Source organism: Methylobacterium ajmalii (assembly GCF_016613415.1).
In the GTDB taxonomy this organism is placed as follows: Bacteria; Pseudomonadota; Alphaproteobacteria; order Rhizobiales; family Beijerinckiaceae; genus Methylobacterium; species Methylobacterium ajmalii.
This window is the reverse complement of record NZ_JACWCT010000125.1, coordinates 1-54,634: the sequence shown is the minus strand read 5'-3', so window position 1 is coordinate 54,634 and position 54,634 is coordinate 1. Positions and strand designations below refer to the sequence as shown.

The window sequence follows — 54,634 nt, the reverse complement described above, 5'->3', positions numbered from 1 at the left end:
CTGCCGGTCGCGGTACTGTTCCGCACCCAGTGGGCCGACGTGCTGCGGGTGATCTTCGCCGCGCTGGTCTCGGTGGTGAGCACGATCTTCAGCGTCTTCACCCTGTCCTACGCGGTCAACACGATGAAGATCGACCGCCCGACGATGCTGACCGTGCTGATCCTCGCCAACGTGGTGGCGCTCGGCGCGATCCCGGCCTTCGCGGCGCTCGCCGACCGGATCGGCCGCCGCCCGGTCTTCATCTTCGGCGCGCTCGGCTCCGCCGCGCTGATCTGGCCCTACATGTGGGCGATCAGCCAGGGCAACATCCCGCTGATCTTTACCTTCGGCATCCTGCTCTCGGGCGTGGTCTACAGCGCCGCCAACGGGGTGTGGCCGTCGCTCTACGGCGAGATGTTCGACACCAAGGTCCGGCTGTCGGGCATGGCGATCGGCACCCAGATCGGCTTCGCGCTCGGCGGCTTCGCCCCGGTGATCAGCGCCGCGCTCCTCGGCGACGGCCCGACCGGCTGGGTCCCGGTCGCGGCCTTCGTCACCGTCACGGCCGGTATCGCCGCGGTGTCGATCTTCACGGCGCGGGAGACCTACCGCACGCCGATGGAGCTGCTGGGCAAGCGCTGACCCGATCCTGCCCCACCCCATGACAGGAAAGGCCCGCCGCCTCGGCCGAGGCGGCGGGCCTTCCTTGTTCGTCAGCCGATCAGAACCGGTAGGTGAAGTTGCCCTTCACCGCGTGGTCCTGCGCCCGCTCGCCGGCCTGGCCGGTATAGGACACGCCGAGCGTCGTCGCCGGGGAGACCGCCCAGTCGAGGCCGGCCTGCGCCACCACCGCGTCGCGGTTGATCGGCACGCCGGCGACCAGGAAGCCGGTCTGGCCGGCCCCGAAGGCGAGGAGGGCCTTGGGCACCACGTCGCCGTAGGCCCGGCGCCAGCCGACGAGGCCGGTCAGGTACACAGGCAGGTCGGCGGTGAGCCGGGTCGAGCCCCGCACGCCGACCGTGGTGGCGGCCAGATCGTTGTCGCGGCCGAGGCCGGACAAGGCCGCCGGGCCGCCGCGCTCGGTGAAGGCGTCCTGGCCGATGCGGATCGCCGCCGCGCCGACGAAGGGCTCGATCACGGCCGCGCCGAACGCCACCCGGTAGCCGACCTCGCCGAAGACCTGCGCGGTGAGGCCGCTGGTGCGGGCGTTCAGCCCCTGGGCAAAGCCCGGTGCCAGGATGCTGCGCCGGAGCGACAGGCTGTTGCCCCCCGCGACGCCGCCGAAGCGCAGGGCCACCGGCCCGAGGGTGGTGCCGGCGTAGAGGCCGCCGAAGCCGCTCTCGATCACGCCCGAGGAGGCCCGGCCGGTCACGTCGAGGCTGGTGTTGGTGTAGCCGCCGGCGACGCCGACGCGCCAGGCGCCGGGGAGCCCGCCGAGATCGAGGCCGGTATCGGCACCGAGGACGAAGCCGCTGATCTGGCGCGACAGCGAGGCGGCGTTGCCGTCGCTCCGCGTCCGGCCGAAGGCGCCGAAGCCCTGGCCCCAGAGCCCGTAGGCCCGCGGCGCGGCGAGCTGCGCCGGCACCTGGGCGGGCGGCGCGACCCGGCCCGGCAGGTCGGCCGAGTAGGCCGCCGGCAGGCTGGCCGCCGAGAGCCCCCCGAAGACCGGCGCGCCCGCGACGTCGCCCCGGCGCAGGCGGTCGAGGATCGCCTCGCGCACGAAGAACGCGGTCTCGAACTGCGCCGTCACGGCGCTGGCATGGATCTCGCCCGAGAGGGACGCGAAGGCGGAGCGCGCCGCCGCCGGATCGGCGTTGACCAGCACCGTCTCGTAGAGCGCGTTGCCGGCGCCGAGCGCCTCGATCGCCCCGCCGGTCGCGGCCTGGTTGCGGGTGGCGCCGATGGACGCGAAGGTCGTGGCGTTGCGCGCCAGCGTCAGGCCGACGCTGTCGGTGCCGTAATCGAGGTTCGCCCCGATGAAGGTGTAGCCCGGCATCGCGGCGTCGAAGCGGCCGCTGATCCCCTGGGTCGCCGACAGGATCGTGGTGCGCTGGCCGAGCAGCCCGCGCAGGGCGCCGGGGCTCAAGACGCCGCCCGTCCCCTCCGCCGCGACCGTCACGGTGCCGCCGTCGATCCGCGCGGCGCCGGTGGCGCTGATGCGGTCGCTGCGGCCCGGGGCGACCTCGACGGCGTAGAGCGAGCCAGGGGCGAAGCCGACGTTGCCGGCGACGTTGAGCGTGCCGATGCCGAGGCCCGGCGCCACGGTGCCGCCCGAGCGGACGGCGAGCCCGCCGAGGGTGCCGTTGCCGCCGAGCGTGCCGCCCGCATTCACGTTGGCGATCGAGGTGATCGACCCGTTCACGGCGAGCAGGCCGCCATTCACCTCGGTCGAGCCCGTATAGGTGTTGGCGCCGGTCAGGATCAGCGCGCCGTCCCCGGCCTTGGTCAGCCCGCCCTGGTAGGTGCGGGCGAGGAAGGCCTGATCGCGCGCCTCGCGCCAGGTGTATTCGATCTGCTGGTCGGCGGTCGCGCCCGCCGGCAGACCGGCGCTCCAGCCGCGGGCGGCCTTCACCTGCACCCAGGTCGCGTGCTCGGCGCCGTCCTCGACCTGGCGCTGGCGCAGCGCGGCGTCCGAGATGTCGTTCGACCAGATGTCGAGCGTGCCGCCCGGCAGGGTGGCGGTGAAGCGGCCGAGGAACTGGCCCGGGCCGTTCATGGCGCGGCCGAGGTCGATCTTGCCCCAGCCGAAGGTCTCGTTCGGCACGTCGGCCGGGCCGCTGCCGAGATGGGTCGCGGTGGTGAGCAGCACGTCGCGCGCCTGCTCGTTGGTCATGTAGGGGAAGCGCTCCATCACCAGCGCCAGCGCGCCGGTGACGTGGGGCGCCGACATCGAGGTGCCGCTCTTCGAGCCGTAGCCCGCCACGCCCGCGGTCGAGGTCACGGTGCTCAGGATGCCGCGGCCGGGCGCGGCGATGCACCAGTACTTGGCGAGCCCGCAGCGGTTGAACGCCGTGCCGTCGTCGATGGTCAGGCCCGAGGCGGCGATCCATCGCGATTCGAGGTCGGGCTCGAAGTAGGGCAGGGCGGCGCGCACGGTCGGGTTGTTCACCCCGGCATTGCCGGCGGCGAAGACCATGATGGTGCCGTATTGCCGGGTGGTCTCGGCGACCGCGTCGAGCCAGTCGAGCCGGCCCTGGAACTTGGCGTAGCCGGCCGCGACCCCGGCGAGGGTGTTGTAGTTCTCGGAGGGCGGTGGGCTGCCCCAGGACGAGTTGATCACCCGCGCGCCGGCGGCCGCCAGGTTGCCGTAGGCGGCCTTGAAGTAGGCGTAGTCCTGGTTGGCGCCGTAGATCGCGGAATCGGTGGCGTTGGTGTTGGTAGCGAGCAGGGTCGCCCCGAAGGCGACGCCGTGCATGCCGGTGCCGTCGCGGCGCGCCACGATGGTGCCGTCGACATGGGTGCCGTGATCGTCGTTGACGCCGCGGATCCAGGTGCCCGGCACCGAGAAGGCGCTGCCCGCCGCGAACAGGTCGCTGCGCACGCCCGCGGCGGTCTCGTAGCGGTAGCCGTCCGCGAGGTAGTTGCCCTGCACGGTGAGGGACGTCACCTGGCCGGCGAATTCCGGATGGGTGGCGAGGAAGCCGGAATCGACCGAGCCGACCACGACGCCGCGCCCGGTGACGCCCCGGGCATAGGCCTGGTCGGCCCGCATCGAGGTCAGGCCCCAGTCGCCGAGATATTCCGGCGTGCGCCAGCTCGCGGCGTCGCCCGGGCGGCCCGGATCCTGGTACCCGGACGACTGGGCCAACGCTGCGTAAGAGATCGTCGAGCAGAGGAGCGAGATCAAGCCGCGGGCGGCCATCGTCTTGCGTCTCGACTGTCTATGGACTTGCATCAAATTGCCTCGATTGGGGCGTGGGCTTTGCAGCCTTCTTCTTTGCGGACGGCGCCTGTCAGCGCTCGTGGCGAAAGTAGCCGCGAAAAAGCCCGATTGGGGCCACGGATGTTTCGCAATCGTCTCTTTCCGGACGGTCGTTGCAGAAACGTCACGAGAGCGGGGAGGCGAGGGAGCGGCGGCGGGAACAGATACTCCTTGGGAGCATTGGTCGGGCATTCCCGTCGCGAGGTGCCGGCATGACCCAGCAGATCCCGATCGATCCCGACTCGGTCGACGACGCCCCCGCCGGCCCGGACGGCACCCACGCGCTGCGCTCGGACCTCGCCTACCAGCGCCACGCCATCGTCAACGTCGCGTATCTGGGCCCGCCCGGGGCAGGGGATCGGGGCTGGGTGCTGGTCGATGCCGGGATCATGGGCTCGCGGGCCGCCATCGAGGCGGCGGCCGCGTCCCGGTTCGGTCAGGGCGCCCGCCCGGCCGCGATCGTGCTCACCCACGGCCATTTCGACCATGTCGGCGTGCTTGAGGATCTGGCCGAGGCCTGGGACGCCCCGGTCTGGGCGCACCCGCTTGAGCGCCCCTATCTCGACGGCAGCGCCGCCTACCCGGCTCCGGATCCGGGCGTCGGCGGCGGCCTCGTCGCCCGGCTCTCGCCGCTCTTCCCCACGAGTCCGGTCGACGTCGGCGCCCGCCTGCACCTCCTGCCGGAGGACGGCAGCGTGCCGCCGCTGCCGGGCTGGCGCTGGCTCCACACACCCGGCCATTCCCCCGGCCACGTCTCGCTCTGGCGCGCCGCCGACCGGACGCTCATTGCCGGCGACGCCTTCGTGGCGACCGCGCAGGAATCGGTCTACGCCGTCGCGACGCAGGCGCCCGAGATGCATGGGCCGCCGCGCTACCTCACGGTCGACTGGGACGCCGCCGGGCGCTCGGTGGCGGCCCTGGCGCAGCTCGAGCCCGAACTGGCCCTTACCGGCCACGGCCGGCCGCTGCGCGGCCCCGGCCTGCGCCGGGCCCTGCACGACCTCGCCCGCGACTTCGCGTCGGTGGCGGTACCGGCCCGGGGCCGCTACGTCGAGGCGCCGGTGCGGGCCGGCGACCCGGCCGCGACCCGCGCGCCCTGAGGCACGCTCTCCCCGCTATCCACACCGGCCGCCGGCCACGCGAACGCAGCTTGACCGGACCGCCCTCGCCGTGGCTTGTTCACGTTATGTTCTAACGTGAGTCGGCGGGGCCGGCTTCGCGCAGCGGTGAGCCTGAAAGCCATGAACGGCGCCATCAACCACGAACCGGCGGAGCGACGCGACGGGCGGGCGCCCGGCGTCGAGACGATCGCGGCCGCCTACCTGACGGCGGCCGGGGGAGATGCCGGCCTGGCGCTCCGCCGGGTGATCGCCGATGCGCTCGCCGATCTCGGCGAGGCCGAGCGCCGGACGCGTCAGCGCGACCGGCTGATCTCCCGCGGCTACGTGCGGGCCGGGCCGATCGGGCGGGGCTGACGGGCGCGCGTCGTCCGCACCGTCCGCGCCTACCCACCCAGCCGTCGCGTGCGCGCCGGCACATCGACCCATGCCCCCACCGGACTACGCCATTCTCACCAGCCGGGACGCACATCCATGTCGATCCACGCCACCCGCTACGACATTCGCCGCGACCGCGACGGCTGGACCGTCTACGACGTGCGCTCGGGCGCCATCGCGGTGATCGACGACGTTCTGCAGGTCGGGCTCGCGATGGAGGAGGCCGACGCGGTGGCCGACGCCCTCAGCGCCGAATGCCCGTCGGCGGCGCTCGCCGGCCTGGTGCCCCGGTTCGCCTGGTTCCAGATGCCGGCCCGTCCCTGATTCAGGGCCGGAAGCCCTCGAACACCATCTGGTCGGCATGGGTCCGCGCGAGGCGCATCTGCACCTCGTTGCGCACGGTCCAGGCCATCACCGGCATCCGCCCGAGAAGGCGGCAGAGGTGGGTGGCGGCGTTCGGCAGGTCGTCGACGCGCCAGGACAGGAAGTCCGGCCGGCTCTCCGAAAAATGCAGCAGCTGGCCCAGCCCGTGCCGCTGCGCCTCGGTGAGGCTCGCGTAGGACGGGTCGTCGTGGCGGCTCTCCGCCACGATGCCGCGCGGGATGCCGGGAACGAGGTCGGCGAGCGCGCCGACGATCACCGGATCGAACGACTTCACCGCCAGCGGACCGTCATAGGCGGCCACGATCTCGGCGGTCCGGCGGGCGAGCGCGAGGTCGCCGTCGAACCGGGTCTTCACCTCGACGATCAGCGGCGTGCGGCCGGCGATCGTCTCCAGGAACTCCGGCAGGGTGGGCACCCGCTCGGCGCTGCCGAGCACCGTCAGTTGCCCGAGATCGGCGGCGTCGCGCTCGCGCACCAGGCCGTCGGCCCCGGTCAGCCGGCCGAGGCCGGCATCGTGAAACACCATCGCCTCGCCGTCCCGGCTGAGCTGGACGTCGCACTCGATCGCGTAGCCGCCCGCGATCGCGGCCTTCGCCGCCGCGATCGTGTTCTCGGGGATGCCGGCGGTGCGGTCGTGCAGGCCGCGATGGGCGATCGGCCGGGCGTTCAGCCAGCCGGGGGCGAGGCGGTCTGTCATGATGGCAAGGAACCTAGAGCATTTTCCGACGAAAGGGATGCCGGTTCGTCGCAGAAAATGCGGAAAAATCAAAGACCTAGGGCACCTCGTGATCGCCGCGCGATCGCGAGCTGCTCCAGGATCACCGGATCTCGAACATGCCCTCGACCTCGACCACCGCGTCGAGGGGCAATTCGGCGACGCCGATCGTCGAGCGGGCGTGACGGCCGCGCTCGCCCAGCACCTGCACCATCAGGTCGGAGGCGCCGTTCATCACGCCGGCCACCGCCGAGAAGCCCGGCGCCGCGTTGATGAAGCCGCCGAGCCGCAGGCAGGACACCACCGCGTCGTCGAGGTTGCCGGCCGCCGCCCGCAGCTGCGCCAGGATGTTGAGGGCGCAGTGCCGCGCCGCCTCGGCAGCGAGCTCCGGCGAGACCGCGGCGCCGACCTTGCCCTTGTGGGCCGGATCGATCTGGCCGTCGGCGCCGAAGGGCAGCTGGCCCGAGATGATCACCAGGTTGCCGCTGCGCTGGAAGCCGACGTAGTTCGCCACCGGGGCCGCGGCCGGCGGCAGGGTGAAGCCGAGCTCCTTCAGGCGGTCGAGGGTCGCGCTCATCTGTCAGATCTCCCACCAGGCCCGTCCGGGGCGTGACGCCCGCCGGAGCGATAAGCCGGTCCGTCGTCCCGCGGCGGTGCCGCCGCGGCGCGGCCGAGCCCGGCCGCTCCCCGGTCTGTGCCCCGAAGGAAGTCCGGCCGCAACCCCGGGCGAGGGCTCCTCTCGCCGTCGTCTCGGCGTCATCTTCACGGCCGGCGTTGACAGGGAGCGCTCGTTCCATAGTATCCGCGCGCGCCGCCCTTCGAGGCGGCGCTTTGTTTTCCGGTCGACCGACTCACTCGACCGCGACGGAGACGAGATCGTGACCTCCTCGCTGCTGCCGACCTACGCCCGGGCCAAGGTGTCCTTCGAGCGCGGTGAGGGCGCTTGGCTCATCGCCCGAGACGGCTCGCGATACCTCGACTTCGGCGCCGGCATCGCGGTCAACTCGGTCGGCCACGGCCACCCGCACCTCGTCGCCGCGCTGACCGAGCAGGCCCAGAAGGTCTGGCACGTCTCGAACCTGTTCGAGGTGCCGGAGGCCGAGCGGCTGGCCCGGCGGCTGACCGAGGCGAGCTTCGCCGACGTGGTGTTCTTCGCCAATTCCGGTGCCGAGGCCAACGAGGCCTGCATCAAGATGGCGCGCAAGTACCACGCCGCCGGCGGCCACCCGGAGCGCTACCGGATCGTCACCTTCGAGGGCGCCTTCCACGGCCGGACGCTCGCCACCATCGCGGCCGGCGGCCAGCAGAAGTACATCGACGGCTTCGGCCCGAAGGTCGACGGCTTCGACCAGGTGCCGTTCGGCGACCTCGATGCCCTCAAAAGCGCGATCACGCCCGAGACCGCCGCCCTGATGATCGAGCCGATCCAGGGCGAGGGCGGCCTGCGGGTGGTCTCGCCCGAGTGGCTGCGCACCCTGCGCGGCTTGTGCGACGAGCACGGCCTTCTCCTGATCATGGACGAGGTCCAGACCGGCATCGGCCGCACCGGCAAGCTCTTCGCCCACGAGTGGTCGGGCGTGACGCCCGACATCCTGTCCTCGGCCAAGGGCATCGGCGGCGGCTTCCCGATGGGCGCCTGCCTCGCCACCAGCGAGGCCGCCCGCGGCATGGTGGTGGGCAGCCACGGCACCACCTTCGGCGGCAACCCGCTCGCCATGGCGGTGGGCAACGCCGTGCTCGACATCGTGCTCGCCCCCGGCTTCCTGGAGCAGGTGCGCCAGACCGGCCTGCTCCTCAAGCAGCGGCTGGCCTCCCTCAAGGACCGCCACCCGGACATCGTCGACGAGATCCGCGGCGAGGGCCTGATGATGGGCCTGCGCCTCGTGGTGCCCAACACCGAATTCGCCGCCGCCGCCCGGGACGAGCACCTGCTGGTGATCCCGGCCGGCGACAACGTCGTGCGCCTGCTGCCGCCGCTGATCATCGGCGAGGCCGAGGTGAGCGCGGCCCTGGACAAGCTGGAGGCGGCCTGCGCCGCCATGGAACTGAGGGGCCGGAGGGCCGCCGAGTGATGAATGCGCCCGTGAAGATCGCGCCGGCCCCCCGGCACTTCCTCGACCTGACCGACTTCTCCAGCACCGAGCTGCGCACGGTCCTCGACGCCTGCGCCGACCTGAAGCGCCGCCGCCGCCGGGGCGAGCCGCCGGCGGAGCGTCCGCTCGCCGGCAAGTTCCTCGGCATGGTGTTCGACAAGCCCTCGACCCGCACCCGCGTCTCCTTCGACGTGGCGATGCGGGAGCTCGGCGGCGAGACCCTGATGCTCACCGGCCGGGAGATGCAGCTCGGCCGCGGCGAGACCGTCGCCGACACCGCCCGGGTGCTGTCGCGCTACATCGACGCGATCATGATCCGCATCCTCGATCACGGCATGATGCTGGAGCTGGCCGAATACGCCACCATTCCGGTCATCAACGGCCTGACGAAGGATTCGCACCCGTGCCAGATCATGGCCGACGTGCTGACCTTCGAGGAGCATCGCGGGCCGATCAAGGGCCGCACCGTCGCCTGGTCGGGCGATTCCAACAACGTGCTGGCCTCCTGGGCCCACGCCGCGGCCCGGTTCGACTTCACGCTCAACGTCGCCTGCCCGCCCGAGATGCCGGTGCCCGAGAGCCTGATCGCCCGCGCCAAGGCCGAGGGCGCCACGCTCAACGTCACCGCCGACCCGTTCGAGGCGGTGGCGGGCGCCGATTGCGTCGTGACCGATTGCTGGGTCTCGATGGGCGACGAGGACGAGGCGCACCGCCACAACCTGCTGATGCCCTATCAGGTCAACGGCCGGCTGATGGCGGCGGCTGCCAAGGACGCGGTGTTCATGCACTGCCTGCCGGCCCATCGCGGGGAGGAGGTCACCGCCGAGGTGATCGACGGGCCGCAATCGGTGGTGTTCGACGAAGCCGAGAACCGGCTCCACGCCCAGAAGGGCATCCTGGCCTGGTGCCTCGGCGCCGTCTCCTGACGATCTCCCCGGGCGGCGGACCCCTTCGAAACCACCGCCCGGACCACCATATGGCGCGATACGCCGGTCTCTCGCCGCGGCGCCTTTCCCCGCTCCTCGCTCCGCCTGCCCGCTCCCTCCCGAGCGCCTGCGCGGCGGCGGTCCGCGCGGAAGCCGCCCCGCCGGGAGACCTTTTCTTTCCTGCGCGAGAGCCGGCCTTCAGCCTTGCCGGCGGCGGTGAGAGCATGTCCGAGACCACTTCCTCCCAGAGCCCCGAGGGCCGCGACGACGCGATCCTGCCCTTCGCCGTCGAGCCTCTCGACGTGCGCGGCCGCGCCGTGCGCCTCGGCCCCTCCCTCGACACCATCCTACGCCGGCACGGCTACCCGGACACGGTCGCGCGGCTCCTCGGCGAGGCGACGGCGCTGACCGTGCTGCTCGGCTCGTCGCTGAAGTTCGAGGGCCGGTTCCAGCTCCAGACCAAGTCCGACGGCCCGGTCGACATGGTGGTGGTCGATTTCGAGGCGCCCGACCGGGTGCGCGCCACCGCGCGCTTCGATGCCGGCCGCGTCGCGGCGGCGGGGCCGCGCGCGGACACGGCTCAGCTCCTCGGCCACGGCCACCTCGCCATGACGATCGACCAGGGCTCGGTCCAGAGCCGCTACCAGGGCGTGGTGGCGCTCGAGGGCCAGGGCTTCGAGGAGGCGGCGCACCAGTATTTCCGCCAGTCGGAGCAGATCCCGACCCGGGTCCGCCTCGCCGTCGCCGAGCAGGTCGAGGGCAGCGGCGAGGCCTGGCGCGCCGGCGGCCTGCTGATGCAGTTCCTGCCGCACTCGCCCGAGCGCGCCCGCCTCGCCGACCTGCCGCCCGGCGACCTGCCGGAGGGACACACGTTCCTCGACGACAGCGCGAACCGGGAGGACGACGCCTGGGTCGAGGCCAAGTCCCTGGTGGCGACGATCGAGGATCACGAGCTCGTCGACCCCACCGTGTCGAGCGAGCGCCTGCTCTATCGGCTCTTCCACGAGCGCGGCGTGCGGGTGTTCGAGGCGCAAGGAGTGCACGAGGCCTGCCGCTGCTCGCGGGAGCGGGTGATGGGCATGGTCCGCAACTTCTCGGCCGAGGAGCGCCGCGACATCGTCGGCGAGGACGGCCGCATCGGCATCACCTGCGAGTTCTGCTCGCGCCATTACGATCTCGATCCGGCCGAGGTCGAGGCCGAGATCGTCGGCGGCCAGCCCGCCTGACGTGACGAAAGGGGAGGGGCGAGGGAACCTTTCGCACCGCAACCGACTCTTCATGCGCCCGAGCGCGTCGGGCGAAAAGCAGTCGGAGCCGTCGATGTCCCGCCCCCTCCTCGCCGCCGCGTTCCTCCTCGTCGCCGGCGCCAGCGCCGGCCTGGCGCAGGATGCCGGCGGTCCCAAGCCCGTGCCGGGCACCCCCGCGACGCTCAACAACGACCTGCGGCCGACCTTCGTCGCCCAGGCGCCGAGCGACCTCGTCGCCACCAAGCTCATCGGCCAGAACATCCAGAACGGCGCCAACGAGACCATCGGCTCGATCGCCGACATCGTGCTCGGGCCGGACCTGGCGGTGAAGTCCTACGTCGTCGGCGTCGGCGGCTTCCTCGGCCTCGGCACCAAGTACGTCTCGGTCGCGAAGGAGGCCCTGCAGGTCACCCGCGTCGACGACAAGACCCTGAAGGCGGTGATCAACACCGACAAGGATCAGCTCCGCGCCGCGCCGGAATACGTCTATCTCGGCCAGCAGCCCGCGAAGGCGGATGCGCCGAAGGCCGGCGCGCAGGCCACCGACACGTCGAAGCCCGACGTCCCCGCCGCGACCGGAACCACCACGACCCAGCCGGCGCAGCAGTAAGCGGCGCCCGAGCCTGGCGGGGCGGCGGCGTGCATGGCACGCTGCCATCCGGTTCCCACCGGACGGCCCCGCCATGCCCCTCGACCTCTATCTCGGCTTCGTCGCCGCCACGCTGGTCCTGATCCTGATCCCGGGACCCAACGTCGCCCTCATCGTCGCCAACAGCGTGGCCCACGACACCCGGTACGGCCTCGTCACGGTGGCCGGCACCAGCGTCGCGCTGGCCCTCCAGCTCGCCCTCACGGTCGCCGGCCTCTCGGCGATGCTGGCCCTCATGGCGGCGTGGTTCGAGCTGTTGCGCTGGCTCGGCGTCGCCTACCTCGCCTGGCTGGCGTTCCGCGCCTGGCGCGCGCCCGCGACCGACCTCGCGCAGACCGCGCCGGAGCCGCGCGCCGCCCGGGCGATGATCCTGCGCGGCTTCCTCGTGGCGCTGACCAACCCCAAGACGCTCCTGTTCTTCGGTGCCTTCCTGCCCCAGTTCGTCAGCCGCGACGCCGCACCCCTCGGACAGCTCGTGCTGCTGGCCGCGACCTTCCTGATCCTGGCCATCGCCGGCGACACGGTCTGGGCGGCTTTGGCGGGCCGGGCCCGGGTCGTGCTGGCGCGGGGGCGCTGGCGCAACCGGGTGACGGGCGGGCTGCTGATGGGAGCGGGCGTGGGCTTGGCGCTGGCGCGGCGGCCCTGAAACGGAACTGCAAACTCACCGGCGATGAAAGCACGGCGCGTTCCCCTCCCGCTTGTGGGGTGGGGCTGGGGGTGGTTGCCGGAGAGGTCTCGCGCTTCACGCCGCCCACGCGGGATCTTCGATCTCCCATACCCCTCCCCACAAGGGGAGGAGCGCTACTTGCAAGGAGAGGATGGTCGGATCGCGTTGTTTGAATGCGATCATCTGCGCGGGTGAGGAGAGCCCGCGATCATTTCTTGCGCCATGCATTCTTGAGGAAGCGGACGGCGTCGACTCACACTGGGCTCCACCCCGCCGCGCAATCCCGCACCAGCTGGCGCAGGAACGCCTCGCCGGCCTCGAAGGCCGCCAGCGTGATGTACTCGTCCGGCTGGTGTGCCTGGTCGATCGAGCCCGGGCCGCAGACCACGGTCGGCAGGCCGGCGAGCTGGAAGCGGCCGGCCTCGGTGGCGTAGGGCACCGTGATGGTGTGGTTGCGGCCGGCGAGCCGGAGCGCCAGGCGCTCGGCCGGGGAGCCCGGCTCGGGCGCGAGCCCCGGCACCGCGGCGTCCTCCTCGGTCTCGATGTGCCCGTAATTGCCGAAGCGGTTCAGCCGCTCGCGGGTCACCCGCTCGACCTCCCCGGCGAACAGGCCCGGGATCTCGTCGCGCGGGAGGTCGGGCAGGCCGCGGAACTCCCACTGGAATTCGCACGCCTTCGGCAGGATGTTGCGGGCGGTGCCGCCGCCGATCACCCCGACATGGACCGTGGTGTAGGCCGGATCGTACCGGCCGCTGGCATCGCCCTTCGCCGCCATCTGGTCGGCGATGCGGTTGAGGCCCGCCACCAGCTCGGCCGCCGCCATCACGGCGTTGGCGCCGAGCGCCGGCTTCGAGGAATGCGCCTCGTGGCCGTGGACGGTGGTGCGGTAGGTGTAGATGCTCTTGTGGGCGTCGGCGACCTCGAGGTCGGTCGGCTCACCGACGATCACGGCGCCGGGCCGCGGCAGGTCCTTGCCGAGGCGGGCGATCACGTCGACCACGCCGAGGCAGGTCAGCTCCTCGTCGTAGGAGAGCAGGATGTGGATCGGCGTCTTGAGGTCGGCCGCCAGCATCTCCGGCACCAGGGCGAGGCAGAGCGCGTCGAAGCCCTTCATGTCGACGGCGCCGCGTCCGTAGATCTTGCCGTCGGCGACGCGCAGGGTGAAGGGATCGCTGGTCCAGGATTGCCCCGCCACCGGCACCACGTCGGTATGGCCCGACAGCACCACGCCGCCGTCCTGCATCGGCCCGATCGTGGCGTAGAGCGCCGCCTTGTCGCCGGCCTCGTTCGGCGCGATCACGTAGGGAACGCCCCAGGCGTCGAGATACTCGGCCACCCAGCGGATCAGCGGCAGGTTCGACTTCTGGCTCTCGGTGTCGAAGGAGACCAGCCGGGCGAGGAGTTCGAGCGGGGTCAGGCGGGGGCCGGTCTTGGTCATCGGAGCGGGCTGTCTCGTGCCGGAGGTAAGCCCCGGTCTTAGCCCAAGCTCCGTCTCCTCGACACCCGCCCCGATGCAGGCGCCCCCAGACGCCCGAGCACGGGTCGGTGTTAGTGCATCACCCGGCGCACATGCGGCGAGTCGAGCGAGAAGGCGGGGATCGCGGCCTCGAAGCTGTCGCCGTCGGCGGTGGACATCGTGTAGGTGCCCTCCATCGTGCCGTCCGGCGTGGTGAGGGGGCAGCCGCTGGTGTAGCTGAACGATTCGCCGGGCCCGAGCACCGGCTGCTTGCCGACGACGCCGGCGCCGCGCACTTCCTGCATCTCGCCGCGCCCGTCGACGATGCGCCAGTGCCGGGAGCGCAGCTGCACCTGCTCGCTGCCGTTGTTGGTGATCTCCACCGTATAGGCAAAGAAGTAGCGGCCGCTGTCGGGCGAGGATTCTTCTTCCACGAAGCGCGGCTGCACCGACACGCTGATGCCGCGGGTCTCGGCCTTGTACATCGGGAAACCTCCGCTGGCGGCCCGCGCATCAAGCGCGACGGCCGGCGGGCGTCGTGGTACGTCCGGCCTCCCGGATCGTCAATTGCCGGCGAATGCGGTCGGTAATCCTGCACGAGGCGCCCCACTCCGTCATGCGGCTTCCTTCCTCGTCCACAGCCGTCGCGGGCCTCGGTGCCGCGCTGGCGCTGGCCCTGCGCGCCGATCCCGTCTGCCTCGTCCTCCTCGCCGCCTGGCGCGGGCTCGCGCATCGGCCCTCGGACCCGGGACGCGGGGAGGGGCCGTGGCTGCGCGTCGCCCTGGCGCTCGCGCTCGCCTGGCGGATGCCCGGCTGGCCGGCGGCCGCTTTGCTCGCCGCGCTCCTCCTGGAGATCGCGGCGGTGCGGCTCTCCGGCTGGCTCGCGGCCAGGCGCGGGCTTGCGGCGCCCGGCCTCGACCTCCACACCCTGATCCTGGCCGGGGGGCGGGTCGCCGATACCGTCGCGGCGCTCGCGCTCGCCGGCCTGATCCTGCTGCCCGAGCGGGCGGCCCCGATCGTCGCGGCGCTCGCCGGCCTCACCGCGATGGGGGCGATCGCCCGGGCGAGCCTCGCGCTTGCCCTCGACCGGGGCGTGCGCGACGAGGCGTGAGCGGCTCTTCACGTCGTGGAAACCCCGCTCCTGCGACAAAGGCCCGTTGAGGATGGACGTGTCATGGTGAAGCTCGAGGACGGGATTCAATCGGCGGAGGGCATCGCGGCACTCGCGAGCGCCGGGGTGATCCGGCCAGCCAGCCCCTTCGCGGACGACCAGATCCAGCCGGCGAGCCTCGACCTGCGCCTCGGCGGCCGGGCCTGGCGGGTCCGGGCGAGCTTCCTGCCGGGGCGCACCCGTGACGTCGCCGCCTGCCTCGACAAGCTCAAGCTGCACGAGATCGACCTGCGCCAGGGCGCGGTGCTGGAGACCGGCTGCGTCTACATCGCCGAGCTGCAGGAGGGCGTGGCCCTGCCGCCGGATCTGGCCGCCAGCGCCAACCCGAAGAGTTCGACCGGGCGCATCGACGTGTTCACCCGCGTCATCACCGACCAGGCGCGTGAATTCGACATGGTCGAGGCCGGCTATGCCGGGCCGCTCTTCGCCGAGATCTCGCCCCGCACCTTCCCGGTGCTGGTGCGCACCGGCTCGCGCCTGTCGCAGCTGCGCTTCCGCCGCGGCGCGGTGCGGCTCGACGACGCCGCGCTCGCCCGCCTGCATGCCACGACCCCGCTGGTCGATTGCGCCGACCCGTCGTTCCAGGGCGGCGTCGCCGTCTCGGTCGATCTCTCGGGCTTCGACGGGCTGATCGGCTACCGCGCCAAGCGCCATACCGGCCTCGTCGACGTCGACCGGCCGCGATCCTACCCGGCCGCCGAGTTCTGGGAGCCCCTGCGGGCCGACGGCTCGGGCACGCTCATCCTCGACCCGGGCCAGTTCTACATCCTGGCCTCGAAGGAGGCGGTGCAGGTGCCGCCGGACTTCGCCGCCGAGATGGTGCCGTTCGATCCTCTCGTCGGCGAGTTCCGGGTCCACTACGCCGGCTTCTTCGATCCCGGCTTCGGCCATGCGGAGGCCGGCGGCACCGGCGCCCGCGCGGTGCTGGAGGTGCGCTCGCGCGACGTGCCGTTCATGCTGGAGGACGGTCAGATCGTCGGCCGGCTCGTCTACGAGCGGATGGCCCAGCGCCCGGCCGCCCTCTACGGCAGCGCCGCCGGCTCGAACTACCAGGCGCAGGGGCTGAAGCTCTCGAAGCACTTCGTCTGAAAGGCTGCCTGCCCTGCAAACGGATTTTTGACGATTCTTGCGTCGGCGTCTCGACCTCGTCCTGAGGTGTCGGCGATCGCAGATCGCCACCACCTCAGGACGAGGTCGAGGGCGGGGCAAGACTCTCACGCTCAAGTCGCGCGGGATTCCGTGCGAGCGGATCTCCGGTCCGTGCGACGTCCACCTCGACGGCCCGGGACGCCTCCGCGTTCGGGGCCGTTCGCGTTTCGGGACGTACCGGCCGACGCATCACGCGTGACGGCCACGGCTGCCGATATCCCCGCCACGGCGCTGCGCAACCCCACCATGATCTGGATCAATCGCAGCGTCGACCTAACGGCTGATCTAACTTAGACTATGGAAAATTTTGAAATTTACCATTTGTTAGTGCGACTGCGGACAATCGAGGCTCGCAAGATCGTCGGACGTTGCTTGTGCAGACTGTCGATCGAAGCCAAGGCATCCACGCAACGGGGGCGATCGTCATGGTGTCCGGTCACGCGCAGAGTGACAAGGTCTCGTTCTTCCGGTCGGTCAAGTTCAAGATCATCGCCGCCTCCAGCACCTGCGGCCTCGTCGCCTCGATGCTGATCGTCGGGTTCGGCGCCTACTCGACGATCAGCAACAGCCAGTTCGTGACGAAGACCTTCGAGACGGTGCTCGACGAGAAGAGCCGCACCTATCTCCAGGCCATCGCGGCGAACCAGGCGACGACGATCCAGCACAAGCTCGACTTCGCCTTCGCGGCGGCGCGCAACACCTCCGGCATCCTGGAGGCGCTGACGACCGGCAAGGCAGGATCGAAGCCGGCGCAAATGCGCACCGTCCTCAACGACTTCCTGCTCGGGGTGCTGAAGCGCAACCCGGATTTCAACGGCACCTACAGCGCCTGGGAGCCGAACGCCCTCGACGGGGCCGACGAGAGCTTCGCCAACCGGCGCGACGTCGGCGCGGATTCCACCGGCCGGGCGCTGCCCTACTGGACCCGCACCGCCGACGGCCGGATCGCCGTCCAGCCGCTGGTCGAGTACGACAGCCGCGACCTGCACCCGAACGGCGTGATGAAGGGCGGCTGGTATCTCGGTCCGAAGGAGACCGGGCGCGAGAGCCTGCTGGCACCGCTGCCCTACGTCGTCCAGGGGCAGTCGGTCTACCTCGCCACCATCTCGGTGCCGCTCACCGTCGGCGGCCGGTTCGCGGGCGTCGCGGGCACCGATTTCGATTTGTCCTTCGTGCAGAAGGCGGCCGAGGCGGCGAGCACGTCGATGTACCAGGGCCAGGGCTCGGTCACGATCGTGTCCCAGTCCGGCCTGGTGATCGCCTCGAGCCGCGACGCGAGGCGCATCGGCCATCCCCTCGCCGAGGGTGATGCCGGCTGGACGCCCTACGACACGACGATCCGGGCGGCGCAGAGCTTCGTCGGCTACGACGCCACGCTCGACGAGTTCCGGGTCGTCGCCCCGGTCGGCCTCGGCCGCACCGGCACCGCCTGGTCGATCCTGATCGCGCTGCCGCGCGGGGCCGTGATGGCGGATGCGGCGGCCCTCGGCACGGCCCTGTCCGGCCGGGCCCGGACCGATCTGTCCTGGCAGCTCCTCGCCGGGCTCCTCGTCGCGATCGGGGCGGTCGGGGTGATGTACGGCCTGGCGAGCAACCTCGCGAACCCGCTCTCGCGGCTGGCGCTGGCGCTGCAGGCGATGGCGCGCGGCGACGAGATCGCGTCGATCCCGGGTTCGGACCGCAAGGACGAGATCGGCGCCGTCGGCCGCGCCGTCGAGGCGATCCGCGCCCTGGTCTCCCGCCGGGCCGAGGAGCAGGCGGAGATCCGGCGCGCCGCCGAGGCCGCGGCGGCGGCCGACCGCCACCACGCCATGGCGGCGCTCGCCGACACGTTCGAGCGCGCGGTCGGCAGCGTGGTCGGCCTCGTCTCGTCCTCGGCGACCGAGCTGCAGGCCACCGCGCACGGCATGACGACGAGCGCGGGCGAGACGGCGAACCGCTCGGCCTCGGTGGCGCAGGCCGCCCGGGAGGCGGCCTCGAATGTCGGCACGGTGGCAGCGGCGGCGGAAGAACTCGGCGCCTCGGTCCAGGAGATCGGCCGCCAGGTCCACGGCTCGGCCGAGCTCGCGCAGGCCGCCGTGCGGCAGGCCGACGAGACCGCGGGTCTCGTCAACGCCCTGACCCAGGCGGCCGCGCGCATCGGCGACGTGGTCAGCATGATCTCGACCATCGCCGGGCAGACCAACCTTCTCGCGCTCAACGCCACCATCGAGGCGGCGCGGGCCGGCGAGGCGGGTCGCGGCTTCGCGGTGGTCGCCGCCGAGGTCAAGGAACTGGCCAACCAGACCAGCCGGGCCACCGACGAGATCGCCCGCCAGATCGCCCAGGTCCAGGGCGTGACCGGGCAGGCGGTCGGCGCCATCGGGTCGATCACCGGGCGCATCCGCGAGATCGACGCGCTCGCCACCGCCATCGCGGCGGCGGTGGAGGAACAGTCGGCGGCGACGCAGGAGATCGTCCGCAACGTCGCCCAGGCGGCGACCCGCACCGGCGAGGTCACCGGCACCATCGCCGGGGTCGCGAGCGCCGCCGAGGGCGCGGGCGCCGCGGCCGCGCAGGTATTGTCCTCGGCCTCCGAGCTGTCGCGCCAGTCCGAGCACCTGAACGCCGAGGTCTCGCGGTTCCTGGTCTCGGTGCGGAGCGCCTGAGGAGCGCCGGGGGATCTAACCCGCCGCCGCCTCGTCGAGGAGCCAGACCGTCTCGCCGGCGGCCCGCACCTGGCCCGCCGGCAGGTCCTCGCCGGCGGCGAGGCGGGCGAGCGGCTCGCGCTTGCCCGCGCCGGTCACCAGAAAGAGGGCGAGCGGCGTCGCCTCGAGCGCCGGCCTTGCGAGGCTCACCCGCGGTACGAACGGGGCGAGGCCGGCCTCCGGCACCGCCACCACCCAGGCCGTCGCCTCCCGCGCCTCGGGCTTGCCCGGAAACAGCGAGGCGGTGTGCCCGTCCTCGCCGAGGCCGAGGAGCACGCAATCGAAGAGCGGCCGGGCCGGATCGAGCCGGTCGGCGCCGTACCAGGCCTTCAGCTCCGCCTCGTAGTCGGCCGCACAGGCCTCGGGCGCGCGATCGGTCGGGATCGGGTGGAGGTGGCCGCGCGGGACGAGGTCCCCGAACGCCTCCTCGGCCAGCCGCCGGTTGCTGCCGGCCTCCGGCCCGTCGCCGACTCGCTCGTCGCCGAAGAACCAGTGCAGGCGCTCCCAGGGCAGGCGCTCGCGGAATTCCGGCCCGGCGAGCAGCCGGTAGAGGAGCTTCGGGGTCGAGCCGCCCGACAGGCAGATCCCGATCCGGTCCGGCTTCTCCGCCGCGATCCCGACCAGCCGCCCGGCCGCCGCGCGGGCGACGGCGTCCGCGTCGGGCAGCACCCGATGGCCCGCGGGGAGTGTGCTCATGTCGGATGCTCCAGCGAGCGCCAGGCGCGCCCCTCGCTGGTCAACAGATCGTCGGCTTCCTTGGGTCCGGCGCTGCCGGCCTCGTAGGGGATCGTTTCCCGCTGTCCTTTCGCCGCGGCGTCGAGGATCGGCTGGACGATGCGCCACCCGGCCTCGATCATGTCGGCGCGCTGGAACAGCGTCGGGTCGCCGATCATCGCGTCGTAGATTAGCGTCTCGTAGCCGGTGCTGGGCTCGGTCTGGAAGTAGTCCTTGTAGCAGAACCGCATGTCGACGCTGCCGAGCCGCACCGCCGGGCCCGGGATCTTGGCGCCGAACTGCAGCGAGATGCCCTCGTCGGGCTGCAATTGCAGCACCAGCCAGTTCGGCACGTCCTCGCGGACGTTGGTGCCCTTGAACAGCGACAGCGGCGCCTGCTTGAAGCGGATCGCGATCTCGGTGTCGCGCCGGGTCATCGCCTTGCCGGTGCGCAGGTAGAACGGCACCCCGGCCCAGCGCCAGTTGTCGATGCCGAGCTTGAGCGCCACGAAGGTCTCGGTGTCGCTGTCGCGCGCGACGTCCGGCTCCTCGCGGTAGTCCTTCACCGCCTTGCCGTCGACGGTGCCCGCCGTGTAGCGGCCGCGCACCGCATCCTCGGGGCGCGCCGAGGGGGTGGCGAGCAGCACCTCCTCCTTCTTGTCGCGCACGGCCTCGGCCTCGAACGAGATCGGCGGTTCCATCGCCACCAGGGTGTAGAGCTGGAAGAGGTGGTTCGGCACCATGTCGCGCAGCGCACCGGTGGCTTCGTAGAACTTGCCCCGGCCTTCCACCCCCACCGTCTCGGCGACGGTGATCTGGACGTGATCGATGTGGTCGCGGTTCCACAGCGGCTCGAACAGGCCGTTGCCGAACCGGAACGCCATGATGTTCTGCACCGTCTCCTTGCCGAGGAAGTGGTCGATGCGGAAGATCTGGTCCTCGGACAGGACCTTCAGGATGTCGGCGTCGAGCTTTTCCGCCGAGGGCAGGTCGTGGCCGAACGGCTTCTCGATGATGACCCGGCGCCAGCGGCCGTCCGCCTCCTCGGTCAGCCCGGCCTCGCCGAGCTTGGCGATGGTCTGGCCGAACAGGCCGGCGGCGACCGCGAGGTAGAACAGGACGTTGCCGCCATCCTCCGAGCCGGAGATTTTTGCGATCGCGCCCTTCAGCTCCCCGAAGAACGCCGAATCCGACAGGTCGCCCGAGCGGTAATGGACGCGCCCGACGAGGTCGCTCCACACGCCCTCGTCGAACGACCCGCCGCCGGCCTCGCCGCCCTTGGCGGTGATGAAGCCGCGTACGGTCTCGCTCAGCTCGGCGCGGAACTCCTCGGAGGACATCTCCGTGCGGCTGACGCCGATCACGGAAAACTCTTTCGGCAGCAGGCCCCAGCGGCCAAGATTGTAGAGCGCCGGCATCAGGAGCCGGTGGGTGAGGTCGCCGGTCGCCCCGAAGATCACCAGGGTGCAGGCGGGCGGGGGGGCTGCCCCCTCGGCCATGGCGGAGGTCATTTCGGCTCCTGGTGGCCGCCGAAGCCCTTGCGCATCGCCGAGAGCAGCTTGTCGGCGTAGGTCGCTTCCTGGCGCGAGCGGAAGCGGGCGTAGAGCGCGGCCGAGAGAACGTGAGCCGGGACCGCCTCCTCGATGGCGGCGTTCAGCGTCCAGCGGCCCTCGCCCGAATCGGCGACGTGGCCCGAGAAGGCGTCGAGGTTCTCGTCGCCGGCCAATGCCGTCGCCGTGAGGTCGAGGAGCCAGGACGAGACCACGCTGCCGCGCCGCCACACTTCCGCGATGTCGCCGATGTTGAGGTCGAAGCGCTGCGCCTCCGGCAGCTCCGCCGAGTTGGCGTGCTTGAGGATGTCGAAGCCCTCGGCATAGGCCTGCATCAGGCCGTACTCGATGCCGTTGTGGATCATCTTGACGAAGTGGCCGGCGCCGCTCGGGCCGGCATGGATGTAGCCGTGTTCGGCGCGCGGGTCGCGGCCGTCGCGGCCGGGCGTGCGCGAGACCTCGCCGAGGCCGGGCGCGAGCGTCGAGAAGATCGGGTCGAGCCGGTCGACGGCCGCCTTGTGGCCGCCGATCATCATGCAGTAGCCGCGCTCCAGCCCCCAGACGCCGCCCGACGTGCCGACGTCGACGTAGTGCAGGCCCTTCTCGTTCAGCACCGCGGCGCGGCGGACGTCGTCCTTGTAGAACGAGTTTCCGCCGTCGATGATCACGTCGTCGGGCTGCATCAGGCCGGCGATCTTCATCACCGTGACCTCGGTCGGGTCGCCCGCCGGCAGCATCACCCAGGCGGTGCGCGGCACGTCGAGCTTGGCGATGAAGTCCTCCAGGCTGTCGGCGCCGACCGCGCCCTCCTGCACCAGGGCCGCCACGGCCTTGGGATCCTGGTCGAACACCACCGCCGTGTGCCCGTTGCGCAGGAGGCGGCGGACGATGTTGCCGCCCATCCGACCGAGACCGACCATGCCGAGTTGCATCGTGTCACTCCTCGCCGGCGAGGCCGGGGCCGGCGGCCCGTGGGCGCGGGGGCCCGTCACATGTCGTCTGTCGCGATTTCCCCTCTCCCGTGTGGGAGAGGGGGACCGCGTTGGAGGAGCTAACTAAGCGCCGACTTCAGCCGGTCGAGCCCCGTGGCGACATCGCCCTTGATGTGGACGCGCAGGGCCCGGCGGCCGCGGTCGGACAGGACGCCGAAATCGCCCCGCGCCTGGGCGGCGATCACGGTGGCGAAGCCAAGGCTGCGGCCGGGGATCGCGAGGTCGGGCGCCTCCGAGGTGATCTGGAGGAAGACGCCGCTGTCGGGCCCGCCCTTGTAGGCCTGGCCGGTCGAGTGCAGGAAGCGCGGCCCGAACTCGGCGCAGGTCGCGACGTGCCGGGCCTCGCGCAGGGCCATCCGGGCCTCCTGGAGCTGCTTCAGGTGCTCGGGGTTGCGGGTGACGTAGGCGAGCAGCGCGACGTAGTCGCCGGCTCCCACGCGCCCGATCTGCGCCTTGATCCAGCTCACCGGGTCGGTGCCGGCCCCGGCCTTGCGCAGGGCATCGGCATTCGCCGGGTCGGTGTAGAGCGCGAAGGTGTCGTCCTCGGCCACCGGCGTCTCGGCCGGGAGCGCGCCGTCCTTCTCGGCGGCCGAGAAGAGCTCGCGGGTCTTGATCTTGCTCGCCTCGACGTCGGGCTGGTCGAACGGGTTGATGCCGAGCACCGCGCCTGCCACCGCCGTCGCGATCTCGAAGCGGAAGAACTCCTGCGGCAGATGCGCCTTCGAGGCGAGGTCGATCCGCACCACCGGGTGGCCGGCCTGCTCCAGCGCCGTCACGGCGGAGTCCTGGCCGGCATCGGTCGCGCCCTCCAGGCGCAGCTGCACGAAGACCCGGTCGTTGCCGTAGGCGGCGGGTGCGGCGAGCGGCTCGTTGTCGATCGGGATGAGGCCCTTGCCCTCCTTGCCGGTCGATTCGGCGATGAGCTGCTCGGCCCAGGCGCCGAAGGTGTCGATGCCGGGTGAGGCGATCAGCGTGACCTTGTCCCGGCCCTGCTCGGTTGCGGCCTTGCCCAGTACCAGGCCGAGCTGCACGCCCGGGTTCAGGTCCGGCGGCACGTCGGGGCCGCAGGAGCGCACCATGACGCGGGCGCTCTCCAGGAACGCCGTCACGTCGAGGCCCATCGCGGCGGCCGGCACCAGCCCGAAGGCCGAGAGCACCGAGTAGCGCCCGCCGATCTGCTTCACGCCGTAGAAGATGCGCCGGAAGCCGTCGTCCTTGGCGGCCTTCTCCATCGCCGAGCCCGGATCGGTCACGGCGACGAAGTGCCGTCCGGCCTTGTCGTGGCCGACCACGTCGCGCATCCGGCCGAGGAAGTAATCGCGGAACACGTTGGGCTCGAGGGTCGAGCCCGACTTCGAGGCGACAATGAACAGCGTGCGCTCGAGGTTCACCGCGGCCTCGACCGCCCGCACCTCGTCCGGATCGGTCGAATCGAGGATGCGCAGGCGCGGGAAGCCGGGCTGCTGTCCGAAGGTCTCGGCGAGCACCTCCGGGCCGAGGCTGGAGCCGCCCATGCCGAGCACCACCGCGTCGGTGAAGCCCTCCTGCTTCACCTCCGCGGCGAAGGCGGCGTAGTCGCCGGCCTTCGCCAGCTCGTCCTCGACGATGGAGAGCCAGCCGAGCCACTGCGCCTCGTCGGCGCCGCTCCACACGCTCGCGTCGCGCTGCCACAGCCGGCGCACCAGGCCGTCCTTGCGCCAGGTCTCGATCGCCTTCTTCACCGGCTCGTCGAGGCTGCCGAGCGCCAGGGCCTGCCGGTCGAGCCCGGTGCCGAGGAATTTCTGGCGCTTGCCGGCGACCGCGCCGAGGAGCTTGTCGGCGGCGTCGACGAAGAGCTGCACGCCCTCCTCGACGAGCTGGCGCGCCACCGCGTCGAGGTCGATGCCGGTCTTCGCGAGATCGGCGAGCACCCGCTCGGCCTCGTCGACCCCCTCTTCCAGGCTCGCCCGCACCGTGCCGTGGTCGCGGAACGCGTCCATCGTCGCCGGCGGGATCGTGTTGACGGTGTTGGGCCCGATCAGCTCCTCGACGTAGAGCACGTCGGAATAGGCCTTGCTCTTGACGCCGGTGGAGGCCCACAGCAGGCGCTGCGGATGGGCGCCCTTGGCGGCGAGCTTCTCCCAGCGGTCGCCGGCGAAGAGGCGCTTGTAGCGCCGGTAGGCGAGCTTGGCGTTGGCGATCGCGACCTTGCCCTTGAGGCCTTCGAGCGCCGCCCCGTCGCCGCCCGCCTTGACCTTCTCGTCCAGCCGCTTGTCCACCGCCGCGTCGATGCGGCTGATGAAGAAGCTCGCCACGCTGGCGACCCGGCTAACGTCGCCGCCCGCGGCCGCGAATTTCTCCAGGCCCTCGATATAGGCGTTGGCGACCTGCTCGTAGGCGTCCTGGGAGAAGAGCAGCGTGACGTTGATGTTGATGCCGTCCGCCGTGAGGTCGCGGATCGCCGGGATGCCCTCGGGCGTCGCCGGCACCTTCACCATCAGGTTGTCGCGGGCCACCGCCGCGTGGAGGCGGCGCGCCTCCGCCAGCGTCTCGGCGGTGTTCAGCGCCAGGTAGGGCGACACTTCCAGGCTGACGAAGCCGTCCTGCCCGCCGCTGGCGTCGAAGACCGGGCGCAGCACGTCGGCGGCGGCCTGGATGTCGGCGATGGCGAGCCCCTCGTAGAGGTCGATCACCCGCTGGTCGCCCGCCGCCTTGATGGCGTCGTCGTACTCGTCCGAGTGGCCGATCGCCTTCTCGAAGATCGCCGGGTTGGAGGTGACGCCGCGCAGGCCGTCCTCGTCCACCAGGCGCTTGAGCCCGCCCTCCTGAACGAAGCCCCGGGCCACGAAATCGAGCCAGACGGCCTGGTCCTGTTCGGCGTGCAGTTTCTTGAGCGGGTTCATGCCTGGGTCTCCGCGTGGTTGTCGCAGATGTGGCCCGCAGGCGGGTTCTGTCCAGAGGGCGGAGGCGAGAGAAGCTTGGCCGTTCGCGGGAAAAAGCCGTGTGGCCGCCCCCGCGGTCCTCGCGCCCGCGGGAAGCGGACGCGCGGCCTCGCGTCACTCCCGGCCGGGCGCTCGCCGGATCACGGTTTCCCCGGCACGGATGCGGTCCATCAGGTCGTCCGCCGACACGTCGTCGACGTCGTCGACGTCGAGCAGGGCCATCGAGGCGTCCTCGTCGTGGCGCGGCTCGATCTGGACCGGGTCCTCGTCGGGATGCTCGAGCATGGCGTAGCCGCAGCCGTACTCCATCACGGCGCCCACTCCGACCTCGGCATGGATATCGACGCCGTAGAAGAAGTGGGTGACGAGCGTCCCGCTGACGACGAGCAAAGAATCCTCGTAGGCATTCAGCAGAAGGTCGCGCGCGAGGAGGTCGCCATCCACGAAGGCGCACTTGCCGCCCTCGCCGGCCCAGACCCGGCATTCTACCTTGCCGAGGACGATGAACAATCCGCCCTCGTCGAAGCCGCGGTCATAGTCGTTGGCGAGGTCGATGAAACCAGAGACGGTCAGGTTGCCCACCACCAGCGTGCAATACGCCGGCGCGACGAAATCCCCGTCGATGTCGAGATCGCCGTGATGGACCTGAAAATCGTCGCCGTCGGTTGACGGCTCGAACTCGGCGAAGCGACGACGGAACGCATCGCTTGCGGATGCCGCATCGATGATCGCGTGGAAATCGTCTTCCGAAACCGGCTTGAACGCGCTCATTCCTGGCTCCTCTGTTCGGTCGGAAAAGAGGATAGCAGATTTTTAGCGCGCTTGCCGTTACGGAATGGGCGCCGCCTTGACCCGGTTCATCGCGTCCCGGGAGCTTCTCGCGGTCCGGAATGCAAGGGCCAGAACGCCGCGACCGCGACCAGCACCCAGCCGAGTATCAGGATCATGCCGCCGCTCGGCGCCGCCATCGGAAAGAGCGGCTGTTGCAGCAACGCCCGCATCGAGAGGTCGCCGGAGAACAGCGCGAGGCCGAGCGCCAGTGCGAAACCGGCGATTCGCACCGGGACCGGATGCGCCCGCCCGCTGCCGGCGAGCAGGGCGAGCCCGAGGAGGGCGGGGGCGTGAAAGAGAAGGAATTGCGCCGCCGTGGCGAGGCTCGTCGCCCCGGCGATGTGGGCGGCGGCCGCCGAGAGGCCGACGCCGAGTGCGCCGGCGAGGCCGGCGAGCGCGATCAGCATCCGGTCGGCGGCAGGCATCATGCCTCGCCGCGCTCTGAGAGCAGCCGGGCGATGCTGGCGCGCAGATCGGTCACGCCGTCGTCGGTGCGGCTCGAGGTCAGGATGATCTCCGGGTAGGCCGCCGGCCGCCGGGCGATCGCCGTTCTCGTCGCGTCGAGCCTGGACTCGATCTCGTGCTTCTTGAGGGCGTCCGACTTCGTCAGCACGATCTGGTAGGAGACCGCGGCCTTGTCGAGGCCGTCCAGCACCTCGGCGTCGATCGGCTTGATGCCGTGGCGCGAGTCGATCAGCACGTAGACCCGGGCGAGGTTGGCCCGGCCGCGCAGGTAGTCGTGGATCAACTCGGTCCAGGCCGCGACCTTCGCCTTCTCGACTGCCGCGTAGCCGTAGCCCGGCATGTCGACGAGGACGAGCTTGCCGCCGCCGATGTCGAAGAAGTTGAGCTGCTGGGTGCGCCCCGGTGTGTGCGAGGTGCGCGCCAGCGCGTTGCGGCCGGTGAGCGCGTTGATCAGGCTCGACTTGCCGACGTTGGAGCGGCCCGCGAAGGCGATCTCGTGCCCCCGCATCGGCGGCAGGATCGCGAGCTTGTCGGCGGCGTAGAAGAAGTCGGCCGAGCCGGCAAAGAGCAGCCGCCCTGCTTCGCGCAGGGCGGCCGCCTTCTCGGCCTCGGTTTGAGGCTCGTGCTGCATCAGCTCTTCGCGGCCTTGGGTGCGCGGGAGAACGTCGAGCGCAGGTTGTCCCACAGCTCCACCTTCACCCCGTTGCGCCGCATGATCACGTATTGCTGGATCACCGACAGGGTGTTGTTCCACGCCCAGTATATCACCAGGCCGGCCGGGAACGAGCCGAGCATGAAGGTGAAGATGATCGGCATGAAGGTGAAGACCTGGGCCTGGACCGGGTCCGGCGGCGCGGGGTTCATCTTCATCTGCACGAACATCGTCACGCCCATGATGAGCGGCCAGATGCCGAGGTGGAGGAAGTCCGGCGGGGTGTAGGGCAGGAGGCCGAACAGGTTGAACAGCGAGGTCGGGTCCGGCGCCGCGAGGTCGCGGATCCAGCCGAAGAACGGCGCGTGCCGCATCTCGATGGTGACGAACAGCACCTTGTAGAGCGAGAAGAAGACCGGGATCTGCACCAGGACCGGCCAGCAGCCGGCGACCGGGTTGATCTTCTCCTTCTTGTACAGCTCCATCATCGCCTGCTGCTGCTTCACCTTGTCGTCGGCGTAGCGCTCGCGGATCGCGGTCATCTCCGGCTGGACGGCCTTCATCTTGGCCATCGAGACGTAGGAGCGGTTGGCGATCGGCAGGAACAGCAGCTTGAGCAGCAGGGTGACGATCAGGATCGAGACGCCGAAGTTGCCGAAGAGCCGGTAGAAGAAGTCCAGCGCCTTGAACATCGGCTTGGTGATGAAATAGAACCAGCCCCAGTCGATGAGCAGGTCGAAGCGCTTGATGCTAAGCGACTTCTCGTAGCCGTCGATCGCCCCGACTTCCTTGGCGCCGGCGAACAGGCGCTGCTCCGACGAGACGGTGGCGCCGGGGGCGAGCTGCTTGGCCTCGCCGAGGCTGCTCGCCTGGTAGACCTTGGTGGCGCCCTCGTCGCGCTCCGTGAAGGAGCCGGTATAGGGGGTCTTCTGGTCCGGGATCGCGGTGGCGGCCCAGTACTTGTCGGTGATGCCGAGGAAGCCGCCGGTCACGCCGGTCCAGGACAGGCCGCGGGTGCCGGGCGTGCCGAGGGGGTTCTCCTTGCCGAGCTTGTCGTAGGTGTATTCCTGCAGGCCCTTGTCGCCGAGCACGCCGATCATGCCCTCGTGGAGCACGTAGTAGCCCTGCGTGTGCGGCTTGCCCCAGCGCGAGACGAGGCCGTAGGGCAGCAGGCTGACGGCGTTGGCGCCCTTGTTCTCGACCGTGTCGGCGATCGTGAACATGAACTTGTCGTCGACCGAGATGGTGCGGCGGAAGGTGAGGCCGGCGCCGTTGTCCCAGGTCAGGACCAGGGGCTTCTCGGGGGTGAGGGCGTCGCCCTCGGCGGTCCACAGCGTGTCGCCGCCGGGCAGCTGGCCGGCATTCTGGCCGACCCAGCCGAACTCGGCGTAGTACGGGTTGGCCGAGCCGGTCGGCGACAGCAGCTCGATGCGCGGCGACGAGTTGTCGACGGTCTCGTGGTAGTTCTTCAGCAGCACGTCGTCGATGCGGCCGCCCTTGAGCGCCACCGAGCCGGCGAGCGCCGGGGTGTCGATGCGCACCCGCGGCGAGCGGGCCAGCGCCTCGGCGCGGCTCGCCGCCAGGGCCGGGCTGCCGTTGGGCGCCCCCGGCAGGGTGCCGGGCAGCGGGCTGGCGGGGCCGCCCTCGCGCGGGCTCGCCGCCGGGCCGTCCTTCGCGGCTTGCGCCTGCTTGGCGGCCTGCTCCTGCCGCTGGCGCTCCACCTGCGGTGCGCTGACGAAGTAGTTCCAGCCGAGAAGCACTGCCAGCGACAGCACCACGGCGATGATCATGTTCGTCTTGTCGTTACCCATGGACCCGCGACGCCTGCCGCCAAAAGAGCGGGGCCGACCGACGGGCCAAAGGCGGCCCGCGCGCATCCGGCCCTCACGACCAACACGACGAGGCGATACCGGCTTGCCGGCACCGCCTCATGAATTCCGTTTCGGGGGCGCGCCCTGCGGCGCGGCGCCGGCCCCGCCCGGGCTCCGCGCCCCGCCGCGACCCCGCCCCCCGCTCCGCGCGGGACGACCGTGATCCTTCGAGGGATCCCGCGGCACCTTCGGTTTCGTCACCACGCCGAGGGCTTGGCGGACGTCGTCGACCAGCTGCGCGAAGGACGCCGAGAGAGCATCGCGCCGGCCGATCAGCACGACGTCGACGGGCTTGTCCCGCTGCGCCGGGCCGGCCTGCGTCGCCGCGATCTGCGCCGCGACCTTGAGGCGGCGGCGGATGCGGTTGCGCTCGGTGGCGTGGCCCTCGCGCTTCGTCACGGTGAAGCCCACGCGCAGGCCGCCCGGCGGTCCATCGTCCCGCAGGCGGCCCTGCGCCGTCAGGCGCTCGGTATGGAAACGGCGGCCCTTGGCCGCCGCCAGATAGTCCGGGCGCCGGGTGATCCGGCCGACCGGCGGTTCGCCGCCAGTCATCGCGGCGCGCTCGGGCACCGCGGGCTGCCCTTACGCCGACAGGCGCTTGCGGCCGCGGGCGCGGCGGGCGGCGATGACCTTGCGGCCGCCGACGGTGGCCATGCGGGCACGGAAGCCGTGGCGGCGCTTGCGCACGAGCTTGGACGGTTGATAGGTTCTCTTCACGGCATGTCTCCGAAGGCCGGGGCCGGCCGCGCTCGTGGCGCTGCCGAGGCCCTCGTGGTCCAGAATGTCTCGACGAAAGCGAACCGCGCCCGAATGGGGCGCGGTCACGTCGGGCCGGTGTATGGCGGAATGGCCCCTGCGAGTCAATCGCGTTAAGGATCCGCCCGGGCATCCGGCGGCGACCGCCGGAGCATAGTTTTTCGAAGGGAGACGCCGATGTTCGACGAGGCCGAGCGCGGAGTACGTCCGCGGAGCGTGCACGAGATCGGCCAGGACCTCTCGGCCCTGTCGGTCTCCGAACTCGACGAGCGCATCGAGGCCCTGCGCCGGGAGATCGCCCGGCTCGAGGACGATCGCCGCCGCAAGCAGGCGTCGCAGGAAGCGGCCCGGGCGGCGTTCAAGTTCTGAGGTTTTTCCCGGTCCCGGAACGGGACGGATCCGGGCGCTCTCGTTCCGGTTCGGGACGGCGGGGCGGGATCGGAGAAGCCGCACCGGTCGCGTTCGGCGGTGCGCGGCCGAGGCACGCATCAAGCGCGGGGCACGCTCCATCTCGATCCGACGGGGCTTTCGTCCCGGCGATGCCGCCGCGGACGCAGGCTGGACCATTGAGAGAGAGACGCAGGCCGCCCCGCCTCGCAGGGGGAGGGGCTCGACTGCGAATTCGTCGGGTCGTCCGGTTAAATCCCTCGTCCTCGCCCCGCCATCCCCTTGCCGCCTCGCCGCTTCCCCGGCGGGCGACCGGCGGCGTTAACCTTTTTTTAAGCCTTCCGGGCGATAACCAACGCGGTCCAGCTTTCTGGATGTCGAGTGGTTTTTCCGTCCACTCTGTTTGATGCCTCCCTGTACGACTCTTTCGCCGCCCCACCGGGGCGGCTTTCTTTTTTTCCGCTGCGATTTCTCCACAGCTCCGGGATCGTCCGTCCCCCGGCCGCGTTGGCGTTAAGGTTAACTTTTCGTTGACGGCGCGCCGCTCGCCCGATGGCGCTATCGTTGCGCCAGTCAGCCCGAGCGCACCGTGAATGTCCCGTACCGATACGGGACCGGCGTCGCGGTGGCACAGGAGGGATCATGGGCGTGATGGACGTGATGTTTCGGGACGAGCAGCCCACCGTGCGCTTCGGCGAGACCTTCGTGGCCTCCGAGGGCTTCAAGCTGCTGTTTCGCGAGGGCATGACCCTCGTGGAGGAGACCGCGGCCTATCTCGACGGACCCGGCCGCGACGAGTCGCGCCTCCTCGCCCGCCACGCCGCCCTGACCTATGCCAGCGAGAGCATGCGGCTCACCACGCGGCTGATGCAGATCGCCTCCTGGCTGCTGGTCCAGCGCGCGGTGTCCGAGGGCGAGCTGAGCCTGAGCGAGGCGGCCGAGGAGAAGACCCGGGTCCGCCTGACCACCGCCGAGACGAACGAGGCCGCCCCGGTCCTCGTCGCCGAGCTGCCGCTGTCGCTCCAGGCCCTGATCGGCCAGTCGAAGCGGCTGCACGCCCGCATCCTGCACCTCGACCGGCTGATCTCCGACGATCGCCCGACCCCCGAGCCGCGGGTGAGCCCGGTCTTCGCCCAGCACGACATGCTGCGCGTCGCCTTCGGCTGACGGCGCCTCCCGGGCGAATCGCATCGCCGGCCTGTCCTCCGGGGCAGGCCGGCGATGCGATTCGCGCTCGACCGGGGAGGGGGCGGTCACCCGCATCCGGCGACGCCGGTGGCGAGCACGCGGGCACGAAAAAAGCCCCGGCCGCGAGGCCGGGGCTTTTTTCGCGCGAAGCAGCGGCCGTGAGGCTTACTTCTTGCCGAACGAGATGCCGGCGAAGCGCGAGTTGAAGCGCGAGAGGCGGCCGCCGCGATCCATGAGCTTCTGCTCGCCGCCGGTCCAGGCCGGGTGCGTGCTCGGATCGATGTCGAGGTTGAGGGTGTCGCCCTCCTTGCCGTAGGTGGAGCGGGTCATGAACGAGCTGCCGTCGGTCAGCACCACCTTGATGAAGTGGTAGTCCGGGTGCTCGGTCGCCGTGCGGGCCACCTTGGGGGTCGCGACCGACTTGCCGGCGGGGATCGCCTGCTTGGCGGCGGGGGCTGCTTGCTTTGCCATGACGAATTCCTAAAGAGTGCGACCCGCGCCGAACGCTCCGCTTCGGGCCGCGGCCATTGATCGCGCGTAATCGGATGAGCGGCGGCCTATACCTCACCTCCGTGCGCCAAACAAGCGCCGGCACCCGGACAGCACGACACCCGCACATGGCACGCCACATGGCACGATCCCCGGCAAGATCCCAGGCCCGACCCGAGACCGCCCGTCCCCGCGCTGCCCTGGGGGCTCTCAAGCCCCTCTTCCCGTTCGCGGCGCGCTACAAGGGCCGAATCGCCTCGGCGGTCGTCGCGCTCGTCGCCGCCTCGGGGGCGACCCTGGTGGTGCCGATCGCGGTGCGGCGGGTGGTGGATCTCGGCTTCTCGCACGGCGAGGTCGGGATGATCGACGCCTATTTCGGCGGGCTGATCGGCGTGGTGGCGGTGCTCGCGGTGGCGAGCGCGGCGCGCTACTATTGCGTCGTGACGCTCGGCGAGCGGGTGGTGGCGGACCTCCGCGCCGCGGTGTTCGCGCGGCTGACCACCCTCGATCCCGCCTTCTTCGACCGGGCGCGCAGCGGCGAGCTGGTCTCGCGCCTCACCGCGGATGCCGCGCAGGTGAAGTCGGTCTTCGGCGTCTCGCTCTCGATCCTGCTGCGCAACCTTTTTCTGTTCACCGGCGCCATCGGCATGATGGTGTGGACGAGCCCGCGGCTCTCGGTGCTGGTCCTCGCCGCGATCCCGCTGATCGTCTTCCCGCTGATCCTCTCCGGCCGCGGGGTGCGCCGCCGCTCGCGGGCCGCGCAGGACCGGCTCGCCGACGCCTCGGCCTTCGCCACCGAGGCGGTGGGCGCGGTGCGCACCATGCAGGCCTTCGGCATGGCCGGCGCCACCGCCAAGCGCTTCGCCGCCGCCTCCGAGGATGCGTTCCTGGCCTCCCGCGCCTCCGCGCGGGCGCGGGCCTTGCTCACGGGCGTGGCGATCTTCCTGATCTCGGCCAGCGTCGTCGGGGTGCTGTGGTACGGCGCGCAAGGGGTGGCGGCCGGCACGCTCTCGGCCGGCCAGCTGTCGCAGTTCGTGCTCTACGCGGTGTTCGGCGCCAGCGCGCTCGGCCAGCTCTCCGAGGTCTACGGCGAACTGACCCTCGCGGCCGGGGCCGCCGAGCGCCTCGCCGAGATCCTCGACACCGTGCCGGCGATCGGCGCCCCCGACCGGCCCCGCGCCCTGCCGACCCCGCCGCGCGGCGAGATCGCTTTCGAGCGGGTGCGCTTCCACTACCCGACCCGGCCCGAGATGCCGGCCCTGCACGACCTCAGCTTCATCGTGGCGCCGGGCGAGCGCGTCGCCCTCGTCGGCCCCTCGGGCGCCGGCAAGAGCACGGTGCTGCAGCTGCTGCTGCGCTTCTACGACCCGGAATCCGGCACCGTGCGGGTGGACGGCGTGCCGGTCGACGCGGTCGAGCCCGAGGCCCTGCGCGCCCGCATGGCCCTGGTGTCGCAGGACCCGACGGTGTTCAGCGGCAGCATCCTCGACAACATCCGGTACGGCCGGCCCGAGGCGAGCGAGGCCGAGGTCGAGAGGGCCGCGGCGCAGGCCCATGCCGACGGCTTCATCCGGGCCCTGCCGGAGGGCTACGCGACGCTGGTCGGCGAGCGCGGCGTCACCCTCTCGGGCGGCCAGCGCCAGCGCATCGCGATCGCACGGGCGATCCTGAAGGACGCCCCGATCCTGCTCCTCGACGAGGCGACCTCGGCGCTCGACGCCGAGAGCGAGCGGGCGGTGCAGGCCGCGCTCGACGTGCTGATGAAGGACCGCACCACCCTGGTCATCGCCCACCGCCTCGCCACCATCCGGGCGGCCGACCGCATCCTGGTCATGGAGGACGGCCGCATCGCCGAGCAGGGCACCCATGACGCCCTGCTCGCCCGCGGCGGGCTCTACGCGCAGCTGGCGTCGCTGCAGTTCGGGGCCGGGATGGACCCGGCGGGTGAGCGGCAGGTCGTGGAGGTGTAGGGGCTTGGTTGAGTGATAGGATCGATGTCGTGAGAGGGGTTTCTCCCCGATTCACGACCTCATCCCGAGGTGTCGGTCGATCGGCGATCGCACAGCCTCGAAAGACGGTTCCAGGGATCGTTTCGATTTCTCGAATATCCTTCCGGGTCGGTCGATCTCCAATTGACCGACAATTCGGGATGAGGCTGAGCGCGGAGCAGGAAATTCAATCGGAGCCAAGCGGGATCTGAGAAAGCACCCGCCCCGTTCTGCAGGCTTTCCTTCTCCTGCGTCCTCGGGACGGAAGCCACTCCCGGGCGACCGGCGGGGACGCCCGTCACCGCTCCGTCAGCTTCATCTCGATCCGCCGGTTGCGCGCGTAGGCCTCCTCGCTCGTCCCGGCCTCGAGGGGCTGGAACTCGCCGAAGGCCCCGGCGAGCAGGCGCTGGGGCGGGATGCCCTTGCCCACGAGGTACTGCACCACCGCGATGGCGCGGGCCGCCGACAGCGCCCAGTTCGAGGGGAACTGCGAGGACGCGATCGGCCGCGCGTCGGTATGGCCGTCGACCCGCAGCACCCAGGGGATGTCGGCCGGGATCTGGCGGTTGAGCTCCAGGATCGCGCTGGCGATCCGGTCGATCTCCGGGCCGGCCTCGGGTTTCAGCACCGCCTGTCCGGCGGAAAACAGCACCTCGGATTGCAGCACGAAGCGGTCGCCGACGATGCGGATGTCGGGCCGGTTGCCGAGGATCTGGCGCAGGCGCCCGAAAAAGTCGGAGCGGTAGCGCGCCAGCTCCTGCACCCGCTGGGCGAGCGCCACGTTGAGGCGGCTGCCGAGATCGGCGATGCGGGCCTGGCTCTCGCGGTCGCGGGTCTCGGAGGCCGCGAGCGCGTCCTCGAGCGCGGCGAGCTGCTGGCGCATCGCCGAGATCTGCTGGTTGAGGAGGTCGACCTGGCTCAGCGCCCGGGCGCTGGTGCCCTTCTCGGCGTCGAGCTGGCGGCCGAGCTCGGCCGCCTTGCCCTCGGCGCCCTGGCCGCTGGCGAGCAGGCCTTGCAGGCGCGCCCGTTCGGCTTCCGACCCGGACAGGTTCGCCCGCAGGGAGGCGGCGCTCTCCTCCAGCGCCCGCTTGCCCGAGCGCTCCAGCGCCAGGAGGTCGGTGAGCTCCGAGATCTGGCGGTTCAGCCGCTCCAGCACCGTGTCGCGGCCCGATAGCTCCTGCGACAGGAAGAACTGGCCGGTAACGAAGATGGTGAGCAGGAAGACGACGGACAGCAGCAGCGTCGTCAGGGCGTCGACGTAGCCGGGCCAGACGTTGAGCGCGCGGTCGCGCCGGACGAGGCGGCCGGCCATCAGGCGGGGTCTCCGGCGCTCACTCGACCTTCTCCCGGGCGAGGCGGTCGAGCACCTGCTTCAGCTCGCGCTCGCGGTTGGCCTGCGCCTCGACCCAGTCGCGGATCATCTGCTGCTCGGCCCGCATGTGCTGGACGAGGCCCTGGATGCCCTCCGCGAGGTTCGCCATCGCCTGCGTGCTCGCCCGGCTGTGGGTGGTGCCGTCGCCGACCAGCGTGCCGAGGCGCGTCATCGCGTCGGCGACCTCCTTCAGGGCGGCCTCGCTCCGCGGCTCGCGCGGCGCGGGCTCGGGCGGGCGCGGCCCGGCCTGGGCGAGGGCGGCCGCCGCCGGCACGGTCACCGGGACCGGCACCGGGGCGGGCGCCGGACCGGCGGCGGTGACGAGCCAGTCCTCCAGCTCGTTGTAGAACCGGGTATGGGCTTGGCCCGCCTGGAGGTCGAGGAAGCCGATCACCAGGGAGCCGGCGAGGCCGAACAGCGAGGCCGAGAAGGCGAGACCGATCCCCGACAGCGGCACCGCGAGGCCGCTCTTCAATTCATCGAACATCACCGCGGCATCGCCGCCGCCGGCCCGCATCGAGCGGATCACGCCGCCCACCGCCGACAGGGTGTCGATCAGGCCCCAGAAGGTGCCGAGCAGGCCGAGCAGGATCAGGAGCCCGCCGACGTAGCGCAGGATCTCGCGCCCCTCGTCGAGGCGCGAGGCCACGGTGTCGAGAAGCGGCTGGAACTGCCCCTGCGGGTGGGGCCGGCCGCTCTTCGCCTCGCGGAGCGCCGGGGCGAGCGCCGCGAGCACCCGGGGGCTTCCGGCATCGGGCGCGCCCTCCGCGACGCGGTTGGCGAAGCGCACCTCCCGGAAGAGCCGCTGCACCTGCCCGAAGGCCATCACGATGGCGATCAGCGTCGCGCCGACGATCAGGCCGTTGAGACCCGGATTGGCCATGAAGGCCGGCACGATCTGGCGGTACAGCACGAAGGCCAGGAACCCGGCCAGGACAAGGAACACCACCATGCGGACGAGGTAGATCCGCGGCGATGTCAGGGGAGGGGACGCAGCGCTCGCCGCCATCGCGGGCCGTACTCACTGTGGCGGACGGGGCCCGGAGGGGCGCCGCGCCCGGGATGCCGGGTCGCCGCCGCCCTGAAGGATCCCCCGGGGCAACGGTGCCGGCACTGTGCCGGGTGCCGCCGGGACGATCAAGCCGGCGCCGGGCTTGTCCTGCCCCGGCCGCCTCGTCCGAAAGTGCTTAGTCCACCGCGGATTCGCGGGTCCCGGGTGCGGTCGGGCCCGGTGCCGCCGGTCCCTCTGCCGTCAGTCCCAGTGCCGCGGCCAGGTCTCCTCGAGATGCGGCCCGAGGCGCACCGGGCTCACCCGGCGGGCGAGGCCGGTGGCGTCGTCGGTCTCGACCGCGATGCCGCACAAGGTGCCCTCGCCGGTCGCGGCCTCGAGGCGGCTGCCGGGGGTTTTCTGCAGGAAGCGGCGCACCGGCTCGTCCTTCTGCATGCCGAGGACCGAATCGTAGTCGCCGCACATGCCGACGTCGGACATGTAGGCGGTGCCGCCCGGCAGGATGCGGTGGTCGGCGGTCGGAACGTGGGTGTGGGTGCCGACCACCAGGCTCGCCCGGCCGTCGAGGAACCAGCCGAAGGCCTCCTTCTCGCTCGTTGCCTCGGCGTGGACGTCGACGATCACCGCGTCGGCGGCGTCTCGCAACGGGCAGGCCGACAATTCGCGCTCGGCCGCCGCGAAGGGATCGTCGAGGGGATCGAGGAAGATCCGTCCCATCACGTTGACGACGAGCACCCGGGCGCCGCTCTGGGTCTCGACCACCGTGGCGCCGCGGCCGGGGGTGCCGGGCGGGTAGTTCGCCGGGCGTACCAGCCGGGGCTGGCGGGCGATGAACACCATCGCCTCGCGCTGGTCGAAGGAGTGGTTGCCGAGCGTCACCGCGTCGGCCCCGGCATTGATCAGCTCGTCGCAGATGCTCTCGGTGATGCCGAAGCCGCCGGCGGCGTTCTCGCCGTTGATCACCACACAGTCGAGGCGCCAGCGCTCGCGCAGGGCAGGCAGACGCTCGCTCACCGCCACCCGGCCGGGCCGGCCGACGACGTCGCCGAGGAAGAGGAGGCGCATGGCGGTGGTCAGTCTCCGGTGGGGTGGATCAGGCCCGTCTCGGTCACGATCCCGTCAAGGGCCCGGTCGTGCGGGCCGTCGGGCACGACGGGCGTCTCCTGGGCCGAGAAGGCGATGCCGATGGCGAGCGCGCGCTCCCGCGCGTCGAGGCGGGCGAGCGCCCGGTCGTAATAGCCCTTGCCGTAGCCGATGCGGTGGCCGCGCCGGTCGAAGGCGGCGAGCGGCACCAGCAGCGCGCGGGGATCGACCGCCGGGGCGTCCGGCCCCGGCTCGCTCAGGCCGAAGCCGCCGGAGCTCAGCGCGTCGCCCTCGGCCGCGAGGCGGAACACCAGGCCGTCGGCCGTCACCTGCGGCAGCGCCACGGCCTGGCCGCGGGCGCGCAGGGCCGCGATCAGCGGCCGCACGTCGACCTCGCTGCGGATCGGCCAGTAGGCCGACACGACCTCGGCGCGGGCGATCCCGGGAAGGGAGAGGACGATCTCGGCGATGCGACGGGAGGCGGCGTCTCGCGCCTCGACCGTCAGCCCGTCCCGCCGTGCCAGCGCCGCCTTGCGCAACGCGGGCTTCGAGGGATCGGGGGAAGCGTCGGTCGTCATGCTGGTCCAGCGCGGGGCCACGAGAGCCGTTGGAGAATCGATCCCGGGAAACCTACGAAGTAGGTGGGCGCCGTTATGCCCCGGTCCACGGACCAGGGCAGTGACAGCTCCCGAGGGAGTCGATAAGGCCCCGGGGAATGTGTCTCCTGACGAGAGCCGCAGCCCCGCCGACCTCATGTAGCGCCGCGACGCCCGTTGCGAAAGGGGGCCGTCCGGGGGATTTGGGGCGGATGCGCGGCGAGGCTTTCCGGAACCGCCGGTCCCGTCGAATGCCCCCGTCACGGATCGGATCAGCCAGGGATCGACCACCATGAGCTTCAAGGCCCTTCTCGCCCCCGTCTTCGTCCAGGTCCTCCTGACCTTCTGCCTGCTGTTCTGGACCGGGCGGGTGCGTTTCGCCGCGGCGCGGGCGGGGGCGGTCCGCGTGCAGGACATCTCGCTCGGCGAGCGGACCTGGCCGGCGCCGGTGCAGCAGGTCTCGAACGCGTTCGCCAACCAGTTCGAGATGCCGGTGCTGTTCTACGCCGTGGTCGGGCTCGCGCTGGCGACGCGGCAGGGCGACACGCTGTTCGTCGGGCTCGCCTGGCTGTTCGTGCTGACCCGGATCGTGCACGCGGGCATCTACGCCACCAGCAACGTGGTGATCCGGCGCTTCCAGGCCTTCCTCGCCGGGGCGCTCGTGCTGCTGGCGATGTGGTTCGTCTTCGCCGTCAAGATCCTGCTCGCCTGATGGCGAGAGGCAACCGGCCCGACGGCCCGCCCCGGGGCGCCGGGGACGATGCGCCTCCTCGCCTTGGCGGCGCGAGGAGGCTAAGGGGGCGGTCTCAGTAGCGCGGGGCCCGCGGCGGCGGGTTGCCGTATTCGAGCTGCGTCTTGGCGTCGTAGGGCCGGGGCGGGGGCGGCGTCAGGTCGACGGCCGGCGCCGCCGGGGCGGTGGCGCAGGCGCCGGCCGACAGCGCGATCAACGCGGCCAGACTCACGGCGAGGGCGGACGGAATGGGACGACGGATCATGCGGGCGGTACTCCGGCCTTGGGGAACGAACGGCCAAGGTGTCGGGACCGTCCGGGCCGAAAGCTTGGCCGTGTCGGGCCGTTCCCGCGGCATGACCGTGGCGGTTTCGGGATCGGCGGTTTCGCGATGACCCCGGGCGCCCGCCTCTCCGCCGCCATCGAGGTCCTGGCCGACATCGCCGAGCGCCGCCGCCCGGTCGCCGACGCCCTCAAGGATTGGGGCCTCGCCCACCGCTTCGCCGGCTCCGGCGACCGCGCCACCATCGCCACGCTCGTCTACGACGCGCTTCGCCGCCGCGCCTCCGCCGCCTGGATCATGGGCGAGGACTCGTCCCGCGCCGTGCTGATCGGCTCGCTGCGGCTCCAGCGCGGGCTCGCCGCCCAAACGATCGCCGAGCTGTTCACCGGCGAGCGCTTCGCCCCCGCCCCGCTGACCGAGGCGGAGCGGACCCGGCTCGAGACCGGGACGCTCGCCGACGCCCCCGTCCACGTCGCCGGCGACGTGCCGGAATGGATCGTGCCGTCGCTGGCGTCGGCTTTCGGCGACGACCTCCTGCCGGAATTGCGGTCGCTCGCCCGCCGGGCTCCCCTCGACATCCGGGTCAACACCCTGAAGGCGAGCCGCGACGCCACCCGGGAGGCGCTGGCCCATCTCAACCCGGAGCCGACGCCGCTGGCGCCGGACGGATTGCGGGTGCCGCTGGGCGAGGACGGCCGCGGCCCGGCGCTCCACGTCGAGCCGGAATTCCTGGACGGCTGGTTCGAGATCCAGGACGAGGGCTCGCAGCTCGCCGCCCGGCTCTCCGGCGCGAAGCCCGGGATGACGGTGGTCGACCTCTGCGCCGGCGGCGGCGGCAAGACCCTGGCGCTCGCCGCCCTGATGGGCAACGAGGGCCGGCTCGTCGCCACCGACGGCGATCCGCGCCGCCTCGCGCCGATCCACGAGCGCCTGCGCCGGGCCGGCGCCAGGGCCGAGGTGCGCACGCCGCGCGGCGGTCCGGGACGACGCGATGCGGGCCGGCCCGACGTGATGGCCGACCTCGACGGCAGCGCCGACCTCGTGCTGGTCGACGCGCCTTGCACCGGCGCCGGCACCTGGCGGCGCAACCCGGACGCCAAGTGGCGCCTGCGCCCCGGCAGCCTCGCGACCCGCGTCGCCGAGCAGGAGGCGGTGCTCGACCGGGCGGCGCGCCTGACGCGGCCGGGCGGGCGGATCGTCTACGTCACCTGCTCGCTCCTGCCGCAGGAGAACGACGCGGCGGTGGCGGGGCTGGCGGCGCGTCGCGACGACCTCGCGCTCCGCCCCCTCGACCTGCCGGCGTCCGTCGCCGAGCGGGTGCGCCGCACCGCCCACGGGATCCAGATGAGCCCGGAGCGGACCGGCACCGACGGCTTCTACGTCGCGCTCATCGAGCGCGGGCCGGATCGCTCCTGACGGGCTCGACCGGGGTTTCCCGCCCCGGTCGGCATTTTTCTGCCGTGCATCTGCGATCGCTTCGCTTATGCAGGTCGGGCGAGGGGTCATCCCGGCCGGCGCGCCCTCCCGCGTCGTCGGGTCTTCGAGAGTGTCGGACGGTCGGCATGGTGCTGCATCGCAGGACGTTGCTCACGGGAGCGGCCGCCCTCGCCGTCGCGCCGGAGGCCGTGGCGCAACCGGTCGTCCCGCCGGCCGGGGATCCGCTCCTCGGGCACGATGCGCCGCCGCGGACCGCCCCCGGCTCCACCCTGGAGGTGCTGCGCCTCTGGCCCGGCAAGCCGCCGGGAGGAGGGGGGCCGAACCCCGAGGGGCCGCGCTTCGACGAGAGCCGCGAAGGGGTCGTCACCGGCGTGGCCGAGCCCTGCCTGCTGGTGATGCGCCCGGCCAGGCCCACCGGCAGCGCGATGGTGATCGCCGCCGGCGGCGGCTACCGTCGCATCGATCTCGGCCACGAGGCGGTGCCGGTCGGGCTCTGGCTCAACGGCCTCGGCGTCACCGCCTTCGCGCTGGTCTATCGTCTCCCCGGCGAGGGCTGGGCGGCGGGTGCCGACGCGCCGATCCAGGATGCCATGCGGGCGGTGCGGCTGGCCCGCGCCCGGGCCCGCCGCTACGGCTACGAGCCGAACCGGATCGGCGTGATGGGATTCTCCGCTGGAGGCCACCTGATGGGCTCGGCCAGCACCCGCTTCGCCTCGCCGCTCTACGCGGCCGTGGACGAGGACGACGCGCTCTCGGCCCGGCCCGACGTCGCGGCGCTGATCTACCCGGTCATCACCCTGAAGCCCCCCTTCGACCGCACGTCGAGCCGCCGCGTCCTCGTCGGCGACAGCCCGACCCGCGTGGCCACCGAGACCTATTCGGTCGAGACCCGCGTACCGCCCGAGACTCCGCCGACCTTCCTGGCACAGGCCGCCGACGACCCGATCGCCGTCGTCGAGAATTCGCTGCTGATGTTCTCCGCCCTGCGGGCCGTCGAGGTCCCGGTGGAGATGCACCTGTTCGAGCGCGGCGGCCACGGCTTCAACCTCGGCGTGCCGGGCTCCCCGGCCGCGGCTTGGCCGGGGCTGTTCGCCACCTGGGCGCGGCGGCGCGGGTTCATCCGCGCCTGAGACACCGGAATTTCGAACTCCGGCAGCAGGGCGGCTACGATATCGCCATACCGCTCCTTCCAATCACGATTGACACGCCCTCCGGCCGCGCCGCATCATCCCGGCCGTGAGCGAGCTGCCCCCCGACCCGAACCTCTCCGCCCCCCTCGGCCACCTGGAGGGCGATTCCCCGCCGGCCCCCGACTGGTTCCGGGATGCGGTCGCGGTCGCGCCGGAGGTCGGGCGCGTCACGGTGAAGGGCGCCCGCCTCGAGACCTTCGCGTGGGGGCCGCGCGGCCGGCCGGGGCTGATGCTGCTGCACGGCAACGGCGCGCATGCCGGCTGGTGGCGCTTCATCGCGCCGTTCCTCGCCGGGCCGTACCGCGTCGCCGCCCTGTCCTGGTCGGGCATGGGCGGATCGGATTGGCGGGAGGCCTACGACCTCGACACCTTCGCCGACGAGATCGAGGCGGTGGCCGGGGAGACGGGCCTGTTCGCCGCCGGCCCGCCCGTGATGGTCGGCCATTCCTTCGGCTGCTTCCCGATGCTGACCGAGGCGGGGCGCGAGGCCGGCCGCTGGCGCGGCGCGGTGATCGTCGACCCGCCGATCTTTTCCCCTGAGCGCCGCACCGGGCGCCGGCGCGAGGACGGGCGCTTCGCCCCGCACCGGATCTACCCGACCCTGGAGGCGGCGCTGGCGCGGTTCCGCTTCGCGCCGATGCAGCCCTGCGAGGCACTCTACATCGCCGACCTGATCGCGCGGGAATCGCTCAAGGAGGTCCCCGGCGGCTGGAGCTGGCGCTTCGACCCCTCGCTCTGGGCCCGCCTCGTCCTGCCGGACCGGGCCGCGATGGTGAGGGAGGCCCGCTGCCCGCTCGCCCTCGTCACCGGCGACCGCTCCGACCTGATGCGGCCCGCCGACGCGGCCTACGTCCAGGGCCTGCTGCCGCCGGGCTCGCCCCGCATCGACCTGCCGGAGGCCTACCACCACGTCATGGTCGACCAGCCGCTCGCCTTCGTGGCGGCCCTGCGCGCCCTGCTGGCGGTCTGGCCGCCATGAAAACCTGGCCGTCATGAAAAAAGGGCTGCCCCGCCCGGGGCCGCCCTCTCGAATCTCGGCGTGAGACGCGCGAGGCGTCAGAAGCAGCGGCGCACCTTGCGCACCACGACCCGGCCGAAGGGCCCGCGGGTCCGGGTCACCTTGACCACGCAGCGGGGGCCGCGGCGCACCACCCGGCGGGTGACGTACTGCGCCTGCTCGACCGAGACGGCGGGCGCGACGGTGCCGCCGGGGGCGACCGGCAGGGCCGAGGCCGGCGCGAGGCTCAGGCCGGTGGCGAGAGTAGCGGCGATCCCGAGGACGATGGCTCGCATGGCGAGTCTCCTTGTCTGGTGGGTTGGGGGCGCCTCCCTCGCGGTTAGCGCCTGAACCTCCGGTTAATGCCGTGGACGCACCGGGCCCCCGCTCGCGCGACGCGTTGCGCGCGGGGCGGCCCTCGTCTAACTCATCGTCCCATGACGACCGAGCACGACAAGATCCTCATCATCGACTTCGGCAGCCAGGTGACCCAGCTCATCGCCCGACGGGTGCGTGAGGAGGGCGTCTACTCCGAGATCGTCCCGTTCCAGGCGGCCGAGGCGGCCTTCGCGGCGATGAAGCCGAAGGCGGTGATCCTGTCGGGCGGGCCGGAATCGGTCACGGTCGAATCCTCGCCGCGGGCGCCGCAGGGCGTGTTCGAGGCCGGCGTGCCGGTGCTCGGCATCTGCTACGGCGAGCAGACGATGGCGGCCCAGCTCGGCGGCGAGGTCGAGGGCGGGCACCACGCCGAGTTCGGCCGGGCCGAGGTCGAGATCATCGCCGACAGCGCGCTGTTTCGCGGCGTCTGGCACGTCGGCGAGAAATATCCCGTGTGGATGAGCCACGGCGACCGGGTGACGAAGCTGCCCGACGGCTTCACCACCGTGGCGATCTCCCCCAACGCGCCCTTCGCGGCGGTGGCCGACGAGGCGCGCAAGTTCTACGCGGTGCAGTTCCACCCCGAGGTGGCCCACACCCCCCACGGCGCGCTCCTCATCCGCAACTTCGTGCGCGACATCGCCGGCTGCACCGGCGACTGGTCGATGGCCGCCTTCCGCGAGGAGGCGATCGAGCGGATCCGCGCCCAGGTCGGCGGCGCCAAGGTGCTGTGCGGCCTCTCCGGCGGCGTCGATTCGGCGGTGGCGGCGGTGCTGATCCACGAGGCGATCGGCGAGCAGGTCACCTGCGTCTTCGTCGATCACGGCCTCCTGCGCCAGGGCGAGGCCGAGGAGGTGGTGCGCCTGTTTCGCGACCACTACAACATCCCGCTCGTCCACGTGGAGGCCTCCGACCTGTTCCTCGGCGAGCTCGCCGGGGTCACCGACCCGGAGGTCAAGCGCAAGACGATCGGGCGCCTGTTCATCGACGTGTTCGAGGCCGAGGCCAAGAAGATCGGCGGCGCCGACTTCCTGGCGCAGGGCACGCTCTACCCCGACGTGATCGAGAGCGTGTCGTTCACCGGCGGCCCGTCGGTGACGATCAAGAGCCACCACAATGTCGGCGGCCTGCCCGCCCGCATGAACATGAAGCTCGTCGAGCCCCTGCGCGAGCTGTTCAAGGACGAGGTGCGGGTGCTCGGCCGCGAGCTCGGCCTGCCCGAGGCCTTCGTCGGCCGCCACCCCTTCCCGGGTCCGGGCCTCGCCATCCGCTGCCCCGGCGAGATCACGGGCGAGAAGCTCGACGCTTTGCGCAAGGCCGACGCGATCTACCTGGAGGAGATCCGCAAGGCCGGGCTCTACGACACGATCTGGCAGGCCTTCGCGGTGATCCTGCCGGTCAAGACCGTCGGGGTGATGGGCGACGGCCGCACCTACGACCACGTCTGCGCGCTGCGCGCCGTCACCTCGGTCGACGGCATGACGGCGGACTTCTATCCCTTCGACATGGCGTTCCTGGGCCGGGTCGCGACCCGGATCATCAACGAGGTCAAGGGCATCAACCGGGTGACCTACGACATCACGTCGAAGCCGCCCGGCACGATCGAGTGGGAGTGATCCGGCCCCGGACGGATTTGGTCTCGACCGTCGGTCGACCCGCCGGACTTAACATCGACGGCAGGGTTAGGTCGTCAAAGCGACTCAACGTCCACGACCAAATCGCCTAACCTGTCGCATCGGTGTCGTGGGCAACGGAGCCCGGGCACCGCGCGACGGAGCGAGTGACGATGCGGAGCGAGGCGAGCGCGGCGATGGCGGTCGAGACCGACGAGCCGATGACGGCCCCCGCCCTCCACGATGCCTATTCCAGCCTCGTCTGGGGCGCGGCCGACCAGGCCCTGTGCCTCCTCGACACGAACGGGCGGGTCGCGGCCTGGAATCCCGGCGCCGAGCGGCTGACCGGCTATCCGGCGGCGGAGGTCCTCGGGCGCCGCTTCGCCTATGGCGACGTGCCGGACGGGGAGGGGGCTGCCGCCCTCGCCGCCGCCCGCGAGAGCGGGCGCTACGAGGCCGAGGGCTGGTGGCCGCGGCGCGACGGCAGCCGCTTCCGCGCCCACACCGTCATCGCGGCGATCCACGACGGGGCGCGGCTCTCCGGCTACGCCCAGACCATCCGCGAGGTGCCGGCGCGGCGGGAGGGAAGCGACGAGATCGAGGCGGTCGCCTTGATCCTCGACCTCGCCCTCTCGACCATGTCGCAGGGCCTGTGCCTGTTCGACGCCGACCGGAAGGTGCGGCTCCTCAACCAGCGCTTCCACCAGATGTTTCCCGCCCCCGGTCGCGACCTCGTCGGCGCCCCGATCGAGGCGATCTGGGCGCTCGCCTTCGGCGGGCCCGAGGCCGGGCTCTGGCAGGGGGCGGCCCTGCTCGCCGGGCACCGGGGCTCGTTCGGCAACGGCGAGACGGTCGTGGTCGCGACCCCGGACGACCGGGCGATCGCGCTCGTGCGGCGGGAGGTCCCGGGCGGGGCCTTCGTCGTCACCTTCGAGGACGTGACGCGCCAGCGCCGGGCCGAGGAGGAGATCAACCGGCTCGCCCATCACGACGCCCTGACCGGCCTGCCGAACCGGGCGATGCTGTGGCGCCGCCTGCGCGAGAGCGCCGCCGAGGGCGCCCTGCCCGCCGGCACCGCGCTCCTCTTCCTCGACCTCGACGGCTTCAAGGCGGTCAACGACGAGCTCGGGCATCAGGCCGGCGACGCGCTCCTGCGCCAGCTCGCCGACCGGTTGCGCGGGGCGCTGCCGGAGCCGGGCCTCGCCGCCCGGTTCGGCGGCGACGAGTTCGCGCTGCTGCTGCCGGGCGGAGCCGGCGAGCTGGCGGTGCCGCTGGCCGAGCGTCTGCTGATCGAGCTCGGCCGCCCCTACGACATCGAGGGCCAGCCGGCGCGTCAGGTCACCGCCAGCATCGGCATCGCGCTCGCCGACGGCACGGCGACGCCGGACGCGATGCTGCGTCAGGCCGATTGCGCGCTCTACGCCGCCAAGGGCGCCGGCAAGGCCGCCTGGCGCCTGTTCACCCGCCGGCTCGAGACCGAGCGCAGCGACGAGATGCGCCTCGAGCGCGACCTGCGCCAGGCGATCGCCGCGGGCCAGCTCGCCGTCGCCTACCAGCCGATCATCGACCTGGCGCAGGGCTCGGTGAATGCCCGCGAGGCGCTGTTGCGCTGGACGCATCCCGAGCGCGGCCCGGTCTCGCCCCGGCGCTTCATCCCGATCGCCGAGAAGTCGGACCTGATCCGCGAGCTCGGCCTGTGGGTGCTCGACCAGGCCTGCCGCGCCGCCGCCGCCTGGCCGGACGAGGCGAGGCTCTGCGTCAACGTCTCGGTCTACCAACTCGGCGACGGCAGCCTGCCGCGGGCGGTACGGGAGATCCTGGGGCAGACCGGGCTGACGCCCCGGCGCCTCGAACTGGAGATCACAGAGACGGTGCTGAGCACCACCGCCGGCGGCATCGTCGACGACCTCCAACTCCTGCACGACATGGGGGTGAGCGTGTCGCTCGACGATTTCGGCGTCGGCTTCTCGTCGCTGGCCCGGGTCCGCGCCTTCCCGATCGACCGCATCAAGATCGACGGCTCGTTCGTGCGCGACGCGGTCGAGCGGCCGGATTGCCGGGCGATCGTCGGCATCGTCGCCGAGCTCGGGCGGCGGCTCGGCATCGAGACGGTGGCGGAGGGCGTCGAGACCCCGGCCCAGCTCGCGGTGGTGCGCGAGGAGGGCTTCACCGAGGCGCAGGGCTACCTGTTCGGTCGCGCTGTGTTGCCGGCCGCCCCGGCGGCGCGAGCCGCCGGGGCGTGAGGCGACGCCCGCGAGGGCGTCGCCGATCCGGTCAGGAGATCGGCCCGGTGTGCTTCTCGAGGAGCGCCCAGGCGTCGTCGCCGAACTTGCCCTTCCACTCCTTGTAGAACCCGGCCGATTGCAGCTTGGCCTGGAACGCCTTGGTGTCGACGTCGCGGATGTCGAGGCCGCGGCCGCGCAGGTCCTGCTCGGTCGTGCCGGCGCGCTGGGCCATGTCGGCGCGCTGTGCCACCGCCTGGGCGTTGAAGTGCTTGGCCACCACGGTCTTCACGTCCTGCGGCAGGCCGCGCCAGACCTTGCCGTTCGACAGGAGCCAGAAGCCGTCCCACATGTGGTTGGTCTTCGAGAGGTACTTCTGCACCTCGTAGAGCTTGGCGTTTTCGATCAGGGTCAGCGGGTTCTCCTGGCCCTCGGCGATCCGCGTCTGCAGCGCCGAATAGACCTCTGCGAAGTTGATCGTCATCGGGGCGGCGTCGAAGGCCTTGAACATCGACGTCCACATCGGGCTCGGCGGGACCCGGATCTTGAAGCCCTTGAAGTCCTCGGGCTTCAGGATCGGCCTGCTCGACGAGGTGGTCTGGCGAAAGCCGTTCTCCCAGATCCGGTCGAAGGCGAAGAGGCCCGACTTCTCGATCTGCGCCCGGACATGGGCGCCGAGATCGCCGTCCATCGCCGGCCACAGCTTGTCGTAGGACGACCAGGCGAAGCCGACGCCGCTGATCGAGGCCGCCGGCACCAGGGTGGCGAGGATCAGCGGCGAGAGGGTGAAGAACTCCAGCGCGCCCGAGCGCAGCTGGCTCAGCATGTCGGTGTCGCCGCCGAGCTGGTTGTTGGGAAACAGCTTGATGTCGACCTTGCCGCCGGTCTCCTCGCGGATCGCGTCCGCCGCCTTGGTCATGTAGACCGTCAGCGGGTGGCTGACCGGGGTGTTGTTGGCGGCCTTGAGGCTGAACTCGGCCGCGTGCGCCTTCGTGATGCGCAGCACCGCCGGGCCCGCGACGGCACCGGCGACGGCGAGATGCAGCGCGCGGCGGCGCGTGAGCGTGGTCATGGCGTCCTCCTGGTCGGCCCGCTTCGCGGCGAGCCCTTTGCGATTGCCCGCGTCTTCGGTCGCGCGGGTCCGTCGAGGCTTAAAGCACGTTTTTTCCGGCCCGGCATCCGTCGCACGGGCCTCGGGCGGCACGTTTCTCCTCCCACGCAGGCCCGACCTTTCGCGGGCGCCGAAATGCTCTAAGGAGAGGCACCGCATCACGCGGGCGGCGCTTCGACCGGGCGCCGCGTCCCCGTCCGCCGCGCGGCCGGGCCCGAGGCGATCGGGCCGCCCGCCCGAAGGTCCGCTTTGCCGCCCGCCATGCCGCTCGTCCGCTCGTTCCTGTTCACCGTCGCGTTCTACCTCGTCACCGCCGCGCTCCTGATCGGCGGCCTGCCGCTGCTCGTCAGCCGGCGCAGCGTGATCTGGCTCGCCCAGACCTGGGGCCGGATCGTCCTGCGGCTGCTGCACGCCATCGTCGGCCTCAGGGTCGAGTTCCGCGGTCTCGAGCATCGCCCGGCCGGCGGCGTGCTGGTCGCGGCCAAGCACCAGTCGGCGCTGGAGACCCTGGCCCTCGTCACGGTGCTCGACGACTTCACCTACATCCTCAAGCGCGAACTGATGTGGCTGCCGCTGTTCGGCTGGTACCTCGCCCGCAGCGAGATGGTGGCGATCGACCGCTCGAAGGGCTCCCGGGCGCTGGCGCTGATGAACGAGGAGGCCGCCGCCGCGATGGCCGACGGCCGCCGCCTGATCATCTTCCCGGAGGGAACGCGACGGGCGGTCGGCGCGCCGCCGGCCTACAAGTTCGGCGTCGCCCACATGTACGACCGCCTCGGCGTGCCCTGCCTGCCGGTGGCGCTCAACACCGGCGTGTTCTGGGGCCGGCGCCGCCTGACCTACCGGCCCGGCACCGCCGTCATCGAGTTCCTGCCGGTGATCCCGCCGGGCCTGCCCCGCGAGACGTTCCTGCCGACCCTCCAGGAGCGGATCGAAACCGCCTCCGACGCCCTGGTGCGCGAGGCCGATCCCCGGGCGGCCGCGACGACGATCCGCGCCGCGCAGGACTGACGCGCCGCGGCTCCCGGCCGGGTCAAGCACAGCCGTAGCACCCGGGCGCGCCACCCAACATGAACTCTTCGTAACCTCGCAACGGTTTTGGCCGCTCGTGCATTTCATGGTCCTCACAACAGGAGGATATGATGCGTTGGAGCATGGTTGCTGGCGCCGCGATCCTGTCTCTCGGTGCCGTCGTCGGCACGGGAACGACCGCCGAGGCGCGTGACGGCTGCGGCCCCGGGTTCCACCGGAACTGGCGCGGCTGGTGCCGCCCGAACCTCGGGCCGCGGGTCTTCTACGCCCCGGTCGTCGGGTATCGCACCGTCGTCGTCGGCCCGCGCTGGGGCTACGGCTACCGTCGGGTCGGCTGGCACCGGCCCTGGGGCTATGGCGGGTACCGTCGGGTCGGCTGGCATCGCCCGTGGGGCTATGGCGGCGGCTGGCACCGCGTCGGCTGGGGCGGTGGCTGGGGCCACCACGGCTGGCATCACCGCTGGTGATCGTGGGCGGCGGCCGGGTTTCCGGCCGCCGCGCCCTGCCGCGCCTTGAACCCCGCTCGCCCCCTCTCCAGATCTTCGTCATACCGGTCGGTCGTGCTTGACGGCCCCATGGAATCGGAACTAGGCTGGAACAAATGGCGAACAAACGAGCCCTGTCCTGGTCGGTGGCGATGCGGGACATCCAGAACGACCGCGCGAGGAGATCGGACGTGCGTGAGGAGCGCCTGAGAACGGCCACGAGCCTGCGGGGAACCCCGGCCCTGCCGCTGAGCGCCTGGCGCGGCCAGTCCGGCCGCCGCTACGTGGTGGGGATCCATGCCCTGGACGACGACCCGTCCGAGGTCGGCGACGCTGTGGTGATCGCGGTGCGCCGCGGCGGCGACGGAACCGCCGAGCTGGTGGCGGTGACCTCCGCCGGCGAGACCCCGCGCGAGCGCCTCGCCCGCGGCTGGCTCACCCGGGCCCGCGCCCGCGGCGCGACCGAGATGCACGTCCACCGCCTGGCCGAGGACGCCGCGGCGCGCCGCGCCGTGGTGGCGGATCTCGGCGGCGCGGTCGCCTGACCCGCCCCGACGCGGGTCTTCAGTAGATCGGGCCGGACGACCAGGTCGGGCTCGAGAGCGGCAGCGGCTCGGGCAGGGCCCGGGGTTCGGCGGCCAGCGCCGGCCGCGGCGCGTGCGGCGGGGGAGGGGCGTAGGCCTGGACCGGGGCCGGACGCGGCGCCGGGGCGCGGGCGAGCTTCGACCCGGTGTCGCGGGCGCTCGTCGGCGACACGCCGTAGGGATCGTCCTGCTCGACGTCGATCGGTGCCGGATCGGGGGCGGGCTGCCAGGCCGGCTTCTTGCGGATCGGCGAGAGCGGCGTGCCGGGGGGTGGCAGCTGCGACTCGTACTTGATCAGCGGCTTGCAGATGCGCCGCAGGCCGCGGGGATCGTGCCGGGCCAGATCGAGGTGCAGGTGGTCGTAGTGGTAGATGTTCGATCCCGGCCCCAGCACCGTGGTGAAGTGGTTGCAGGCGCCGAGAAAGACCTCGCGCAGAAAGCCCTGCTCGGCTTCCGTGCCGCGCCAGCCGCCTTTCACCGTCACCACGTAGCCGTCGGCGAAGCGGAAGGACATCACGTCGACGGCGTTGCCGAACGAATGCTCCGAGAGCTTCGCGCCGACCTGGTTGTTGCGGCCGCGGCAGGAATACGAGCCGGAATTCATCTCGACCACCGGCTGGCCGAAATAGATCTGGGCGGCCGGCTGCACCGTGCCGGCGAGCCAGGCCTCCACCTCCGGGATGATCGGGCAGGCCAGCGTCATGCGCTGCTTGAGCGCGACGGTGCCGCCGGCGAGCCGGGTCACCCGGAACGGGTGGACCATGCCGCAGACGCCCGGCCCGTCGATCTCCTTGACCGGCTGGATGTCCTCGCTCGCACGAACGAGCTTCTGGGCGAGACAGACCTCTTCGGCCTGATTCCGCCAGGGTTCGCGCTGCTCAAATCGATTGAGCGCGCATCCGGTGAGCCCCAGGCCGAAGAGCGTGAAGGCTGAGAACGCTACGATGCCACGACGCATGGTGCGTAACATGCGCCCGATGCCGTAAACGCCCCGTCAACCGTCGCCGTCAGCCCTTGGCCCGGGATGGGGCGGTCCGCTCACGCGAACCGTTTGGCGCCGGCCACGCACAGGACCACGAGTCCCGTGACCGCGATCATCGCCGGGGCGACCGGCTCGGCGAGGAGCAGGCCGGCCAGCGCCAGGCCCAGGAAAGGCTGGAGCAGCTGCAACTGGCCTACTCCGGCGATGCCGCCGCGCGCCAGGCCGCGATACCAGAACACGAAGCCGACCAGCATGCTGAACACCGAGACGTAGCCGAGCCCGAGCCAGGCCGGCGCGCCGATCCCTTCGAGCGCCGCCGGCCGGGTCGCCAGCGCCAGCGGCCCCATCACCGGCAGGGCCAGCACCAGGGCCCAGCAGATCACCTGCCAGCCCCCCAGACGCCGCGACAGGGCGGCGCCCTCGGCGTAGCCGAGCCCGCAGAGCAGGATCGCGGCGAGCATCAGGAGGTCGCCGGCGAGCGAGGCCGCGCCGCCCTGGACGAGCGCGAAGCCCGCCACCGCGCCGCTGCCCATGAGGGAGAACAGCCAGAAGGCCGGCCGCGGCCGCTCATTGCCGCGCAGGACCCCGAACAGGGCGGTAGCGAGCGGCAGGAGCCCGATGAACACGATCGAATGCGCCGAGGTGACGTGCTGGAGCGCCAGCGCCGTGAGGAGCGGGAAGCCCAGCACCACGCCGACCGCCACGATGGCGAGCGACGGGAGGTCGCCCCGCGCCGGCCGCGCCTGCCGCAGGCCCCACAGCAGGGCCGCCCCGAGCCCGGCGGCGATCACCGCCCGGGCCGAGGTCAGGAACAGCGGCGAGAACCCGCCCACCGCCACCCGGGTCGCCGGCAGCGACCCGCTGAAGATCGCCACCCCGAGGAGCCCGCTGCCCCAGCCGTCCGCGTGTCGCTGCATGGTCCGCCATCCGTTCCGCCGACGCGCCTCGTCCGAAGCCACGCGTCGAGCGGGATGGGTATCGTCGCCCCTCTGGTCCCGGAAGGCACGGTCCCGTACGGTTGCGCCGAACTGTGTGGGTCGCAACGACCGTACGGTGAGGGATGCGACGATGGCGGAAGGCGGCCGGACGGCCGACGTGATGCGCACGATCCGCGGGCGGATCGCCGCGCGGGGGCTGGCACCGGGCGAGCGGCTGCCCTCGATCCGCGGGCTCGCCACCAGCATGGGCGTCTCGCCCTCCACGGTGGCCGAGGCCTACGAGCGGCTGGCGGCGGAGGGGGCGGTACGCTCGCGCCCGGGCTCGGGCTTCTATGCGGCCTCGTCCGCCCCGCCCCCGACGCTGGCCGAGATCGGCCCGTGCCTCGACCGGGAGGTCGATCCGTTCTGGGTCTCGCGGCAATCCCTCGACGGCGAGCCCGACGCGCCGAAGCCCGGCTGCGGCTGGCTGCCCGCCTCGTGGATGCCGCTCGAGCCCCTGCGCCGCGCCGCCCGCGGCCTCGCCCGGGCCGAGGGTGCGGTCCTGGCCGATTACGGTACCACCCGGGGGCCGGCCGGCCTGCGCCGTCTCCTGGCGCGGCAATTCGCCGAGGAGGGGCTGCCGGTCGGCCCGGACCGGATCCTGCTCACCGGGTCGGGCACCCAGGCGGTCGACCTCGTCTGCCGCCTGCTGCTGCGCCCGGGCGATGCGGTCCTGGTGGACGATCCCTGCTACTTCAACTTCCAGGCCCTGCTGCGCGCCCACCGTGCCACCGCGATCGGCGTGCCCTGGACCGAGGCCGGGCCGGACCCGGAGCGCTTCGCGCAAGCCGCCTCGCAGAGGCCGCGCCTCTACCTCACCAATTCGGCGCTGCACAACCCGACCGGCGCCACGCTCTCCCCGGCCATCGCCCACCGGATCCTGAACGCGGCCGCCGCCCACGACGTCACCATCGTCGAGGACGACATCTTCGCCCCCCTCGAACCCGAGCCCTCGCCGCGGCTCGCCGCCCTCGACGGGCTGGAGCGGGTGATCCGCATCGGCAGCTTCTCCAAGACGCTCTCGGCCTCGGTGCGCTGCGGCTACGTCACGGCCCGCCCCGACACGATCGAGGCCCTGACCGACCTCCAGGTGGCGACGCATTTCGGCGGGGTGAGCCCGGTCGCGGCGGAGCTCGTCGCCGGGGTGCTCGGTGACGGGCAGTACCGCAAGCACCTCGACGCCCTGCGCCGCCGCCTCGCCCGGGCCCGGCGCGAGACCGCCGAGCGGCTCGCCTCCCTCAGCATCCGGCCCTGGCTGATGCCGCGGGGTGGGTTCTACCTCTGGTGCGCGCTGCCCGACGAGCGCGATGCGGCAGGCGTCGCCCGGGCGGCCCTGCGCGAGGGCGTGGTGCTGGCGCCCGGCGACGTGTTCAGCGTCTCGCGCACGGCCTCGGACCGGATGCGCTTCAACGTGGCGCAGATGGGAGATGGGCGGGTGATGCCGGTGCTGTCCCGCGCCGTGGCGAGGCCGGAGGCCTGAATATCGCCAGGAGGGTGGTGCGGGCGGTCGGACTCGAACCGACATATCCGTGAGGACGGCGGATTTTGAGTCCGCTGCGTCTACCAATTCCGCCACGCCCGCGCGCGGTGAAGCCCCCCTCCTGTGCCGTGCGAAGCGGGAGCGTGTCAATCCCGGGCGGTGCGGCCGCTGCCCTGACGGTGCGGGCCGCGCGACTCCTTGCCGGGACTCTCCTTCGGTGCCGCCGTCTCCGGCGCCTGGTTGATGCCCGGCGCGATGCCCGGCGCGATCTGGTCGGCGCTCGGCGCCGTCCTCAGGTCGGGGGTGGGAAGGGTCGAGACGTCGTGCGGGCCCTTCACGGTCGTGGTGACGCCGGCCGGCGACACCGCGGAATCGTCCTTCCGCCGCGGCCCGATCCGCGCGAGGAAGTCGGTGAACGTGGTGCGCAAGCGGTCGTCGTGCTCGGCATAGGCGCCGACCGAGACCGTCGCCGTCATGCCGGCGACGAGGGCGACGTTCTCCGGCACCGTATCGATGCGGATGCGCACCGGCACCCGCTGGGCGAGGCGCACCCAGGTATAGACCGGGTCGACGCTCGGCAGGCCCTGCGTGCTCGCCGCGGCATTGGAGGTGCTGATGCCCCGGGTGATGCTCTCGACCCGGCCGCGGATCGGCGCGGCGTAGCCCATCAGCGCTGCGGTCGCCGGATCGCCGACCCGGATGTGATCCATCTTGGTCTCCTCGAAGTAGCCGTCGATCCAGTACGAATCGGCGTCGATGACCGAGATGTTGCGGGTGCCCGCACTCGCGTAGTCGCCGACCCGCAGGAGCAGGTTGGTGACGTAGCCGTTGACGGGGCTCCTCACCTCCGTGCGCTTCAGGTTGATCTCGGCCTGCGCGGCCTGCGCCTGGGCCGCCGCGAAGGCCGCCTCCGCCTGCTTGGCGGTACCGGCGAATTGCTGCTTCTCCTCGATCGAGGTCGAGACCGTGGTCAGCGCCTCGCGCCGGGCGGCCTGGGCGCGCTTGACCTGGAGGTCGGCGGCGCGGTTCTCGACCTCGGCCTTCGCCGAATCCAGGGCGATCTTGAAGTCGAGCGGGTCGATCACGTAGAGCACGTCGCCCTTGCGCACGAGCTGGTTGTCGACCACCCGCAGCTCGGTGATCTGGCCCGAGACCTGGGGGGCGACGCTCGCGACCTGCACCCGCACCCGGCCGTCCCGGGTCCATGGCGCGGTTACGTAGTATTGCCAGACGACCAGGGCGGCGCCGGCGGCGAGCGCCAGCACCACGAGCGTCGCCAGGATCCGCAAGGCGCGCCGTCCCCGGGTCGTCCGCTTGACCGCCACGATTCTCTCCTCAGACCATCACGATCAACAGCGCCAGGATGCAGACGTAGATTCCGGCTTCCGCCAGCGGCGGGTTCGCGAAGGCGCGCTCGAACCGCAGCATTCGCAAGAATGGCCGCAGGGCGAGCAGGATCGCCAGGGCGAGCGCCGCATAGGCGACGAAGGGGGAGACCAGCACCCCGCCGACCGTCAGCTCGTGGAACATGACCTATCCGCGACCCCACAGGCCGAGGCGCCGCAGCACGCGGCCCTGCCCCTCGACGACATAGGACGCGGTGGCGAGATCGGCCACGACGCGGGTCGCGGTGCGGCGTGATTCCGCCGGGCCGGCGCGGCACGCCGCGAGGAGGGCGGCGCCCGCCGCCCGCAACGGGCCGGCCTCGGCCGCGCGCAGAGCCGCCCG

At 72.0% G+C, this 54,634-nt stretch carries 52 protein-coding genes, 1 tRNA gene, 1 other RNA gene and 1 pseudogene (1 of these 55 cut by a window edge); 25 read left to right on the top strand and 30 right to left on the bottom strand.

Going from position 1 to position 54,634, the window contains the following annotated elements; translation table 11 throughout:
- Positions 1 to 621, top strand: partial view of an MFS transporter gene (locus tag HPY23_RS23575; RefSeq protein ID WP_060846672.1) — the 3' portion only. The gene continues 717 nt to the left of window position 1, outside the view; only the last 621 of its 1,338 coding nucleotides appear in the window; its start codon lies off the left edge, out of view; its stop codon occupies positions 619 to 621.
- A 79-nt stretch (positions 622 to 700) separates the two neighbouring features.
- On the opposite strand, the gene HPY23_RS23570 is transcribed toward HPY23_RS23575, so the two are convergent.
- Complete coding sequence (locus HPY23_RS23570; RefSeq protein WP_200649682.1) at positions 701 to 3,841, bottom strand: autotransporter serine protease; 3,141 nt, start codon at positions 3,839 to 3,841, stop codon at positions 701 to 703.
- Positions 3,842 to 4,113: 272 nt separating this feature from the next.
- On the opposite strand from HPY23_RS23570, the gene HPY23_RS23565 reads away from it, so the two are divergent.
- From HPY23_RS23565 to HPY23_RS23555, 3 genes are all read left to right on the top strand, one after another.
- On the top strand, positions 4,114 to 5,001 hold the full coding sequence (locus tag HPY23_RS23565) for an MBL fold metallo-hydrolase (protein ID WP_091883433.1): 888 nt from the start codon (positions 4,114 to 4,116) through the stop codon (positions 4,999 to 5,001).
- 141 nt (positions 5,002 to 5,142) lie between these two features.
- The gene (locus tag HPY23_RS23560) at positions 5,143 to 5,376 is read left to right on the top strand and encodes a hypothetical protein (RefSeq protein WP_091883431.1); all 234 of its coding nucleotides are present in this window, start codon (positions 5,143 to 5,145) and stop codon (positions 5,374 to 5,376) included.
- Between the two features lie 117 nt (positions 5,377 to 5,493).
- Positions 5,494 to 5,721, top strand: coding sequence for a hypothetical protein (locus tag HPY23_RS23555; RefSeq protein WP_060846668.1), 228 nt, complete (start codon positions 5,494 to 5,496; stop codon positions 5,719 to 5,721).
- Between the two features lies 1 nt (position 5,722).
- Here HPY23_RS23555 and HPY23_RS23550 read toward each other — a convergent pair whose 3' ends face one another.
- Both HPY23_RS23550 and HPY23_RS23545 read right to left on the bottom strand, forming a co-directional pair.
- Positions 5,723 to 6,478, bottom strand: coding sequence for a glycerophosphodiester phosphodiesterase family protein (locus HPY23_RS23550; protein WP_060846667.1), 756 nt, complete (start codon positions 6,476 to 6,478; stop codon positions 5,723 to 5,725).
- 121 nt (positions 6,479 to 6,599) lie between these two features.
- Complete coding sequence (locus HPY23_RS23545; protein WP_060846666.1) at positions 6,600 to 7,073, bottom strand: RidA family protein; 474 nt, start codon at positions 7,071 to 7,073, stop codon at positions 6,600 to 6,602.
- Between the two features lie 301 nt (positions 7,074 to 7,374).
- On the opposite strand from HPY23_RS23545, the gene HPY23_RS23540 reads away from it, so the two are divergent.
- The 5 genes from HPY23_RS23540 to HPY23_RS23520 all read left to right on the top strand — a co-directional run bounded on the left by HPY23_RS23540 (position 7,375) and on the right by HPY23_RS23520 (position 12,057).
- Entirely contained in the window at positions 7,375 to 8,568 is a 1,194-nt protein-coding gene (locus HPY23_RS23540; RefSeq protein ID WP_091883428.1) for an aspartate aminotransferase family protein, read from the top strand.
- A complete protein-coding gene (gene argF / locus HPY23_RS23535) occupies positions 8,568 to 9,515 on the top strand; it encodes an ornithine carbamoyltransferase (RefSeq protein ID WP_060846664.1) in 948 nt (315 codons plus the stop codon). Before HPY23_RS23540 ends, argF begins: the two co-directional genes overlap by 1 nt.
- Before the next feature lie 224 nt (positions 9,516 to 9,739).
- A complete protein-coding gene (locus HPY23_RS23530; RefSeq protein WP_091883425.1) occupies positions 9,740 to 10,741 on the top strand; it encodes an Hsp33 family molecular chaperone in 1,002 nt (333 codons plus the stop codon).
- 94 nt (positions 10,742 to 10,835) lie between these two features.
- Complete coding sequence (locus HPY23_RS23525; RefSeq protein WP_091883422.1) at positions 10,836 to 11,372, top strand: PRC-barrel domain-containing protein; 537 nt, start codon at positions 10,836 to 10,838, stop codon at positions 11,370 to 11,372.
- Between the two features lie 73 nt (positions 11,373 to 11,445).
- Positions 11,446 to 12,057: a LysE family translocator gene (locus HPY23_RS23520; protein ID WP_091883419.1), complete on the top strand. Its 612-nt coding sequence runs from the start codon at positions 11,446 to 11,448 to the stop codon at positions 12,055 to 12,057.
- A 274-nt stretch (positions 12,058 to 12,331) separates the two neighbouring features.
- Here the strand turns inward: HPY23_RS23520 and argE are convergent, their stop codons facing one another.
- Entirely contained in the window at positions 12,332 to 13,516 is a 1,185-nt protein-coding gene (argE, locus tag HPY23_RS23515) for an acetylornithine deacetylase (RefSeq protein WP_091883416.1), read from the bottom strand.
- A 110-nt stretch (positions 13,517 to 13,626) separates the two neighbouring features.
- Positions 13,627 to 14,019 (bottom strand): Co2+/Mg2+ efflux protein ApaG, encoded by a 393-nt coding sequence (apaG, locus tag HPY23_RS23510; RefSeq protein WP_048430246.1) that lies wholly within the window; start codon positions 14,017 to 14,019, stop codon positions 13,627 to 13,629.
- A 131-nt stretch (positions 14,020 to 14,150) separates the two neighbouring features.
- On the opposite strand from apaG, the gene HPY23_RS23505 reads away from it, so the two are divergent.
- From HPY23_RS23505 to HPY23_RS23495, 3 genes are all read left to right on the top strand, one after another.
- Positions 14,151 to 14,645, top strand: coding sequence for a hypothetical protein (locus HPY23_RS23505; RefSeq protein WP_139234892.1), 495 nt, complete (start codon positions 14,151 to 14,153; stop codon positions 14,643 to 14,645).
- Positions 14,646 to 14,708: 63 nt separating this feature from the next.
- Positions 14,709 to 15,794 (top strand): 2'-deoxycytidine 5'-triphosphate deaminase, encoded by a 1,086-nt coding sequence (locus HPY23_RS23500; RefSeq protein WP_060846657.1) that lies wholly within the window; start codon positions 14,709 to 14,711, stop codon positions 15,792 to 15,794.
- A gap of 485 nt (positions 15,795 to 16,279) precedes the next feature.
- A complete protein-coding gene (locus HPY23_RS23495; RefSeq protein ID WP_200601500.1) occupies positions 16,280 to 18,502 on the top strand; it encodes a methyl-accepting chemotaxis protein in 2,223 nt (740 codons plus the stop codon).
- 15 nt (positions 18,503 to 18,517) lie between these two features.
- Here HPY23_RS23495 and pgl read toward each other — a convergent pair whose 3' ends face one another.
- The 10 genes from pgl to rpmH all read right to left on the bottom strand — a co-directional run bounded on the left by pgl (position 18,518) and on the right by rpmH (position 29,254).
- Positions 18,518 to 19,237 carry a 6-phosphogluconolactonase gene (gene pgl, locus HPY23_RS23490; protein WP_091883408.1) on the bottom strand — a complete coding sequence of 240 codons (720 nt, stop codon included), beginning with the start codon at positions 19,235 to 19,237 and terminating at the stop codon, positions 18,518 to 18,520.
- Complete coding sequence (gene zwf, locus HPY23_RS23485; RefSeq protein ID WP_091883405.1) at positions 19,234 to 20,766, bottom strand: glucose-6-phosphate dehydrogenase; 1,533 nt, start codon at positions 20,764 to 20,766, stop codon at positions 19,234 to 19,236. Before zwf ends, pgl begins: the two co-directional genes overlap by 4 nt.
- Positions 20,763 to 21,737 (bottom strand): phosphogluconate dehydrogenase (NAD(+)-dependent, decarboxylating), encoded by a 975-nt coding sequence (gene gnd / locus HPY23_RS23480; RefSeq protein ID WP_091883401.1) that lies wholly within the window; start codon positions 21,735 to 21,737, stop codon positions 20,763 to 20,765. The genes zwf and gnd overlap by 4 nt, the downstream gene beginning before the upstream one ends.
- A 119-nt stretch (positions 21,738 to 21,856) precedes the next feature.
- Positions 21,857 to 24,679, bottom strand: a complete 2,823-nt coding sequence (locus tag HPY23_RS23475; RefSeq protein ID WP_091883399.1) for a bifunctional transaldolase/phosoglucose isomerase — start codon at positions 24,677 to 24,679, stop codon at positions 21,857 to 21,859.
- 153 nt (positions 24,680 to 24,832) lie between these two features.
- The gene (locus HPY23_RS23470; RefSeq protein ID WP_091883396.1) at positions 24,833 to 25,489 is read right to left on the bottom strand and encodes a hypothetical protein; all 657 of its coding nucleotides are present in this window, start codon (positions 25,487 to 25,489) and stop codon (positions 24,833 to 24,835) included.
- An 86-nt stretch (positions 25,490 to 25,575) separates the two neighbouring features.
- The gene (locus HPY23_RS23465) at positions 25,576 to 25,974 is read right to left on the bottom strand and encodes a DUF423 domain-containing protein (RefSeq protein WP_060846650.1); all 399 of its coding nucleotides are present in this window, start codon (positions 25,972 to 25,974) and stop codon (positions 25,576 to 25,578) included.
- Positions 25,974 to 26,645: a ribosome biogenesis GTP-binding protein YihA/YsxC gene (yihA, locus tag HPY23_RS23460; RefSeq protein WP_091883393.1), complete on the bottom strand. Its 672-nt coding sequence runs from the start codon at positions 26,643 to 26,645 to the stop codon at positions 25,974 to 25,976. Before yihA ends, HPY23_RS23465 begins: the two co-directional genes overlap by 1 nt.
- The gene (yidC, locus tag HPY23_RS23455) at positions 26,645 to 28,477 is read right to left on the bottom strand and encodes a membrane protein insertase YidC (RefSeq protein WP_060846648.1); all 1,833 of its coding nucleotides are present in this window, start codon (positions 28,475 to 28,477) and stop codon (positions 26,645 to 26,647) included. The genes yihA and yidC overlap by 1 nt, the downstream gene beginning before the upstream one ends.
- Before the next feature lie 117 nt (positions 28,478 to 28,594).
- Positions 28,595 to 29,089, bottom strand: coding sequence for a ribonuclease P protein component (locus HPY23_RS23450; RefSeq protein ID WP_091883391.1), 495 nt, complete (start codon positions 29,087 to 29,089; stop codon positions 28,595 to 28,597).
- A 30-nt stretch (positions 29,090 to 29,119) separates the two neighbouring features.
- Entirely contained in the window at positions 29,120 to 29,254 is a 135-nt protein-coding gene (gene rpmH / locus HPY23_RS23445; protein ID WP_010300405.1) for a 50S ribosomal protein L34, read from the bottom strand.
- 216 nt (positions 29,255 to 29,470) lie between these two features.
- On the opposite strand from rpmH, the gene HPY23_RS23440 reads away from it, so the two are divergent.
- Positions 29,471 to 29,662, top strand: a complete 192-nt coding sequence (locus tag HPY23_RS23440; protein ID WP_091883388.1) for a DUF1192 domain-containing protein — start codon at positions 29,471 to 29,473, stop codon at positions 29,660 to 29,662.
- A gap of 660 nt (positions 29,663 to 30,322) precedes the next feature.
- A complete protein-coding gene (rcdA, locus tag HPY23_RS23435) occupies positions 30,323 to 30,847 on the top strand; it encodes a protease adaptor protein RcdA (RefSeq protein WP_060846645.1) in 525 nt (174 codons plus the stop codon).
- A 186-nt stretch (positions 30,848 to 31,033) separates the two neighbouring features.
- Here the strand turns inward: rcdA and rpmE are convergent, their stop codons facing one another.
- On the bottom strand, positions 31,034 to 31,270 hold the full coding sequence (rpmE, locus tag HPY23_RS33260) for a 50S ribosomal protein L31 (protein ID WP_048464135.1): 237 nt from the start codon (positions 31,268 to 31,270) through the stop codon (positions 31,034 to 31,036).
- Between the two features lie 215 nt (positions 31,271 to 31,485).
- On the opposite strand from rpmE, the gene HPY23_RS23425 reads away from it, so the two are divergent.
- Positions 31,486 to 33,327: an ABC transporter transmembrane domain-containing protein gene (locus HPY23_RS23425; RefSeq protein WP_175539882.1), complete on the top strand. Its 1,842-nt coding sequence runs from the start codon at positions 31,486 to 31,488 to the stop codon at positions 33,325 to 33,327.
- Positions 33,328 to 33,643: 316 nt separating this feature from the next.
- Here the strand turns inward: HPY23_RS23425 and HPY23_RS23420 are convergent, their stop codons facing one another.
- The 5 genes from HPY23_RS23420 to ssrS form a co-directional block, all read right to left on the bottom strand.
- Positions 33,644 to 34,657 (bottom strand): peptidoglycan -binding protein, encoded by a 1,014-nt coding sequence (locus tag HPY23_RS23420; RefSeq protein ID WP_060846644.1) that lies wholly within the window; start codon positions 34,655 to 34,657, stop codon positions 33,644 to 33,646.
- Between the two features lie 19 nt (positions 34,658 to 34,676).
- On the bottom strand, positions 34,677 to 35,726 hold the full coding sequence (locus tag HPY23_RS23415) for a MotA/TolQ/ExbB proton channel family protein (RefSeq protein WP_091883386.1): 1,050 nt from the start codon (positions 35,724 to 35,726) through the stop codon (positions 34,677 to 34,679).
- Positions 35,727 to 35,969: 243 nt separating this feature from the next.
- Complete coding sequence (locus HPY23_RS23410) at positions 35,970 to 36,791, bottom strand: TIGR00282 family metallophosphoesterase (protein WP_060846642.1); 822 nt, start codon at positions 36,789 to 36,791, stop codon at positions 35,970 to 35,972.
- 8 nt (positions 36,792 to 36,799) lie between these two features.
- Positions 36,800 to 37,387 carry a 5-formyltetrahydrofolate cyclo-ligase gene (locus tag HPY23_RS23405; RefSeq protein ID WP_091883687.1) on the bottom strand — a complete coding sequence of 196 codons (588 nt, stop codon included), beginning with the start codon at positions 37,385 to 37,387 and terminating at the stop codon, positions 36,800 to 36,802.
- Positions 37,388 to 37,397: 10 nt separating this feature from the next.
- Positions 37,398 to 37,555, bottom strand: a non-coding RNA gene (gene ssrS, locus HPY23_RS23400) — 6S RNA.
- 142 nt (positions 37,556 to 37,697) lie between these two features.
- Here ssrS and HPY23_RS23395 point away from each other — a divergent pair.
- Complete coding sequence (locus tag HPY23_RS23395; RefSeq protein WP_091883383.1) at positions 37,698 to 38,117, top strand: MAPEG family protein; 420 nt, start codon at positions 37,698 to 37,700, stop codon at positions 38,115 to 38,117.
- A 94-nt stretch (positions 38,118 to 38,211) separates the two neighbouring features.
- Here the strand turns inward: HPY23_RS23395 and HPY23_RS23390 are convergent, their stop codons facing one another.
- Positions 38,212 to 38,400, bottom strand: a complete 189-nt coding sequence (locus tag HPY23_RS23390) for a hypothetical protein (protein WP_048428920.1) — start codon at positions 38,398 to 38,400, stop codon at positions 38,212 to 38,214.
- A 126-nt stretch (positions 38,401 to 38,526) separates the two neighbouring features.
- Between HPY23_RS23390 and HPY23_RS23385 the strand changes: the two genes are divergently transcribed.
- The 3 genes from HPY23_RS23385 (at position 38,527) to HPY23_RS23375 (ending at position 42,024) form a co-directional block, all read left to right on the top strand.
- Entirely contained in the window at positions 38,527 to 39,834 is a 1,308-nt protein-coding gene (locus HPY23_RS23385) for an RsmB/NOP family class I SAM-dependent RNA methyltransferase (protein ID WP_091883380.1), read from the top strand.
- A 146-nt stretch (positions 39,835 to 39,980) separates the two neighbouring features.
- Positions 39,981 to 40,985, top strand: a complete 1,005-nt coding sequence (locus HPY23_RS23380) for an alpha/beta hydrolase (protein ID WP_091883378.1) — start codon at positions 39,981 to 39,983, stop codon at positions 40,983 to 40,985.
- A gap of 106 nt (positions 40,986 to 41,091) precedes the next feature.
- Positions 41,092 to 42,024, top strand: a complete 933-nt coding sequence (locus HPY23_RS23375) for an alpha/beta fold hydrolase (protein WP_091883375.1) — start codon at positions 41,092 to 41,094, stop codon at positions 42,022 to 42,024.
- A gap of 77 nt (positions 42,025 to 42,101) precedes the next feature.
- Here the strand turns inward: HPY23_RS23375 and HPY23_RS23370 are convergent, their stop codons facing one another.
- Complete coding sequence (locus tag HPY23_RS23370) at positions 42,102 to 42,338, bottom strand: hypothetical protein (RefSeq protein ID WP_091752850.1); 237 nt, start codon at positions 42,336 to 42,338, stop codon at positions 42,102 to 42,104.
- A 141-nt stretch (positions 42,339 to 42,479) separates the two neighbouring features.
- Between HPY23_RS23370 and guaA the strand changes: the two genes are divergently transcribed.
- Both guaA and HPY23_RS23360 read left to right on the top strand, forming a co-directional pair.
- Positions 42,480 to 44,036, top strand: a complete 1,557-nt coding sequence (gene guaA, locus HPY23_RS23365) for a glutamine-hydrolyzing GMP synthase (protein WP_060846636.1) — start codon at positions 42,480 to 42,482, stop codon at positions 44,034 to 44,036.
- A 170-nt stretch (positions 44,037 to 44,206) separates the two neighbouring features.
- Positions 44,207 to 46,276: a putative bifunctional diguanylate cyclase/phosphodiesterase gene (locus HPY23_RS23360; RefSeq protein ID WP_091883372.1), complete on the top strand. Its 2,070-nt coding sequence runs from the start codon at positions 44,207 to 44,209 to the stop codon at positions 46,274 to 46,276.
- A 31-nt stretch (positions 46,277 to 46,307) separates the two neighbouring features.
- Here the strand turns inward: HPY23_RS23360 and HPY23_RS23355 are convergent, their stop codons facing one another.
- Positions 46,308 to 47,327, bottom strand: a complete 1,020-nt coding sequence (locus HPY23_RS23355; RefSeq protein WP_060846634.1) for a TRAP transporter substrate-binding protein — start codon at positions 47,325 to 47,327, stop codon at positions 46,308 to 46,310.
- Positions 47,328 to 47,627: 300 nt separating this feature from the next.
- Here HPY23_RS23355 and HPY23_RS23350 point away from each other — a divergent pair, with 300 nt between their 5' ends.
- The 3 genes from HPY23_RS23350 (at position 47,628) to HPY23_RS23340 (ending at position 49,428) form a co-directional block, all read left to right on the top strand.
- Positions 47,628 to 48,377 (top strand): lysophospholipid acyltransferase family protein, encoded by a 750-nt coding sequence (locus HPY23_RS23350; RefSeq protein ID WP_091883370.1) that lies wholly within the window; start codon positions 47,628 to 47,630, stop codon positions 48,375 to 48,377.
- Between the two features lie 131 nt (positions 48,378 to 48,508).
- Positions 48,509 to 48,865, top strand: a complete 357-nt coding sequence (locus HPY23_RS23345; protein WP_060849304.1) for a GCG_CRPN prefix-to-repeats domain-containing protein — start codon at positions 48,509 to 48,511, stop codon at positions 48,863 to 48,865.
- A gap of 134 nt (positions 48,866 to 48,999) precedes the next feature.
- Complete coding sequence (locus HPY23_RS23340; protein ID WP_091883367.1) at positions 49,000 to 49,428, top strand: hypothetical protein; 429 nt, start codon at positions 49,000 to 49,002, stop codon at positions 49,426 to 49,428.
- Positions 49,429 to 49,447: 19 nt separating this feature from the next.
- Here the strand turns inward: HPY23_RS23340 and HPY23_RS23335 are convergent, their stop codons facing one another.
- A complete protein-coding gene (locus HPY23_RS23335; protein ID WP_060849303.1) occupies positions 49,448 to 50,425 on the bottom strand; it encodes an extensin-like domain-containing protein in 978 nt (325 codons plus the stop codon).
- Positions 50,426 to 50,505: 80 nt separating this feature from the next.
- Entirely contained in the window at positions 50,506 to 51,366 is an 861-nt protein-coding gene (locus tag HPY23_RS23330) for a DMT family transporter (protein ID WP_091883364.1), read from the bottom strand.
- A 151-nt stretch (positions 51,367 to 51,517) separates the two neighbouring features.
- On the opposite strand from HPY23_RS23330, the gene HPY23_RS23325 reads away from it, so the two are divergent.
- Positions 51,518 to 52,906, top strand: a complete 1,389-nt coding sequence (locus HPY23_RS23325; protein WP_236017701.1) for an aminotransferase-like domain-containing protein — start codon at positions 51,518 to 51,520, stop codon at positions 52,904 to 52,906.
- 15 nt (positions 52,907 to 52,921) lie between these two features.
- Here the strand turns inward: HPY23_RS23325 and HPY23_RS23320 are convergent.
- The 4 genes and pseudogenes from HPY23_RS23320 to HPY23_RS23305 form a co-directional block, all read right to left on the bottom strand.
- Positions 52,922 to 53,008: transfer RNA gene (locus HPY23_RS23320), tRNA-Leu, on the bottom strand.
- A 350-nt stretch (positions 53,009 to 53,358) separates the two neighbouring features.
- Positions 53,359 to 54,234: pseudogene (locus tag HPY23_RS23315) on the bottom strand (efflux RND transporter periplasmic adaptor subunit); the annotation flags it as partial.
- 7 nt (positions 54,235 to 54,241) lie between these two features.
- Complete coding sequence (locus tag HPY23_RS23310) at positions 54,242 to 54,436, bottom strand: DUF1656 domain-containing protein (RefSeq protein ID WP_060846629.1); 195 nt, start codon at positions 54,434 to 54,436, stop codon at positions 54,242 to 54,244.
- Positions 54,437 to 54,439: 3 nt separating this feature from the next.
- Positions 54,440 to 54,634, bottom strand: a 195-nt coding sequence (locus HPY23_RS23305; RefSeq protein ID WP_200649681.1) for a hypothetical protein, incomplete at its 5' end; no start/stop codon positions are given.

Bases quoted from the DNA above. Each gene is read 5' to 3' on its own strand.
- HPY23_RS23570 (WP_200649682.1), bottom strand. From the start codon at position 3,841: ATGGCCGCCCGCGGCTTGATCTCGCTCCTCTGCTCGACGATCTCTTAC.
- HPY23_RS23565 (WP_091883433.1), top strand. From the start codon at position 4,114: ATGACCCAGCAGATCCCGATCGATCCCGACTCGGTCGACGACGCCCCC.
- HPY23_RS23560 (WP_091883431.1), top strand. From the start codon at position 5,143: ATGAACGGCGCCATCAACCACGAACCGGCGGAGCGACGCGACGGGCGG.
- HPY23_RS23555 (WP_060846668.1), top strand. From the start codon at position 5,494: ATGTCGATCCACGCCACCCGCTACGACATTCGCCGCGACCGCGACGGC.
- HPY23_RS23550 (WP_060846667.1), bottom strand. From the start codon at position 6,478: ATGACAGACCGCCTCGCCCCCGGCTGGCTGAACGCCCGGCCGATCGCC.
- HPY23_RS23545 (WP_060846666.1), bottom strand. From the start codon at position 7,073: ATGAGCGCGACCCTCGACCGCCTGAAGGAGCTCGGCTTCACCCTGCCG.
- argF (WP_060846664.1), top strand. From the start codon at position 8,568: ATGAATGCGCCCGTGAAGATCGCGCCGGCCCCCCGGCACTTCCTCGAC.
- HPY23_RS23530 (WP_091883425.1), top strand. From the start codon at position 9,740: ATGTCCGAGACCACTTCCTCCCAGAGCCCCGAGGGCCGCGACGACGCG.
- HPY23_RS23525 (WP_091883422.1), top strand. From the start codon at position 10,836: ATGTCCCGCCCCCTCCTCGCCGCCGCGTTCCTCCTCGTCGCCGGCGCC.
- HPY23_RS23520 (WP_091883419.1), top strand. From the start codon at position 11,446: ATGCCCCTCGACCTCTATCTCGGCTTCGTCGCCGCCACGCTGGTCCTG.
- argE (WP_091883416.1), bottom strand. From the start codon at position 13,516: ATGACCAAGACCGGCCCCCGCCTGACCCCGCTCGAACTCCTCGCCCGG.
- apaG (WP_048430246.1), bottom strand. From the start codon at position 14,019: ATGTACAAGGCCGAGACCCGCGGCATCAGCGTGTCGGTGCAGCCGCGC.
- HPY23_RS23505 (WP_139234892.1), top strand. From the start codon at position 14,151: ATGCGGCTTCCTTCCTCGTCCACAGCCGTCGCGGGCCTCGGTGCCGCG.
- HPY23_RS23500 (WP_060846657.1), top strand. From the start codon at position 14,709: ATGGTGAAGCTCGAGGACGGGATTCAATCGGCGGAGGGCATCGCGGCA.
- HPY23_RS23495 (WP_200601500.1), top strand. From the start codon at position 16,280: ATGGTGTCCGGTCACGCGCAGAGTGACAAGGTCTCGTTCTTCCGGTCG.
- pgl (WP_091883408.1), bottom strand. From the start codon at position 19,237: ATGAGCACACTCCCCGCGGGCCATCGGGTGCTGCCCGACGCGGACGCC.
- zwf (WP_091883405.1), bottom strand. From the start codon at position 20,766: ATGACCTCCGCCATGGCCGAGGGGGCAGCCCCCCCGCCCGCCTGCACC.
- gnd (WP_091883401.1), bottom strand. From the start codon at position 21,737: ATGCAACTCGGCATGGTCGGTCTCGGTCGGATGGGCGGCAACATCGTC.
- HPY23_RS23475 (WP_091883399.1), bottom strand. From the start codon at position 24,679: ATGAACCCGCTCAAGAAACTGCACGCCGAACAGGACCAGGCCGTCTGG.
- HPY23_RS23470 (WP_091883396.1), bottom strand. From the start codon at position 25,489: ATGAGCGCGTTCAAGCCGGTTTCGGAAGACGATTTCCACGCGATCATC.
- HPY23_RS23465 (WP_060846650.1), bottom strand. From the start codon at position 25,974: ATGCCTGCCGCCGACCGGATGCTGATCGCGCTCGCCGGCCTCGCCGGC.
- yihA (WP_091883393.1), bottom strand. From the start codon at position 26,645: ATGCAGCACGAGCCTCAAACCGAGGCCGAGAAGGCGGCCGCCCTGCGC.
- yidC (WP_060846648.1), bottom strand. From the start codon at position 28,477: ATGGGTAACGACAAGACGAACATGATCATCGCCGTGGTGCTGTCGCTG.
- HPY23_RS23450 (WP_091883391.1), bottom strand. From the start codon at position 29,089: ATGACTGGCGGCGAACCGCCGGTCGGCCGGATCACCCGGCGCCCGGAC.
- HPY23_RS23440 (WP_091883388.1), top strand. From the start codon at position 29,471: ATGTTCGACGAGGCCGAGCGCGGAGTACGTCCGCGGAGCGTGCACGAG.
- rcdA (WP_060846645.1), top strand. From the start codon at position 30,323: ATGGGCGTGATGGACGTGATGTTTCGGGACGAGCAGCCCACCGTGCGC.
- HPY23_RS23425 (WP_175539882.1), top strand. From the start codon at position 31,486: ATGGCACGCCACATGGCACGATCCCCGGCAAGATCCCAGGCCCGACCC.
- HPY23_RS23420 (WP_060846644.1), bottom strand. From the start codon at position 34,657: ATGGCCGGCCGCCTCGTCCGGCGCGACCGCGCGCTCAACGTCTGGCCC.
- HPY23_RS23415 (WP_091883386.1), bottom strand. From the start codon at position 35,726: ATGGCGGCGAGCGCTGCGTCCCCTCCCCTGACATCGCCGCGGATCTAC.
- HPY23_RS23410 (WP_060846642.1), bottom strand. From the start codon at position 36,791: ATGCGCCTCCTCTTCCTCGGCGACGTCGTCGGCCGGCCCGGCCGGGTG.
- HPY23_RS23405 (WP_091883687.1), bottom strand. From the start codon at position 37,387: ATGACGACCGACGCTTCCCCCGATCCCTCGAAGCCCGCGTTGCGCAAG.
- HPY23_RS23395 (WP_091883383.1), top strand. From the start codon at position 37,698: ATGAGCTTCAAGGCCCTTCTCGCCCCCGTCTTCGTCCAGGTCCTCCTG.
- HPY23_RS23390 (WP_048428920.1), bottom strand. From the start codon at position 38,400: ATGATCCGTCGTCCCATTCCGTCCGCCCTCGCCGTGAGTCTGGCCGCG.
- HPY23_RS23385 (WP_091883380.1), top strand. From the start codon at position 38,527: ATGACCCCGGGCGCCCGCCTCTCCGCCGCCATCGAGGTCCTGGCCGAC.
- HPY23_RS23380 (WP_091883378.1), top strand. From the start codon at position 39,981: ATGGTGCTGCATCGCAGGACGTTGCTCACGGGAGCGGCCGCCCTCGCC.
- HPY23_RS23370 (WP_091752850.1), bottom strand. From the start codon at position 42,338: ATGCGAGCCATCGTCCTCGGGATCGCCGCTACTCTCGCCACCGGCCTG.
- guaA (WP_060846636.1), top strand. From the start codon at position 42,480: ATGACGACCGAGCACGACAAGATCCTCATCATCGACTTCGGCAGCCAG.
- HPY23_RS23360 (WP_091883372.1), top strand. From the start codon at position 44,207: ATGCGGAGCGAGGCGAGCGCGGCGATGGCGGTCGAGACCGACGAGCCG.
- HPY23_RS23355 (WP_060846634.1), bottom strand. From the start codon at position 47,327: ATGACCACGCTCACGCGCCGCCGCGCGCTGCATCTCGCCGTCGCCGGT.
- HPY23_RS23350 (WP_091883370.1), top strand. From the start codon at position 47,628: ATGCCGCTCGTCCGCTCGTTCCTGTTCACCGTCGCGTTCTACCTCGTC.
- HPY23_RS23345 (WP_060849304.1), top strand. From the start codon at position 48,509: ATGCGTTGGAGCATGGTTGCTGGCGCCGCGATCCTGTCTCTCGGTGCC.
- HPY23_RS23340 (WP_091883367.1), top strand. From the start codon at position 49,000: ATGGCGAACAAACGAGCCCTGTCCTGGTCGGTGGCGATGCGGGACATC.
- HPY23_RS23335 (WP_060849303.1), bottom strand. From the start codon at position 50,425: ATGCGTCGTGGCATCGTAGCGTTCTCAGCCTTCACGCTCTTCGGCCTG.
- HPY23_RS23330 (WP_091883364.1), bottom strand. From the start codon at position 51,366: ATGCAGCGACACGCGGACGGCTGGGGCAGCGGGCTCCTCGGGGTGGCG.
- HPY23_RS23325 (WP_236017701.1), top strand. From the start codon at position 51,518: ATGGCGGAAGGCGGCCGGACGGCCGACGTGATGCGCACGATCCGCGGG.
- HPY23_RS23310 (WP_060846629.1), bottom strand. From the start codon at position 54,436: ATGTTCCACGAGCTGACGGTCGGCGGGGTGCTGGTCTCCCCCTTCGTC.